The 57,671-nt window shown below is 40.0% G+C and carries 47 protein-coding genes (1 of these 47 cut by a window edge); 19 read left to right on the top strand and 28 right to left on the bottom strand.

Annotation, left to right across the window (positions count from 1 at the left end; all coding sequences use genetic code 11):
- Positions 1 to 45: 45 nt before the first annotated feature.
- A complete protein-coding gene (locus ABFX33_RS13305) occupies positions 46 to 762 on the top strand; it encodes an MIP family channel protein (RefSeq protein ID WP_120257915.1) in 717 nt (238 codons plus the stop codon).
- Between the two features lie 103 nt (positions 763 to 865).
- Here the strand turns inward: ABFX33_RS13305 and ABFX33_RS13310 are convergent, their stop codons facing one another.
- From ABFX33_RS13310 to ABFX33_RS13325, 4 genes are all read right to left on the bottom strand, one after another.
- Positions 866 to 1,891 (bottom strand): threonine aldolase family protein, encoded by a 1,026-nt coding sequence (locus ABFX33_RS13310; RefSeq protein WP_346086412.1) that lies wholly within the window; start codon positions 1,889 to 1,891, stop codon positions 866 to 868.
- 289 nt (positions 1,892 to 2,180) lie between these two features.
- On the bottom strand, positions 2,181 to 4,232 hold the full coding sequence (locus tag ABFX33_RS13315; RefSeq protein ID WP_346086413.1) for a family 16 glycosylhydrolase: 2,052 nt from the start codon (positions 4,230 to 4,232) through the stop codon (positions 2,181 to 2,183).
- Positions 4,233 to 5,783 carry a RagB/SusD family nutrient uptake outer membrane protein gene (locus ABFX33_RS13320; RefSeq protein WP_346086414.1) on the bottom strand — a complete coding sequence of 517 codons (1,551 nt, stop codon included), beginning with the start codon at positions 5,781 to 5,783 and terminating at the stop codon, positions 4,233 to 4,235.
- A 25-nt stretch (positions 5,784 to 5,808) separates the two neighbouring features.
- Positions 5,809 to 8,862, bottom strand: coding sequence for a SusC/RagA family TonB-linked outer membrane protein (locus ABFX33_RS13325; RefSeq protein WP_346086415.1), 3,054 nt, complete (start codon positions 8,860 to 8,862; stop codon positions 5,809 to 5,811).
- Positions 8,863 to 9,040: 178 nt separating this feature from the next.
- On the opposite strand from ABFX33_RS13325, the gene ABFX33_RS13330 reads away from it, so the two are divergent.
- A complete protein-coding gene (locus ABFX33_RS13330) occupies positions 9,041 to 11,935 on the top strand; it encodes a triple tyrosine motif-containing protein (RefSeq protein WP_346086416.1) in 2,895 nt (964 codons plus the stop codon).
- 163 nt (positions 11,936 to 12,098) lie between these two features.
- On the opposite strand, the gene ABFX33_RS26715 is transcribed toward ABFX33_RS13330, so the two are convergent.
- Both ABFX33_RS26715 and ABFX33_RS13335 read right to left on the bottom strand, forming a co-directional pair.
- A complete protein-coding gene (locus ABFX33_RS26715; protein ID WP_373564570.1) occupies positions 12,099 to 12,476 on the bottom strand; it encodes a ribosomal maturation YjgA family protein in 378 nt (125 codons plus the stop codon).
- 34 nt (positions 12,477 to 12,510) lie between these two features.
- Positions 12,511 to 13,170: an Imm19 family immunity protein gene (locus ABFX33_RS13335; protein WP_346086417.1), complete on the bottom strand. Its 660-nt coding sequence runs from the start codon at positions 13,168 to 13,170 to the stop codon at positions 12,511 to 12,513.
- A gap of 195 nt (positions 13,171 to 13,365) precedes the next feature.
- Between ABFX33_RS13335 and ABFX33_RS13340 the strand changes: the two genes are divergently transcribed.
- Positions 13,366 to 14,466, top strand: a complete 1,101-nt coding sequence (locus ABFX33_RS13340) for a peptidase associated/transthyretin-like domain-containing protein (RefSeq protein ID WP_346086418.1) — start codon at positions 13,366 to 13,368, stop codon at positions 14,464 to 14,466.
- A 32-nt stretch (positions 14,467 to 14,498) separates the two neighbouring features.
- Here the strand turns inward: ABFX33_RS13340 and ABFX33_RS13345 are convergent, their stop codons facing one another.
- Positions 14,499 to 15,023 carry a hypothetical protein gene (locus ABFX33_RS13345; protein WP_346086419.1) on the bottom strand — a complete coding sequence of 175 codons (525 nt, stop codon included), beginning with the start codon at positions 15,021 to 15,023 and terminating at the stop codon, positions 14,499 to 14,501.
- Positions 15,024 to 15,095: 72 nt separating this feature from the next.
- On the bottom strand, positions 15,096 to 15,614 hold the full coding sequence (locus ABFX33_RS13350; RefSeq protein WP_346086420.1) for a hypothetical protein: 519 nt from the start codon (positions 15,612 to 15,614) through the stop codon (positions 15,096 to 15,098).
- A 127-nt stretch (positions 15,615 to 15,741) separates the two neighbouring features.
- Here ABFX33_RS13350 and ABFX33_RS13355 point away from each other — a divergent pair, with 127 nt between their 5' ends.
- Positions 15,742 to 16,563, top strand: a complete 822-nt coding sequence (locus ABFX33_RS13355; RefSeq protein WP_346086421.1) for a hypothetical protein — start codon at positions 15,742 to 15,744, stop codon at positions 16,561 to 16,563.
- Positions 16,564 to 16,566: 3 nt separating this feature from the next.
- On the opposite strand, the gene ABFX33_RS13360 is transcribed toward ABFX33_RS13355, so the two are convergent.
- Entirely contained in the window at positions 16,567 to 17,901 is a 1,335-nt protein-coding gene (locus ABFX33_RS13360; protein ID WP_346086422.1) for a GH1 family beta-glucosidase, read from the bottom strand.
- Positions 17,902 to 18,266: 365 nt separating this feature from the next.
- On the bottom strand, positions 18,267 to 19,067 hold the full coding sequence (locus tag ABFX33_RS13365) for an integrin alpha (protein WP_346086423.1): 801 nt from the start codon (positions 19,065 to 19,067) through the stop codon (positions 18,267 to 18,269).
- Positions 19,068 to 19,234: 167 nt separating this feature from the next.
- Here ABFX33_RS13365 and ABFX33_RS13370 point away from each other — a divergent pair, with 167 nt between their 5' ends.
- The gene (locus ABFX33_RS13370; RefSeq protein WP_346086424.1) at positions 19,235 to 25,123 is read left to right on the top strand and encodes an alpha-2-macroglobulin family protein; all 5,889 of its coding nucleotides are present in this window, start codon (positions 19,235 to 19,237) and stop codon (positions 25,121 to 25,123) included.
- A 400-nt stretch (positions 25,124 to 25,523) separates the two neighbouring features.
- Entirely contained in the window at positions 25,524 to 27,917 is a 2,394-nt protein-coding gene (locus tag ABFX33_RS13375; protein WP_346086425.1) for a TonB-dependent siderophore receptor, read from the top strand.
- A gap of 106 nt (positions 27,918 to 28,023) precedes the next feature.
- Here the strand turns inward: ABFX33_RS13375 and ABFX33_RS13380 are convergent, their stop codons facing one another.
- Both ABFX33_RS13380 and ABFX33_RS13385 read right to left on the bottom strand, forming a co-directional pair.
- Positions 28,024 to 28,746, bottom strand: a complete 723-nt coding sequence (locus ABFX33_RS13380) for an SIMPL domain-containing protein (protein ID WP_346086426.1) — start codon at positions 28,744 to 28,746, stop codon at positions 28,024 to 28,026.
- A 243-nt stretch (positions 28,747 to 28,989) separates the two neighbouring features.
- Entirely contained in the window at positions 28,990 to 29,496 is a 507-nt protein-coding gene (locus tag ABFX33_RS13385; RefSeq protein ID WP_120257900.1) for an RNA polymerase sigma factor, read from the bottom strand.
- Between the two features lie 374 nt (positions 29,497 to 29,870).
- Between ABFX33_RS13385 and ABFX33_RS13390 the strand changes: the two genes are divergently transcribed.
- The 3 genes from ABFX33_RS13390 (at position 29,871) to ABFX33_RS13400 (ending at position 33,375) form a co-directional block, all read left to right on the top strand.
- Positions 29,871 to 30,569 (top strand): hypothetical protein, encoded by a 699-nt coding sequence (locus tag ABFX33_RS13390; RefSeq protein ID WP_346086427.1) that lies wholly within the window; start codon positions 29,871 to 29,873, stop codon positions 30,567 to 30,569.
- 9 nt (positions 30,570 to 30,578) lie between these two features.
- Entirely contained in the window at positions 30,579 to 31,241 is a 663-nt protein-coding gene (locus ABFX33_RS13395) for a response regulator transcription factor (protein ID WP_257090151.1), read from the top strand.
- Between the two features lie 115 nt (positions 31,242 to 31,356).
- On the top strand, positions 31,357 to 33,375 hold the full coding sequence (locus tag ABFX33_RS13400) for a glycoside hydrolase family 43 protein (RefSeq protein ID WP_346086428.1): 2,019 nt from the start codon (positions 31,357 to 31,359) through the stop codon (positions 33,373 to 33,375).
- 9 nt (positions 33,376 to 33,384) lie between these two features.
- Here ABFX33_RS13400 and ABFX33_RS13405 read toward each other — a convergent pair whose 3' ends face one another.
- The 3 genes from ABFX33_RS13405 to ABFX33_RS13415 form a co-directional block, all read right to left on the bottom strand.
- Positions 33,385 to 33,690: a hypothetical protein gene (locus ABFX33_RS13405; RefSeq protein WP_346086429.1), complete on the bottom strand. Its 306-nt coding sequence runs from the start codon at positions 33,688 to 33,690 to the stop codon at positions 33,385 to 33,387.
- Positions 33,691 to 34,130: 440 nt separating this feature from the next.
- A complete protein-coding gene (locus tag ABFX33_RS13410; RefSeq protein ID WP_346086430.1) occupies positions 34,131 to 36,305 on the bottom strand; it encodes a GAF domain-containing sensor histidine kinase in 2,175 nt (724 codons plus the stop codon).
- Positions 36,306 to 36,471: 166 nt separating this feature from the next.
- Positions 36,472 to 37,089, bottom strand: a complete 618-nt coding sequence (locus ABFX33_RS13415; RefSeq protein ID WP_257090158.1) for a hypothetical protein — start codon at positions 37,087 to 37,089, stop codon at positions 36,472 to 36,474.
- 216 nt (positions 37,090 to 37,305) lie between these two features.
- Here ABFX33_RS13415 and ABFX33_RS13420 point away from each other — a divergent pair, with 216 nt between their 5' ends.
- Positions 37,306 to 38,508, top strand: coding sequence for an NAD(P)/FAD-dependent oxidoreductase (locus ABFX33_RS13420; RefSeq protein WP_346086431.1), 1,203 nt, complete (start codon positions 37,306 to 37,308; stop codon positions 38,506 to 38,508).
- A 4-nt stretch (positions 38,509 to 38,512) separates the two neighbouring features.
- On the opposite strand, the gene ABFX33_RS13425 is transcribed toward ABFX33_RS13420, so the two are convergent.
- The 4 genes from ABFX33_RS13425 to ABFX33_RS13440 all read right to left on the bottom strand — a co-directional run bounded on the left by ABFX33_RS13425 (position 38,513) and on the right by ABFX33_RS13440 (position 41,025).
- On the bottom strand, positions 38,513 to 39,478 hold the full coding sequence (locus tag ABFX33_RS13425) for a DNA topoisomerase IB (RefSeq protein ID WP_346086432.1): 966 nt from the start codon (positions 39,476 to 39,478) through the stop codon (positions 38,513 to 38,515).
- A gap of 101 nt (positions 39,479 to 39,579) precedes the next feature.
- Complete coding sequence (locus ABFX33_RS13430) at positions 39,580 to 40,047, bottom strand: ferritin-like domain-containing protein (RefSeq protein ID WP_346086433.1); 468 nt, start codon at positions 40,045 to 40,047, stop codon at positions 39,580 to 39,582.
- A gap of 212 nt (positions 40,048 to 40,259) precedes the next feature.
- Complete coding sequence (locus ABFX33_RS13435; RefSeq protein WP_257090163.1) at positions 40,260 to 40,451, bottom strand: hypothetical protein; 192 nt, start codon at positions 40,449 to 40,451, stop codon at positions 40,260 to 40,262.
- A 73-nt stretch (positions 40,452 to 40,524) separates the two neighbouring features.
- Positions 40,525 to 41,025 carry an RNA polymerase sigma factor gene (locus ABFX33_RS13440; RefSeq protein WP_223580154.1) on the bottom strand — a complete coding sequence of 167 codons (501 nt, stop codon included), beginning with the start codon at positions 41,023 to 41,025 and terminating at the stop codon, positions 40,525 to 40,527.
- Positions 41,026 to 41,427: 402 nt separating this feature from the next.
- Between ABFX33_RS13440 and ABFX33_RS13445 the strand changes: the two genes are divergently transcribed.
- A complete protein-coding gene (locus tag ABFX33_RS13445; protein ID WP_257090164.1) occupies positions 41,428 to 41,673 on the top strand; it encodes a hypothetical protein in 246 nt (81 codons plus the stop codon).
- Positions 41,674 to 41,740: 67 nt separating this feature from the next.
- Here ABFX33_RS13445 and ABFX33_RS13450 read toward each other — a convergent pair whose 3' ends face one another.
- On the bottom strand, positions 41,741 to 41,986 hold the full coding sequence (locus tag ABFX33_RS13450; protein ID WP_120257886.1) for a DUF7218 family protein: 246 nt from the start codon (positions 41,984 to 41,986) through the stop codon (positions 41,741 to 41,743).
- 23 nt (positions 41,987 to 42,009) lie between these two features.
- Positions 42,010 to 42,360 carry a hypothetical protein gene (locus ABFX33_RS13455; protein ID WP_257090165.1) on the bottom strand — a complete coding sequence of 117 codons (351 nt, stop codon included), beginning with the start codon at positions 42,358 to 42,360 and terminating at the stop codon, positions 42,010 to 42,012.
- A 176-nt stretch (positions 42,361 to 42,536) separates the two neighbouring features.
- On the opposite strand from ABFX33_RS13455, the gene ABFX33_RS13460 reads away from it, so the two are divergent.
- From ABFX33_RS13460 to ABFX33_RS13470, 3 genes are all read left to right on the top strand, one after another.
- Positions 42,537 to 43,115: a hypothetical protein gene (locus ABFX33_RS13460; protein ID WP_120257884.1), complete on the top strand. Its 579-nt coding sequence runs from the start codon at positions 42,537 to 42,539 to the stop codon at positions 43,113 to 43,115.
- A gap of 307 nt (positions 43,116 to 43,422) precedes the next feature.
- Positions 43,423 to 43,692, top strand: coding sequence for a hypothetical protein (locus ABFX33_RS13465; RefSeq protein WP_223585233.1), 270 nt, complete (start codon positions 43,423 to 43,425; stop codon positions 43,690 to 43,692).
- Between the two features lie 56 nt (positions 43,693 to 43,748).
- Positions 43,749 to 43,934 carry a CsbD family protein gene (locus tag ABFX33_RS13470; protein ID WP_104382022.1) on the top strand — a complete coding sequence of 62 codons (186 nt, stop codon included), beginning with the start codon at positions 43,749 to 43,751 and terminating at the stop codon, positions 43,932 to 43,934.
- 72 nt (positions 43,935 to 44,006) lie between these two features.
- Here ABFX33_RS13470 and ABFX33_RS13475 read toward each other — a convergent pair whose 3' ends face one another.
- From ABFX33_RS13475 to ABFX33_RS13500, 6 genes are all read right to left on the bottom strand, one after another.
- Entirely contained in the window at positions 44,007 to 45,821 is a 1,815-nt protein-coding gene (locus ABFX33_RS13475; protein ID WP_346086434.1) for a glycoside hydrolase family 15 protein, read from the bottom strand.
- Positions 45,808 to 48,003 carry a bifunctional alpha,alpha-trehalose-phosphate synthase (UDP-forming)/trehalose-phosphatase gene (locus tag ABFX33_RS13480; protein WP_346086435.1) on the bottom strand — a complete coding sequence of 732 codons (2,196 nt, stop codon included), beginning with the start codon at positions 48,001 to 48,003 and terminating at the stop codon, positions 45,808 to 45,810. Before ABFX33_RS13480 ends, ABFX33_RS13475 begins: the two co-directional genes overlap by 14 nt.
- A gap of 265 nt (positions 48,004 to 48,268) precedes the next feature.
- Positions 48,269 to 48,913, bottom strand: coding sequence for a 5'-methylthioadenosine/S-adenosylhomocysteine nucleosidase family protein (locus ABFX33_RS13485; protein WP_257090170.1), 645 nt, complete (start codon positions 48,911 to 48,913; stop codon positions 48,269 to 48,271).
- Positions 48,914 to 49,420, bottom strand: coding sequence for an S-ribosylhomocysteine lyase (locus ABFX33_RS13490; RefSeq protein ID WP_120257880.1), 507 nt, complete (start codon positions 49,418 to 49,420; stop codon positions 48,914 to 48,916).
- A 107-nt stretch (positions 49,421 to 49,527) separates the two neighbouring features.
- Positions 49,528 to 49,818 carry an antibiotic biosynthesis monooxygenase family protein gene (locus ABFX33_RS13495; RefSeq protein WP_120257879.1) on the bottom strand — a complete coding sequence of 97 codons (291 nt, stop codon included), beginning with the start codon at positions 49,816 to 49,818 and terminating at the stop codon, positions 49,528 to 49,530.
- Positions 49,819 to 49,880: 62 nt separating this feature from the next.
- A complete protein-coding gene (locus ABFX33_RS13500; RefSeq protein WP_346086436.1) occupies positions 49,881 to 50,795 on the bottom strand; it encodes a LysR family transcriptional regulator in 915 nt (304 codons plus the stop codon).
- A gap of 76 nt (positions 50,796 to 50,871) precedes the next feature.
- On the opposite strand from ABFX33_RS13500, the gene hutH reads away from it, so the two are divergent.
- Genes hutH through hutG form a run of 4 tightly spaced genes read left to right on the top strand, consistent with a single transcriptional unit; the run spans position 50,872 to position 56,703 of the window.
- A complete protein-coding gene (hutH, locus tag ABFX33_RS13505) occupies positions 50,872 to 52,434 on the top strand; it encodes a histidine ammonia-lyase (protein WP_346086437.1) in 1,563 nt (520 codons plus the stop codon).
- A gap of 11 nt (positions 52,435 to 52,445) precedes the next feature.
- Positions 52,446 to 53,699, top strand: coding sequence for an imidazolonepropionase (gene hutI, locus ABFX33_RS13510; RefSeq protein ID WP_346086438.1), 1,254 nt, complete (start codon positions 52,446 to 52,448; stop codon positions 53,697 to 53,699).
- On the top strand, positions 53,696 to 55,717 hold the full coding sequence (gene hutU, locus ABFX33_RS13515) for a urocanate hydratase (RefSeq protein WP_346086439.1): 2,022 nt from the start codon (positions 53,696 to 53,698) through the stop codon (positions 55,715 to 55,717). Before hutI ends, hutU begins: the two co-directional genes overlap by 4 nt.
- Positions 55,714 to 56,703: a formimidoylglutamase gene (hutG, locus tag ABFX33_RS13520; protein ID WP_346086440.1), complete on the top strand. Its 990-nt coding sequence runs from the start codon at positions 55,714 to 55,716 to the stop codon at positions 56,701 to 56,703. Before hutU ends, hutG begins: the two co-directional genes overlap by 4 nt.
- Positions 56,704 to 56,811: 108 nt before the next feature.
- Here hutG and ABFX33_RS13525 read toward each other — a convergent pair whose 3' ends face one another.
- Positions 56,812 to 57,093: a GNAT family N-acetyltransferase gene (locus ABFX33_RS13525; protein ID WP_346086441.1), complete on the bottom strand. Its 282-nt coding sequence runs from the start codon at positions 57,091 to 57,093 to the stop codon at positions 56,812 to 56,814.
- A 231-nt stretch (positions 57,094 to 57,324) separates the two neighbouring features.
- Here ABFX33_RS13525 and ABFX33_RS13530 point away from each other — a divergent pair, with 231 nt between their 5' ends.
- A protein-coding gene (locus ABFX33_RS13530) for an exonuclease domain-containing protein (protein ID WP_346086442.1) crosses the window boundary here: on the top strand, positions 57,325 to 57,671 show its 5' portion. Its footprint extends 1,099 nt past the window's final position; the window shows 347 of its 1,446 coding nt (coding positions 1-347); the start codon lies at positions 57,325 to 57,327; the stop codon falls past the right edge of the window.

Genomic DNA, 57,671 nt, shown 5'->3' on the forward strand with positions numbered 1-57,671 from the left:
AAAAAATGATTAAATTAGAGTTAACTAAGTTATAAACAGATTCATATGGAAATTAAAACATCTTCAAAGTTTGTTGCCGAACTAATTGGAACATTTGGTTTGGTACTGTTTGGTTGTGGTGCGGCCGCGATTGCTGGAGCCAATACCATGGGGGGACTTTCAGGGCTAGGCCTCTTGGGTATTGCGGTAGCGTTTGGTCTTTCGGTCGTGGTTTTCGCCTACGCCATTGGAGGGATTTCGGGCTGTCATATTAACCCAGCTGTGACAGTAGGCGTACTACTGGCCGGAAAAATGTCCGCTAAGGACGCGATTGTCTATATCATTGCGCAGTTTATCGGTGCACTTTTGGGTGCCTTTGTATTGCAACAGATTTTGAGTGGGCAATTAGCCGGCTTTTCGGCAGGAGAGTGGGCTTACGGATCCAATGGATGGGGAAAAGGTTATCAAAACGAGTATGGTCAAACTTCAGCCTTTCTAATCGAAGCCGTTTTAACTTTTCTCTTTCTTTTTGTCATATTGGCTACAACCTCAAAGGTAGGTAATGGTACTATGGCAGGCTTAGCTATCGGATTTACATTGCTTTTGATCCACTTGGTGGCGATCCCGGTGACAGGTACTTCGGTTAATCCTGCGCGCTCATTTGGACCAGCGATTCTTGCTGGAGGCAATGCATTATCGCAGCTGTGGTTATTTATCGTGGCACCGTTAGTTGGCGCTGCTGTCGCAGCTGGCGTGTGGAGAGCGCTGGAACCTAAAGATTAATTTTTTGGTATAAAAAGAAGCGCGCAAGAATTCTATTATTTCCTTGCGCGCTTTTTTTGCTTATATAGAGTAGTTATCGCTCAGCAAATAATCGTCTTTTCTTTTAGGCTTCCTGCAAATCCCGAATAAAAGCTTCAACCTTTTCCTCATCAGTCGCCCAAGAGGTGATGAGCCGAATCGCGGTATGCTCAGCGTCTATATTTTTCCAGTTATAGAATTGGTAATGCTGGCTCAATCGTTCAATGACCTTCTTTGGAAGAATAGGAAATAATTGATTTGTGGTGGATTCAGTTAAAAAAGTATAGCCCTTTTCACGAACTGCTGACGCAATACGCATGGCCAGGGCATTTGCCTGCCGAGCCAGATCGAAATAGAGATCATCTTTAAATAGTTCCAGAAACTGGATTGAAAGAATACGTCCTTTGGCCAACATAGCACCTTTTTGTTTGATTGCATAGTCAAAATCTATAGCCAATTCAGGTTTATTAAAGATAATGGCTTCTCCCAAAAGGGCTCCATTTTTGGTGCCACCAATATAAAAGACATCGGTATATTCGCTGATGGCAGCGAGTGTCAAATCACTATTTTCAGCAGTAAGTGCATGTCCCAATCGGGCACCATCGAGATACAGTAACAAATGATGGGATTGACAGAATTGAAAGAGTGCCTTGAGTTCATCACGCGTGTAAATTGTGCCAATTTCTGTTGAATTGGAGATATAGACTATACGTGGTTTTACGACATGGGGGGCCAGCGCATAGGCCTCCAGAACATTAGCAATATCTTCAGACCTTAATTTCCCATCTGCTGTTTCGGTTGTGATGACTTTGTGCCCGGTGGCTTCGATTGCACCCGTTTCATTTGCTGCAATATGTCCCGTTTTTGCACTTATTACAGCCTCATGGACACGCAATAAGAACGATATGGCCAGTAAATTTGTTTGCGTTCCTCCAGAGACGAAATAGATGCCCGCATCTGGATTGTTTAATTTTTCTTTTAAAATTGCTTTTGCCTGTTGTGCATATTCATCCTCTCCATATCCGGATTGCTGCACGAGATTGGTTTCAATAAGTTTATCTAAAATACGGGGGTGGGCCCCTTCCGAATAGTCGTTTTTAAAGTTGTACATAGTAAGTGTTTTAGCTCAGGTGTCTTTCTAATTAAGCAATGGCTATTGCAGTTTTTCCAATCTTTCATACCAAAACGATGAACCGAAAAAAGTCAATCGCCGCTTGCGTTTTCAAAAGTATAAATACGTTCTTACTTTTTCCTGCTTTTGAACAAAAAAACATGTTCGGGATCACTGATTACTTCGTCTTTTGCTAAATCTGCAATGAAGCAATCCTAAAAAGTAAAACCGCTTGTCAAGCGATTATGACAAGCGGTTTTGTTTTAAAACGAGAACATCGAATGAACTTTTAATTTAGTAAATCATAGACACGTACATAGTCAACTTCAAATGTCACAGGGAATATGCTGTCATCGACGCCTTCTTTGCCACCCCAGTTGCCACCCACTGCCAAATTGATGAGCCAATGGAAGTTTTGGTCAAAGGGCCATTCTTTAAAACTCTTGTGCTCATTGTCAACATGAAAGATTTCATGGTCATCCACAAAACCTTTGATGTAGGCGGGAGTCCAGTCAACCCGATAGTTGTGAAACTCATCGGAAACTCCTGTAACCTGTCTTTTACTTGTTTTTTGCGTATTTATACCATGATTGTAAGCTTTGGTATGCGTTGAAATATGAACGACATCCTGTTCGTAGCCAACATGTTCGAGAATATCTATTTCACCTGAGTTGGGCCATCCTCCATATTTCCAATCGGTCGGAAGCATCCAGATAGCAGGCCAGGTGCCACGACCTTTAGGTAATTTGGCACGGGCCTCAAATCTTCCATAAGTAAAATCACCTTTATTCTTGCTGACCAATCGAGCCGAAGTATAGGATTTGCCGCCTATATTTTCTTTTTTCGCCGTAATCTTTAAGAGGCCATCTTCTACCTTGGAATTCGTTAATGATGCGTCCATATAATATTGCAGTTCATTGTTACCCCAGCCGTCATCTAAAGAACCGACATCATAGGACCATTTGTTCTTATCCGGTAGACCCGAATAGTTAAATTCGTCGGACCAGGTCGGTGAAGGAGAAAAATGATAGGTGAGGTCTCCTGTTTTAGCCGAATCTGAATTCACATAAAATGGAATATTTGCTGTCGCGACATTATTATTCCCATCGCTTGCATAAACAAATAGACGATAGGCGCCTGCTTTGATGGGAGCGGTGATAGATCCCTTGGTATCGGAATTACTTTTGATATGACCGGATAGCGCTTGAGGTCGCTCCTCACGGTCACCACCCTCTTTGAGATCTGTACTCTCATGAAGGAGTTCCCAACGGATCTGTAATTTATCCCCATCAGGATCCTTTACAAAGACTTCAATCGGATATTTCTTACCTGATTCAAGATAGATAAAATCTTTTGCCTGCCTGTTGTCCAACAAAAAGGATTCTAGCTGCGGTGCCCGATTGTTAGGCCATTTGCCTGACCAGAGATAATGCATTACATCAACGACTTCATTTTCTTCTCCCGCTTCGGTAAACAAACCATACCAGGTTGGTGTGCGTTCTTGTTTCTGACCCCATAGAAAGACATAAGAACCCAGGCAGTTTTTGTCCTGACCGATCGAAGCTTCGTACCTGGATCTATAGACGGCTGCCTTCTGACTACTGCTCTCCTCAATGGATGCTCCCCATGGTGTCTGTAGACTTTCCCAATGCCCCGTAGGTCCCCATTCCGTGACGATATAAGCTTTATTCCAGCCCACTTTTTTTAATTCTTGGGGAACAGCGGCGAGTCCACCGTATACCTGCACGGCAATAAGATCCAGAGCAGGGCACTTTAACTTGATATAATCAATCTCTTTTTGATTTATACCCGCAAGCATGGTCGTTACCAAGTGATTGGGGTCTAATTCATGGATCATTTTTGCAATATCATTGACGGCATCCCAGACTTTGGGATTGCTGTAATGAAGGTTGAGCTCATTACCGATGCCCCAGGCCAATAAGGCTGGATGATCTTTGTATTTCAGGATAACTGTGCGAAGGTATTCTTTCTGTTTGGCAACTGCCGTTTGATCGTTATAATCGAAGCCATGTCGTTCTGTTTTCACATCCAGCCCTAAGGTGACCGTAAGCCCCAATTGCTGTGCTTTATTTAGGATTTCATCCGCGCCTTGAGGACTCCAAGTACGTATGGAGTTGCCTCCATAGGCTTTTAATTGTTCCATATTGCTTGTTCCGCCCGCTCCCTTGATAAAGTAGGGTTTTCCATCACGCATGATTGTAAAGCCGTTACCGGTTTTTGCGACTGCTGTTTTTATGACTTTCCCTTTTTGTCCCCATACGATAGGAACGAAGAGAAGGTTTAGCAATAATAATGTTATTAATCTTCCTGCTGTCTTCATTTATCTAAAGTTAGGATTTGCATCTATTTGGGTCTGAGGTATAGGGAGAAACTCGCTTACACCGGGAATGAATTTTGAACCAAAGACATCTTTTGCACGCCCCGTACGAACCAAGTCATTGAAACGTTCGCCCCACCATTCACAGGCAAATTCAGCCCGACGTTCGTCAAGGATCTGATTGAGGGAGACATTGGCAATTGGTGTTAGTTTTGCGCGTTCGCGAATCAGACGAAAAGGTTCGTCTCCATTTTGTCCCTTTCTGACTTTTGCTTCCGCATTTAATAAAAGTACATCTGCATAACGTAATATACGAACATTATTATTCGCACCATACTCCATTCGGCCTGCTGTCATCTGGGATTTCGGAAGATAGGCCTTGCCGTTGAAATATTTGACACCAAAAGGATTACCATAAACCACGTCGCCGCTTGGTGTTGTCGCGGTTGTAGCCGGATTGCCATTGATTCCACAATATTGGATCGTCGTTTTCAAACGTTCGGTTTCGCCTCTATTGGTAAGGAAATCAACAATATTTTGTGAAGGGGGAACCCATCCAGCACCGGAAATAGGACTCCCTTTCTGATCACCTGAAGGACCTTGCCATTTGAAGAAAGTCCCCCAGTCAACACCTGGTCGAACGATATCACCTGTGCCTAATCCAAAATCGGAATATTGTAGTTCAAAGATTGACTCATTAGCCAGCTTTCCAGGAATTTTAAAAAGCTCGTAATAGTTAGGATATAAAGAAAACCGACCACTGGCTATAATTTTGTTGGTGGCATCAAGCACTTCATTCCAATGTGTGCTTCCATTGTCATTTCCTGCCAGATCTGCCGCCGCTTTTGCTTTTAACAGGAGAGCGGTGTATTTTGTCACAGCACCAATGTGTTTAGACTGGTTTGGACGTGCATCTTCAAGGTCCTCCGAACAGGCATTCATTTCATCAATAATAAATTGTCGGACTTCCGCAGCGGTGCTTTTATTGATCGTAGCTAATCGGCCGATATTATCGCTATCAATCAGAATAGGTACATTGCCAAATAGACGTGATGCCATCAGATGGGCGTATGCCCTTAAGACTTTGACTTCTGCCTTGTATTGTTTGTTGAGCTTTATGTCAGCGGTATTGGATGTGGGAATTTTCGCTGCAAAATTATCCAACTCGATCAAGGCATTGTTTGCTGCGATAACGAGACTGTAATAACTAATCCAAGATTGATTTAGTCCCCAATAGGATTGAATTGTAACATCATTTTGAAAATTTTTGATGCCCATTAATTCGGGATTGTCATTTGGATTTGGGGCAGCTTGTTGGTAGTCGTCATCGCGCATACAACGAATGGAAAGGTCGATCCAATGAACCAGATTATCATCTGCAGCCGAACGGTACACGCCGGATACAGGGCCGTACATCAATGCCGTATTGCTGTAATCGATTTCCTCGGAACGCTGCTGGTTTTCTAAGGGTTTGTCCAAAAACTTACTACAGCTGGATATGGTAAAAGAGAGGCCTAAGCAGCTTGCAATCAGAATATATTTTAAAGTTTTCATACAGTTTAAATTAAAAGGTTAACAGTTAGAACGATACTTTGACACCTAGACTATAAGACGAAGCAATCGGATAGACGTTGGCATCGAATCCCATTCCAGTTATTTCTGGCGTAAAACCATTGTACTTCGTGAATATAAAAGGTCTGTCAGCCGTTGCAAAAACACGTACTGGTATTTTATTCAGATCAAAATTATAGCCAAGCTGAATATTCTGTATCCGTAAATAGGCACCACTCTCGACAAAAAACGAGCTTGCTTGCAGATTCCATGGGGCTACAGATCCTTTTGCAGAAGGGTGGGTGTTGCTGCTACCTTCTCCGGTCCAGAGATTTTCGATGAAAGCGGCATCTGCATTCATCTGATTGTATTTTCGACGCATTGCACGATTAAGATTATGGATTTTGTTGCCCGCTACACCTTGAAAGGCGATGCTTAAATCAAACTTTTTGTAATCAAATGCTAGGTTAAATCCGTAGGCGATAGTTGGAAGATAGTTCCCGAGGTTAACGCGGTCTTTTTCATCAAGCTCACCATTGTTGTTCTGATCTTTGTATTGAAGATACCCTGGTAAAATCGGTGTATTTGGATTTTGTTGGTTATATCTTTTCGCAATGGGATCTGCATCAATCTGCGCTTGATTTTGGTAGACACCTGCAACTTCATAACCGTAATAGAAGTTGATGGGTTGATTGAGCTCAATCCTCGCTGGAAATTCTGCCGACCATTCGGGATAACCATTCATGATATTTTCCAGTCCACCGAGGTTCTTTACTCGGTTTTTTAATGTGGTCAGGTTTCCGCCGATCGCATAGCCGAAGTCACCAACTTTGTCTTTCCATTGCAATCCAATCTCCCAGCCACTGTTCGTTACGCTGCCCCAATTGCCGTAGACACGATCCCAGGAAAAGGGGATAGGCCTGCTAAAAGCGAGATCGTTTGTTGTACGGTGATAGTAGTCTACTGTACCTGTTAAGCGATTGTTCAACAAAGCGAAATCTAGACCACCATCCCATTCTTCAACAACTTCCCAGCGGACCTGGGTGAAAAATCGGCCGACACGATATCCGGGTACACGTGTTCCATTTGTTGCACCTTCACTGCCGAATATTCCCGAATAATTATTGCCCGAATACACTGTCGCGTATCCAGCATTGGGTTGAATACCGTCGTTCCCCAATTTACCCCAGCTTCCACGGACCTTCAATTGATTGAAGAGTTTTTGGTTTTCCATAAACTTTTCGCGGGTTAATACCCAACCCAAACCTATCGAGGGGAAATAACCCCATTTTGTCTGATATTTTGAACTTCCATCAGCACGGAATGTTGCCGTCAATAGATACTTGTTGTCATAGTCATAGGTGCCTCTCGTGAAATAGGATATACCTGCATTTCTTGACCCTCTCTCACCGTAACCAGTAGCTGAACCAGTGCCTTGGGCATCCACCCCCACATACCAAAATTCTTCGGACGCAGGTACATCATTGGCTTGAACCCAGGTCTCACGCCAGCGTTCTTCACGAGAAGACTGGCCTAGTAGAATAGACCAGTGGTGTTTGTCGGCCTGATCTTTATAGGTTAAGAGGTTATCTAAGATATAATTGGTGTTACGTGCTTGCGCTGATCGTAAAAAAGAGCGGTCGTTGCGTTGATCATTATCAATATAATAAACAGGATTATAGTTTATGTTGTGGGTAGATTGATACCGCTGGCTAAGCTGTGAGCGAAAAGTGATCTTATCTTTCCAAAGCTCTGCCTCCAAATAGATTGTTGGTAAAATCTGAAAACCTTTGGTTTGATTGGTATTGTAGAATGCCGTTGCAATCGGATTATTGTACCAAAATCCGGATTGCATGCCAATCGCAGTACTAGATCCAAATTTTTCAGGTTTGGCAAGTTCCAGTGAAGGGTCGTAGACTGGATAGAGTGGCGAAGCAAAATAGGCCTGTCTGAACGCGGCGTTGTTAGGTGAATAGGTTTTGAAGTTATTGAAATGTGCACTAAAACCTGCTTTTAACCAGTCTGTTACTTTAGCATCCACCTGCATTCGGATATTGTATTTTTGGTTCATATTGCTGGCATCCATAATCCCGTCCTGTTTGACGTAATTAAGTCCCATCGCATAGGTTATTTTTTCACCTCCACCCATCATATCCAAGTTATGGTTTGTGATCAGGGCCTTGGAACGCAACAGTTCTTTGAACCAATCTGTATCCATTGCGGGATTGGTTTCGGTACCACCAAATTTCTGTACAGAACTCTTAACAAATGCGTCATTACCAATAGCCGTTGCATAGGCCGCATATTGCTGCGCATTGGCCATTTTTAAAACATTTGTTGGTGTCTGGAAACCTGCGAAACCATTATAAGTAATTTTTGATTTCATATTTAAGCTTCCTTTTTTTGTAGTCACCAGAATGACACCATTTGCGGCACGAACCCCATAGATTGCTGCTCCAGAAGCATCCTTTAAAATAGAAATGTCGGCTATATCATTTGGATTCAGGAAGTCAATATTATCCATGAACATCCCATCTACAACATAAAGGGGACTTTCATTATTAAAAGAGCCTACACCACGGACACGGACGGATGGCGTTGATCCTGGTGCTCCCGAACTGACGATCTGTACGCCAGTGACAGCACCCTGTAGGGCATCCATTGGATTGGCGACAGTCCGTTTGACCATTTCACCCATATCTACCTTTCCAATAGGAGCTGTTAGATCTCCCTTTCGTTGTGTACCATAGCCGACAACAACTACTTCGTCCAGATTGAAATCACCCTTGGGTTGGAGCTGAATATTTAAGAGGTTCCCATTTATAGAAACGGTTTGTGTTTCATACCCCAAAGAGGAGATCACCAAATTGGTCGAATTTTGCGGAATTGAAAGACTAAAATCCCCGTTCTCGTTGCTGCTGGTACCGATCTTGGAATTGCCCTGCAAAAAGATGCTCGCGACAATAGGATTTCCCGCTTGGTTGGTGATCCTTCCACTGATGGTTTTGTTCTGTGCCATGACCGTATTTGTCAAGCAAGAGAACAGTGCAACACTGGCAATAATACTGATATTATTTCTCATGTGTAATGAATTAAAATTTAGGAATTGTTTATAATTATCAAATACCAAAATTAGTCTTACGGATGGGTTTGCTAAATTTTAGAGGTACTACAACACTACGTCATGTTGGGTTTTTCGGCTAAAATTCAATATATTTGGGCTACGTCAAGTTTACGTCAGCCAATTGAAGGGAATTATTATGAAGTGTTTTGTCATCCTATTTTTTACGCTATTTTCTGTTTTTTCAAATCGGCTGGTTGGACAGGATTTGCTTGGCTTACCACTGGTGTATAATTATAGCAAATCGATATATCAAGGCGGGAGCCGAACATGGGATATCAAACAGGACAGCCATGGGATTATGTATTTTGGCAATAGCGAAGGATTGTTGACGTTTGACGGACGATATTGGAAAACATTCTCCTTGCCCAATCACACCAATATTCGCTCCATATGGATTGATGTTAATGATCGTATATATGTTGGGGGGCAAGGTGATTTTGGCTATTTTGAACGCTCTTCGCAATCAGGATTGACCTACAGGTCATTGAAAGAGCTAATTCCTCCAAAATATCGGAACTTTGCAGATATCTGGAATACTGTTGGGGTAGGGCAATCAGTTTTTTTTCGAGGAACAGATGTTATATTTGAGTTAAAAGGACAAAAGATCCAGGTACACCCTGCTGCTGTGGAATGGTATTTTATGGGACAATCGGGGGGAATATTATATGCACAGGATCGGAAGAATGGTTTTTTAGAATTCCGGGATAATAAATGGACTCCCTATATCACAGACTTACCCTTTAAAGATGTTAAGATTGCTACTATAATGCCTTTTGGCAAGGATCGTATATTATTATCTACTTTAAATAATGAAAATTATGCCTTGCAAGGCAGAAAAATGACGCGATTGAATAAGCAGGATAACGATGGTAGCTATACCCCATCCTTAGCACAGATCGACGAGTTAACATTTGTTGTGGGTAATGCAAAAGAAGGTTGTCACATACGTGATATGGCCGGAAATACAATACAACGGATCGGCGTCAAGGAAGGTTTGCAAAATAAGAACGTCACCACCGTTTTCGTTGATAAGCAAAAGAATATATGGATTGGTACTGATAATGTAATTTCGGTCATCAGTTATGGAAGTGCTATTCGTTACCTGAGACCAAATATGGACAATGATGTTACCGGATATTCCGCTGTCATCTTTAATAATACACTTTATCTTTCTTCATCCAATGGAGTATATTATGCCAATATAAAAAGAGATCTAATAGATCAAAGCCGTTCACCGGCCGTGTTTTCACTGCTTCAAGGGAGTGATGCTGGAGAAGCCTGGCGCTTAGAACAACTCAATGGCTACGTGTTACTGGGGCACAATAAGGGTTTGTTTCAGATCACGGATCATTCCATCAAACCACTAACACAGGGTATAGGGACATGGAAATTGCTTCCATTAAATATGGTATATCCTATTGAAGAGAGTTTAGTTGGTACCTATCAGGGCTTGGAGCTATTGCATTTTCATAACGGTGTTTTCTCTTCTAAAGGCCTGCTCAATGGACCATCTGATTCTTTTCGCTTTCTTGAACAGGATGAAAATGGAACAATATGGGCTTCACATCCCTACAGAGGAATATACCGCATAACACTTTCAAAAGATAAGAAGTCTTATCAGGCTGAGCTGTATACACAAAAGAATGGACTACCCGCGGATTATCAAAATTATGTGTTTAGAATAAAAAATCAAGTTGTATTTGCAACGGAAAAAGGGCTTTATAATTATGATTATAATAGCAAGCGATTTGTGCCAAGCAAACAGTTTGCTGCTTTTAAGGATCTGACCATCCGCTATCTAAAGGATGACCAAGATGGTAATATCTGGTTTTGTACAAAGAAAACAGTTGGTCTTGGACAGTTTGACGCCAAAAAGGGAACCTATGATTTGGTTAATTTTCCAGAAATAGAAGGCATGAGTACTTCCGGTTTTGAGCATATCTATAGTTTCGATAAAAATAATATCTATGTAGGCGCAGAAAAAGGAGTGCTTCATATCAATTATGACAAATACCTGAAACAAAGCTTTAAGCCGGTCGCTATGCTCTCACAAGTTATGGCAACAGGGAAGGGCGATAGTCTTATTTTTGCTGGTTTTTTTTCAAATATGTCAAAACTAAAAGAAGCGTCTGGAAAGGACAGTATCTTACAGTTGCCGGCTGTTTTCAATTCTTTCCGATTTAACTTCTCTTCACCAAGTTATGGCATACATCAACATCTGGAGTTTAGCTATAAATTGTCGGGTTATGATGAGAATTGGTCTTCTTGGACACAGCAGTCCGAAAAGTCGTATACCAACTTGCAGGACGGCGAGTATACGTTCTTAGTTAAGGTTCGGAACAACCTAAATCAAGTATCCAGTGTAGCGGAATACAGTTTTGTCGTTTTGCCACCTTGGTATAAAACCTTATGGGCAAAAATCGGTTACTTTCTACTCGCTACACTTGGTGTATTGGGTCTGATTCGTCTGCGAAAAATTGAACAGCATAAACAGCAGCTAAAACATGAAAAACAATTGGAGCAGCTGCGTTATATCCATCAGCTGGAAATTGAAAAAAATGAAAAAGAAATTGTGAAGCTGAACAATGAGAGGTTGGCCAATGAGGTCATCACCAAAACAAAAGAATTGGCGAGTACGAGTATGCAGCTGCTGGAAAATTCGGGAGCATTGATCAAAGTAAGAGATGAATTGGCTAAGCTGGATACGGGTGACGATGAAGATTCCAATCTAAAGCGTATCAATAACCTATTAAAAGATATTGAAAAAAACAGCGCCAACTGGAATCAATTTGCCAGCCATTTTGATGAGCTTAATGATGGTTTTTTGAATAAGTTAAAGGAAAAACATCCCGGATTATCCCGCAATGATCTTAAAGTATGTGCTTATTTGAAGCTTCATTTTACATCCAAACAAATTGCGCAATTGCAGAATATTACTGTCAGAGGAGTTGAAATACACCGATATAGATTACGGAAAAAATTACAGGTAGAAACGGAGCTGTCATTAAATGACTATCTGAATACGATTTGAGGAAATTATACCTGTAAAAAGAAAGCACCTATAATTAATTTATAAAAGGCTGAATTACCACATTCGTTACAGACAACAAACGATCAAAATATGAAAAGATTCTTTTTATTGTCAGTATATTATCGGTGTTCTGCATAGGCTATGCTTTTAACCTTATTCTTTTCTATCTTGTCTTGGATCGGTGAAAAGATCGATCCAAGAGAAAAGCGATAGCAGATCCAGCGATGTAGGCGATCAGGTCAGACCAGAGAAAGCCTTGGCCAAATAGCAGTCGTAATAGCGGATGACTTCTGACGCTGATTAATAGTGGATGTTGTACCAATTGTAGAAACTCAATTGCAAAACAAAATATCAATGAACTTACAAAGCAAAAGCTGAGGGATCGCTGAAAAAATATAAACCTGCATAACCAGTAGATCATCACAGCGTATAAACCATCGCCCACAGATAATGGGATTCCTGTAATTTTCCGTGATAATAATCCTAAGACTATTGTTGCACACATTAAAACCAGGTAGTGGACTCTCGTTAATTTTATCATCGTGATTATGCTTATCAAATAAAGTTGGTAGAGGTTAGTCTTTTTGAACAAACTGTTCCAATATTTTATTCAGTGCGATGATGTCATCTTTATCGCTCGGATATTGATTTATATTTCTGACACTGTGATTTTGATCATTGGTTAGGCCTAGTGCATTTTGCCGTACAAAACCGTTTGTCATAACTAATCCATTTGTGATACAGCTTGCTATATAGGAAGCATGATCTTTAAGAATTGGAATAATTGTCAAGTGTTTTGCTATCAATGATCTGGTTTCTTGTGCCTGTGCAGCCGGAATGCCGAGCATCGGTAGAAGTAACAAAAATACAAACGGATACTTCACAAAAGATTTCAATTCTTCTAAGGTCAGAAACCAGGCTTCAAAATGGCCGCCTAGATTACCGATATAGTTATCATTGAGAAAGAAAACGATTGCATTTGAACGGAATTGGATATGAATGGACAATTCCTCTGTCAGGTCTTCAGCGATATATCGAAGTACTTCATCATCTGTATTAGGAGGGAAGAAAAATTGTTCCCAATTGACCAAATCTTCCACATCAATTTTCAGAACATCCAGTGCTTCATCAATATTTAATTCGTTTTCAGCATCATAACCACGGAACCAGCATAAATAATAATACCAAAAGAATACGTTTCCCTCAAGCTCATTAACTGAAATGCGTTTATCCATATTATACCATTAGATTAATGGCTAAATATAAAAAGAAGTTTATAGAGAACGACGATACAGGGCAAAAAAGCTCTTAATAAAAGGGGAGTTAGTAGACTATATTTACTGTAGTGGATTTTCGTTGCGGCTGTTCTTTAACGATTTTTGACAGTTATTTTAATGACTATTTTATATTTTAGATCAATAATTTGATTTATGGCAAAAATATTATTTCTCTTATGTGTTTTTTTTAGTTGCAACGTTCTATTTGCTCAGATACGTATCGTTGATAGTTTGAGTGGTGAACCTGTACCTCTAGTGAATATCTACGCTGAAGATGGAACATTATTAGGTGTGGCAAATGTAAAAGGGGAGTTTGCTATAGATTCGCTTAGGCAGAATGCAAGCGCAAAGATCATATTACAGCATATTTCTTATAATAATTATGAGGAATTGAGCTCGGGGCTACGTAAGGAGAAGTTGATCAAATTGATTCCACGTAGTATTAAAATAGATGAGGTCGCAATCGGAGATAAGAGTCGGTATGATTATCTGGTTTTGAAAGGGTATTTTAGAAATACCACTTTTTTCAATAAGCGTACGCGTTATTTCTACGACGGAATTATTGAATATTATATTCCGTTGAAAAACAAGAATGGGAAAGTCTATCACCGTATTTTGGATTACCGGATTTTTGAGGATTCCATCGCTACTCAGAATTTTAGAGAGGTGATGGGTAATTTCTGGCAATGGAAGCCACATGTGATGCGCATGAAGGCACAGTCTGTTGCGAATGATCTTCCGCCAAAATTTGTTATGGTCCCGGATAAAGGGCGGCGAATCATCCGGACGGGTAATCTGAATACCGGCTATATCCAAAAAACAGCCCGTGGCGATGTACAGGTCTATTTTGACATTATTCCACCCAATAGCCAAAAAGAAGTAAGTTTCTTTAAGGTCAAAGGGCAGCAATATACCGGCGTAACCATGGAAAATTATTCGCCGACAAATCTCGATCAACCTGAACAGGGTAAGTTGGTCAGCAGGGTGGTAATGAACGTCGGTGCTATCAAAAGAGGTCGTAAATCCGAATTTGTCCCTTTTGATTTTTTGAGTGAGTTTTATACGCAAGAACGTCGATTCATGACGAAAGAAGAATTCAAGAGCGTAAAGAAAGAGGTTACTTCGGGTCTTTGGCTCGAATTGAAAAGCCGGTATACAAGCAAATTTTGGTTAGAAAATACTAAATTTGGCATCCCACCGATGAATCCGTTTATTGAGAAAAAATTCGGCAAGGAATTGCTGGAGCTAAAATAAATTTGAATGCGGTACAGCTATTATAAACAGGATTATCTATTTCTAACAATAACAGTATCATTGTTGTTATTATAACGCAAATGTGCTAGAAGATCCAGCTTTTCCAAGCTTTCTGACAAATCTTTTTGGATTTTTCGATATCGACCCTTGGTAATACTTAGTTCAAGCGCAGTAGAAAGCATTTTCACACGATTGCCATCTTCATCCAATGGATAGATAAAAAAATAACGTGATCGACCTGCGTATTTTTTTGAAAACACCTGTCGAGTATAGGTATCATAGGTCGGACCCACGACAAACTCATGATCTGTGTAGTAACATGATTGGGGCTGCTGAAAGTTTTGGCGGAGTTCGAGCCGATCTGCATAGATGGTTAACTTGGTTCCAAATCTTTCGTAAAGGCAATAGCAAAAAAAGAGAAAAGAAAATAAAGCAAAGCCCATAAGAACCAAGGAAAAATTTCGCTCGACAAAGATTAAATAGCAAAGTCCTACCCAGATGATGAGCGGGGATATCATATAAAATGTCCATTGATTATTGGGATAGTATACCTTCACCTATTATTTTTATTCTATTTAAAATCTTTGTGTTATTTTGAATCAAGTCAGGAATGTTAATCTGTTTCAGTTTTAAAGCTTCCTTGTGTAAGACATGGTCTCAATCGGATTACCAAAGATCTTCTTGCTACCTTTTTGTTGGGTGAAGGATTTATGCTGTGCTATTTCAGCAGCAATCCCGTAAATGATTTGCATATCCTGTTGGGGGTGGATCGTTATGAGTAACTGTCCTTGCTGATCAAAAAGCTGAAGTTGATTGACCAATGCATGGTTTATCTTCATGCTATAAATTTCGTCTAGAAGGATGTCCTGATCCGGTTTCTTCTGTTGTTTGATCAGAATATGTTGATGATCAATAAGTACCTCTATTTTGGGGTTAATTAGCTGCAGGATCACAACAAATGGACCAATAACAATGATTGCGACCAAGAAGCCCAGCGCTTTGGCTGATCCAAAGTTATTGACAGCATCGGCCATCCCATCGATGCCACCATAGATAAGGTAGAAAATAGTAAAAACTATAATCAAATAACTGAATCCAAAGATTAAGCCCTTTTTAACATTGTGTGATTTAAACTGAAAAGTCTTCATAAGTCAAATTTACCCTGCTTATCTCTCTATTTAAATATTCATTAATTGGATAAATATAAATATCTTTATCCAATTAATGCTATATAAGCGAACAAGAAAGTAGTCATTATTTTAAAAGCGTTGAAACTTGGGAAATAGTATCCAAATCGAACGGAAAAATTTAGGTAAAAGTGGGGATTATTTCACACTGGTATTGTATAGCCTTATTTTCTTCATAGGTTTTCTTTCCATCTTTTGGGAGTGGAAATCAGGTATAGTTTCTGTCATCTGCGTGATTGCTACCTATTTTCTGAACCGCAAAATAAATCTGATCGTACACCTAAAATGGTTTTCCATTGCTTTGGTTCTTTTGGCGCTGCTTGTATCCTGGTTATTACAGCTGTCTTTTTGGATATTTATAATTCAATTTCTGGCACTAAGTTGTATTCACGCTGTGATAGCTTTTATAGCGGCTATTCGGGATGATCATACCGATATTATTTTTTCACTGAATGCGGATAACTTCTCCTGTCTCTGTCCCGGAAGTGATTATAAAGGATACGCTCTTAACCCAATGGGGTATAGGAAATACTTTAAAACAAAGGATATTGATAGTATTCAACAGGACGAGCGTGGATTGCTCATTGTTGTAAAAGGAGAGATTTTGCGACCGCGGGAATTAACAGCATCTGAAATAACACAAATTTTAGCTTATTTCAATGCAGGAGAGGCTAAAGTGGTCGAAGCTATTCCTCTTCGCGATACTCGTCAGGCCGAGACCGAATTAGCATGGGTGAAAATTCTGGTCTTTGGTGTTCCAATTCTGTTGGGTTCGCTTTCGGCTTACTTTTTTGGTGATAACGGACGAAATACGGCCGTCAGTATGATCAGTTTATTATTGCCCTTCCTATTGATTCCGCTGCTGTTGAAACTGGTCGATAGATGGAAAAGTCGGTCAGCAAAGAAGTAAGGTTTATTTTAAGAAGTTAGCATACCAGTGACCTGAGGATTTTATAATACGTTGCTGGTTTTGGAAATCTACATACACCAACCCAAATCGTGGGCGATATCCTTCCGCCCATTCAAAATTGTCTAAAAAAGTCCAGACAAAGTAGCCTTTGACATTTACGCCTTCTTCTTTTGCCTGGTAGACATGTTGTATGGCTTCCTGCAGATAGTTCAATCTTTTGGGGTCATGTACCTGTCCATGATCAATTTGATCCTTAAAAGCTGCACCATTTTCGGTGACAATGAGTGGCGGGATATTGGGGTAGCTGCTGAATTTTTTCAGCATTTGGTAAATGGAGCTGGGGTATACTTCCCAGTTCATTTCGGTCATTTCAACTTTACGTTCCTTGGCCGTTACGATCTTTGCCTGAAGATAGGGAACAAACATAGCGTAGCGAATCATCTCACGGGTGTAATTTTGAATACCGATAAAGTCCATATCAAACTTTAAATCGTTCTCATCACCCGGTTTGATGTATTTTTCAATTCGATTGAGAATTTTGATTTCCTGAGTGGGGTAGCCCATACCCAGTAATGGCTCGATAAACAATCTATTGAGTAATACATCGGCTTTTTTTGCGGCAATCACATCTTTTTCCCTTGTTGTGAATGGTTCTACATGGGAACAGGAAAAAGTCGTGCCCACCTGGCTTTCCGGTTGTAAAGATTTTAAGATTCTGGCGCCATGTGCTTGTGCTAATGCAGCATGGTGAGCCGCCGCAAGAAAGTTGCCCAAACCTTTTCTTTCCGGAGCATGTACACCAAAGAAGTATCCCGCGGCCGTAAATACAGTCGGCTCATTGAGTACCATCCAATTTTTGACACGATCTCCATAACGGGCAACACAGGTGGATACAAATTCACCAAACCATTCTTTGACATCACGGTTAACCCAGCCGCCTTTTTTTTCCAGCGCATAGGGGAGATCCCAGTGATATAGGGTAACCCAAGGTGTAATCCCTAATTCCAGTGAGAGGTCGATCAGACGATCGTAGAAATCCAAACCTGATTGATTGGTTTGCCCAATACCATTCGGCAAGATACGGCTCCAGGATAAGGAAAAACGATAATTGGGAATATGCATACCTTGCATTAATGCCAGGTCCTGTATGTAGCGGTTGTAGAAATCACAGGCTTGATCGCCATGTTGATTCTGAAATATACGGTTTCTTTTCTTTACAAAGATATCCCATATAGAAGGACCTTTGCCATGTTGATCATGTGCCCCCTCGATTTGATAAGCGGCGGTAGATACTCCCCAAATAAAATCTTTGCCAAAGGCATCTTTGGTTAAATGCATTTAATGAAATATAGCTGTCAGATGTGCTATCCGACCTGAATATGAATTAATTTTTGTGGAATCTTAGTGGTGAATAGAATGAACTGAACCGACCTAAAAAGATTCTAAATATAATCCGTTGGAAAAAATAGTTGATCGTTTTCATAATTGATACATTAAAGTGTTAACTGCATTAATTATTCTATTATAAAGGTACGAAACTGATATTAACTGGATATGAATTATTTATTAAATATATAAAAAAATAACTGTTTTATTTTGATCGTTTTTAGACAACAGAATTGTTTGATTTTTGATCTGGTATTTTGGGTAAATTATGATCTTTAAGGTTACAATAAGGGAATGACATATTAAAAGAAGACCAGCTAACAATCAAACTGTACTGTACCAACAAATGGATATGCTGCTGTAGATAGAATGATGACTGTTCTCGATTCTTCGTAATCACGGGGACTGGAGATAACGAAGTCCAATTTGCCATCCCGATCGAGGTCGCCAATAAATTCAAGCGCCGTCGCTGTGTCATGATAAGCCGTCTGGTCGATCAAAGTCCGCTGATACTGACCATTGATAAAAAGCTTTAATGTATATCTTGCATTGGGTTTCTGATCCTCATCCTTATAGAATTCAATGCCAGTAGCACGCAACTCATAGCGGTCGTTTTTATAGTTAAATTCAACCGGTTTATTGGGTGGAATAATCTTATTGGGGAGCGCTATACTGTCTACTGAACCATTCTGTATAGCGGATATGTTAAAAAATACCAACACATCATTTTGCGGATTTATGGTTTCTGTGGGTAAGCCCGAACAAGGTTCTTCTTTCTCATAAGTAATGGTATATTTCGCTGGTGCAACGTTATATTTTCCGTTTTTACGATGAAGTTCCAACCAGCCGTTGTTAATCACTTTGGATACATTGTTATCATCCCAGATCCGATAGGCAAAAGGTACTAAAACCTGACCATCTATCATGGAGTCTGTTGGATTGGTCGTCGGCGTTGATGCAGTGGGATGGGCTTTCTCTGCTTGAGATTGTTGGGGAGGAATTGTTGTATCGGCTGCTGCTGTTTGTTTTATGGATGTTGAATTCGTAGCCTTATTTTGGCATGCTGATAAGATTAGGACCAGAAAGAAAGAGATGCTCGTAAATTTTAAATAACCCATATGCTGTATTTTGCCGTAAAGATAAATAAAAGAAGTAAAATACGCTTTCGGGATGCTAAATAGGGTGCTATTTAATTTTTTCTTAAACGATTATGGAATCTATTTATTTACTGCATCCTTTCAGAAAAAAAATGCTCATATTTAGTAGATATTTAGCGTCATATTATATGAAAAGATACATTTGGTTATTGTTGACATGTCTCCCAATCTGGGGATTTTCGCAGGAGCTTAAGCCAGGCAAGGTGGAGACAAAGTGGAATGATGTCGAAAGGCTCATTGCAATTAAAAATTTCACACAGACATTGCCCATATTGGCGGATATTAAAGCCGAAGCCCGGCGCTCTGGAAACCAGGCTGAATGGGTACGTGCATTTTTGGCGGAAGGGAAAGTGTTGGAAGTAAACCAATCTGAAGATTCCGCTTTTTTGCGTATCCAGAAACATTTTGAAGACAATATCCGGATTGCCGAAAAGCTGGATAAATCGGTTCTCCAAAACTTTTATGCACTTTATTTATTTTCAAATATCAACCGATATGCAAGTAAAAGCCAGAACAAATTTGTAGCTAAAGATGCAAAAGGTAAAATCGGTATGATCGATTCTATTTTTCGTCTCTCAATTTCGGACGTAAACAGTTTAAGTGCGGAACCTATAGCGCGCTGGAAGGGGCTGTTTGTAGAAACACGAAATATGAGCCTGAATCCCACTCTTTACCATTTTTTAGGTTATCAATATCTGGATTTTTTAAATACATTAAAAGCTACTAATGCGGCTGATAAGGATAAACTTAAAAAGCAATTGTTGGCAATCAGCACCAAGAATGATTATCTAGATGCAATCAGCTATATCATGTCTTATGATTGGAAATGGAATAATATCGAAGAGCAGGAAGGCGACTACCTGGAGCATATAAAAACCTATAAAAGTGACTACAATGCATTTTTACTTTATCGGTTGGCGGCAAGTTTCAACGACATCGGGAAAAAGACAAAGGCAATTACATATCTTGAACAAGCGTTAAAAGAATATCCAAAATCGCCCTGGCTTTCGAATGTAGATAATTTGAGGAGGGAAATAAAAAAGTCTTTCATCAGGCTAAATTATAAAAGAACGGCACCGACGGACGAATATGTTCCTTTCCAGGTTAACCACACGAATGTGGATACTTTATATATCCGTATTTATAATACAAGTCCTACGCCTAAGGGCATAAAGGACTTTACGGTAAAATATGATTCCGCAAGTTATCAGACTACAGTAAATGCACCAGTGGTCTATGAGGAACAGGTGGCATTGAAAGCCTTTAACGATTATACGACGCACAATACAATTTATAAAATTAATCCCCTTAAAGCTGGTACCTACACGATTTTGATCGGTAATAATAAATCATTCCAAGATAACGGTCAGGATCGGGATGTAGCTGTTTCTCAGCTGATTATTTCTGACGCATTTTTGTCTGGCAGTATAAATATAAAACCTCAAAATGAATTTGTCTATACGGGTTTGCTATTGAACCGGAAAACCGGCGCTCCCTACGCAAATGAAATGGTGGAACTTTATCAATTGAGAAATAAAGCCCTGCCTAAACTGATCACGCAATTAAAGACCAATGCAGCGGGCGAGTTCAATTACAAATCCACCTATTCTCCCAAAAATGCTGCCTATTTACATAATCACATGCTGTTGCTTCATGGGGAAAAAACGATGATTCCTTTGGATCAACAACAAAATAATGTTTATTATGAAGATCGGATGACGTCTGTAGAGGAGAACAATAAAAGAACAAATATGCGTGCGCTCAGCTTGATGGATAGAGCCATCTACCGTCCTGGGCAAAAAGTCTATTTTAAGACTATTCTTTACGATGATCATGTACAACAGGGCAAAGTCCTGGAAAGGCAAAATGTGAAAATCTATCTTCAGGATGGCAATCGTCAGAAGATTGACTCGATCAGTTTGACAACCAATTTATTTGGGTCTGTCCATGCGAATTTCCAATTGCCATCAAAGGCATTGAACGGAAATTATAATCTATTGGTTTTTCACGAATCTAAACAGCTTGATCAGCAATATTTTCAGGTTGAGGAATATAAACGTCCAACATTTGAAGTAACTTTTGAGCCAAATAAGTTCACCTATACTTCGAAAGATACAGCAGTATTCATTGGCAAGGCGGAGAGCCTTTCGGGTGTTTCGCTAATTGGCGCGGCAGTGAAGTATAAAGTTTCGTTTTATAATACCAAGGAAGGAAAGGATATCGTTCATAGTGATTCTACCACAACCATTGATGCCAAGGGAAACTTTACGATACGGGTACCATTGATGGATCGTCAGTTTTCCGGATTGAAAGATTATGTATTGGTCTACCAGGCTGAGGTAATCAATCAGACAGGGGAGATGCAGATGGCTTCTGGAGGTTATACCTATTCGTCCCGTCCATGGCAGCTCCAGATTCAGGTACCGAATCTGATGGAAGAGAAAAAATGGCGGGATGTTACCATTTTAAAGCAGAATCAAAATGGTTTTCCATTAAAATTCAGCGGAAAGGTCAACATTTATAAATTGGAACAGGCAAGCCTCCCGCTGACAGATGAATATCGGGGAAGTTTCGGAAGGGCGGAGTACCACCTGCTTTCAAAAGATCTTTATAGCAAGTATTTTCCGCTTTATTTCGATCCGGCTTCGCTCGAAAAAGAAGAGAAAAAAATTAAAATTGCTAGCTATGATTTTGATAACGCAGATACAAGCAAGATCATACTGGACTCATTACAGTTTGATTGGGGACGATATCAGATCGAAGCCATCAGTATACAGGAAGGGGATACGGTGCGCGCTATTAGCTACACTAGTCTATATCGGTCGAGAGATAAGAAACTAAGCGACCAGCAGTTTTTCTCCTACCAGTTGGATAAAGTCAAATACAAAATTGGCGATCAGGTTACTATCAATATGCAGACGGATGTTAAAAATGCCAAAAAACTACTACTGTTTCGTGAGCGAGGTTCGCAGAAATTAGAGACAAAGGTATTAAGTTGGAAAGATGGTCGTATTGCCTATCAATTTGTGCTGACTGAGCAGGATGTCGTGGGGCAACTACAGCTGAATGCATTATTTTTGGTGGATAATAAAATGACACTATCCCATATTGCTGTTCCTATTTCACAACAAAATAAAGAACTAACAATCCAAACCAAGACATTTAGAGATAAAATAACACCCGGTCAAAAAGAAAAATGGAGTTTTACAATAAAACAAGAGGATAAACCAATCGCAACCGAGGTATTAGCGACAATGTATGATGCATCTTTGGACGCATTCGCTAGCCACGCTTTAGGTTCTTTTCAATTTCGTTATCCGTATTATCCAAGATCAAATAACTACTATATTGTAAACGCTTTTCAACAGCAAACCTATTCAGGTAACATTTTTACTTCGACTTTCTATGGGGTTTATGTGGATAATCGGCGGGATGAAATTTACAACTATGAACTATTGTCAGCCCGCCGGGGCTTCATTGGAAATTCCCTGGAACAGGATGCCACATACGAGGAGTTGATCGACGAGCAAGCTTATAGGATGACATCGGTCATGTATGATGAATTACGGGATCCGAGTCTCTTTCGTGAGGTACTCCAAACACGCGTGAGAGGAGTGTCTACGGTGGCAAAGCAGTCAAGTCCTTTACCGACTTCGGCAATTATGTATGAGCCGAAAGTTGAGGGGGGTGCAGCAAACGGCGAATATATGGTGGTAAATGAGGAAGTAGCTCAGTTTGGAATGGGGGCAATGGCAGTAGGTAGCAGTGCGATGGACTTACCAGCGGATAAACAGCTACAACATATTAAAGCTCGAACTAATCTACAGGAAACAGCTTTCTTCTATCCCAATTTGTATACCGATGAAGCAGGGAATATCAGTTTTGAATTTGATAGTCCCGAAGCATTGACGAAATGGAAATTGCTGCTTTTTGCTCATGATCAGCATCTGGCATCGGCTAGCGGGACCTATTTTACACAAACCCAAAAGCAGTTGATGTTGCGTCCGAATATCCCGCGTTATTTTAGAACGAATGACCAGTTGACAATCAAGGCACAGATTCAAAACCTGAGCAAAGAACGTATTGAGGGAAATACAAAAATAGAGCTTATCGATCCACGAAATAATCAAGTGGTTTCAACTGCTTTCCAGATCGATTCAGTACTAAAAAACTTTAGTGTCGAGCCATCCAATAACAGCACAGTGGAATGGTCGTTAAAGATTCCGGCGGAATATCCGACGATACAAATCCGCATCGTTGCAGCAGGTGGCGAGTTTTCGGATGGTGAGATTGTAGAAATACCCGTGCTGCCAAATAAGATACTGATTGGCGATACAGAAAAGATTGTCCTAAAAGCCGGTGAATCCAAAAATTTTACGGTAAAGGGAAGTACGAAGGACAATCTGATGGGGAGAATCCAGGTACAAAGCAATCCCATTTTAGAAATACTCTCCGCACTGGACTACCTGAAAAATTATCCTTACGAATGCAACGAACAGTTGAGCAGTAAGTGGTTTGGTCTCAAGATGGCCCAATATATCCAGTTGCATTATCCAGCAGTGGCAGCCTACTTCAAGAAATTGAATGTCGATGTAACAAAAGGCCGATTGGAAGAGAATAGTGGTTTGAATGAGTTCAAAATGGAAGAAATGCCCTGGCTGCGTGACATACAGGGTGATGCCGAACAATTGAAGAAAATTGCTACGTTCTTTGGAACAGATATACAAGCGGAAATCAATGCTGTTGAACAAAAAATACGAAATAATCAATCCTCAAATGGTTCCTTTTCATGGTTTGATGGGGGAGAGCCCAATACTGAAATTAGTATCCGTATGCTGGAAATCATTGGAAAGGTGCTCTATTTGGACAAAACCTTGGTCAATAGTGATATCCGTGCAATGGCCTCAAAACTTACCCAATATCTTGACCGGGATCCTGTTATATTTTCGCCCAAGACCAGTGCTGATGTGGGAATAGACTATTTGTATGCACGCAGGTATTGGACTGAATTTAATCCTTTACCAAAGGATTCCCTTCAGATATTGCAACGCAAATTGGTCAATTCTTCGTTAAGTAGCGCTGGTCGGAGCGCGGGGTTGGCAGCGAAAACATGGATTGTGAGTCAGATCTTTGGTCAGAGCAAGCAGAGTATGGAGATCAAAAATAGACTTGATCAGGAAGCTGTGATCGATGTACAGAAAGGAATGTACTGGAAAAGTAATGTGAACCAGTACAATAAGATCAGTTTGCAATCCTATCTTGTGGAAGCTTACAAAATAAACAATCCGGCTAAGCTAAATCAAGTCACCCAATGGATCTATTATAACAAACAGGTAAATCATTGGTATAGTACATGGATGACTGTAGATGCGATTTATGCACTGTTATTGGCCAACAATCCAAAAGACTTTGTTATTGAAAATACGGTACAGATCTCGATTAACAACAAAAAGGCCGAATTGAGCAATATTGTTTTGGGCGAAGTCAGTAAGCAGTTCGATAAAGTCGATTTGCAGACCGATCTCGATATTCAAGTTCAAAATCATAACGAAAGAACGGTTTATGGAGCTGTTGTTCATCAGTATTTTGCTGATCTTGATCAGATAAAATCAAGTACAAATGCACTTTCGGTTCAGAAAGTATATCTAGTGGAACGAAAAGGGCAATGGGTAGAATCTAAGGAAGCTAAACTGGGGGAACGTATCAAAGTTAGGATTACGGTAATCAATGATGAGCCGATACAATACATTCATCTGAAAGATAGCCGTCCAGCCGGTGTAGAACCGGTGTATAGTCCTTCGGGATATCAATGGCGGAAGAATTACTATTTCAGCTCGAAAGATGCTTCAACGAATTATTTTATGGATCGCTTATCTAAGGGGAGATCTATTTACGAGTATGAGGTTAAAGCGAATAACCTGGGGACTTTTAATTCGGGAATCACGACAATAGAATCTATGTATGATCCTGGGGTTAATGCCCGGAGTACGAATACGATATTGACTATCGTGCCCTAATTATTCCAAAAAAATCTAAAACTTTGGCTACTCTCGGAAATTTCTGGGAGTAGCCTTTTTATTAATATACCATGAGATAGCAAGTAGGGGGCGGCTTTTTAATCTAAAAATAAGTGCGCTAGACAGCTTTTTTTATCTTTTTTGTGGAAGTTGGGTTTAAATTTATTGAATATAAATAAGTGCTAATAGTCTATTTTTGTTGTTTGAAAGTATTTTGAGGAAATAATTATACTCATTAGGTATTTTTGTTTTATATAGTAAATATTATAAGTGAATGGCGAAAGGCTTGTTGTCAGCCTGAATTTATAAGCTTGTTTTGAATTTTAAAAATATAGATTACTTTTGTTTAGAATTTGTCTAAATAAAATTTTCAATAGAATTTAAAACCATTACAATTTTTATGAAAAGATCGATACTTTTTATCGTCTCAATCCTGCTGTTTTTCACAGCATTTGGCCAGAAGGCCGATCGTATATCCGGCAAAATCATGGTAGACCAGTCTGTTGTTGCCAAGGATGCCATTGTCCGGCTATTAAATACATCTTACCAGGGGCGGACAAACGCTGCTGGAGAATTTTATTTAGACCATGTTCCTCCAGGTGATTATATTCTACAAGTCAGTCTAAATGATATTGAGTTATTGCGGGAAAATATTCATGTTGACAAGCAGACAACTGTCCTTCCGACGATTTACGGGACTAAAAACAATTATTATCTGGATGGGGTGACCGTGTATGGTTATCGACGCAATAAATTCTTAGAACGCGATAGCTCAAAAGTTGCAAAGGTACAGTTGGGCTATATGGAAAATCCACAGTCCTATTCCAATGTCAACAAAGAATTGATGAAAGAACAGTTGACCACTGATTTGTCGGAGGCTGTTAAAAACGTCGTGGGGATGGTAAAAGTGCAAGGAAGTCCAGGCCGTGGGTCAGATGGTGCTATTTATTACAATCTGCGTGGATTCCCAACGAAAATAGGTTTGGTGGATGGCCTCCCTGCAAACACGAATGGTGAAATTGATCCTGCGGATGTGGAACGTATCGAGGTTATAAAAGGTCCTTCAGGTACTTTGTATGGTGGAGCAGCAACCTCTTTCGGTGGTTTGGTCAACCTCGTCACGAAGAAACCTAAGGATTACTACGGCGGCCAAGTATCTTATTTATTTGGTAGCTATAACTTAAACCGCCTTACAGCCGATGTATTCGGACCTATCACCAGCAACCGTAAGACGCTGTTTCGTTTAAATACAGCCTATCAGTACCAAAACGGTTTCCGTGATTCGGAATTTAGAAAATCATTTTTTGTTGCACCAACGTTTAACTATGAGGTCAATGATCGATTAACGTTTAATCTGGGAGCCCAGCTATACAATTATGAGGGTACCAATACCCCCATAATCTTTCTCACACGCACACGCCAGTTTTTTGCAAAGAGACCTCAAGACTTTGGATTTGACTGGAATAGATCCTATTCGAATAATGATATTACGCTGAAAGCCCCGTCCATCAATATCAAAGGTGAGGTAAATTACAAGATTTCAGATAATTGGACTTCGCAGACGTTGATCTCCAGAAATTTCAGAAAAACAGAAGGTATCTACCAATACCAATTTATTCGGGGCAAGGAAAGTGATGCTCTACTTGAACGCAATGTCCAATGGCAGAATACCGAAGGAAGTTCTACGAGTATCCAGCAAAATTTCAATGGAAGCTTCCAGATCGGAAGTGTCAAAAACAAAATTTTGATCGGGCTAGATTATCTGAACCAGACCTTACGGAATAATAATTCACCTATTGTTGTGTTTGATACTATCAATGCGCTGGATTTAGAAAAAGGTTATTTGCCTATTTCCAATCAACTGGCCTCGCAAAAAATACAACTGTCTACAAGACCACTACAACGTAACTATTCTTCAAGCAACATCTATGGTGCTTATATATCCGATGTACTGTCTCTGACAGATCGTCTAACAACTATTTTGAGCTTACGAGTAGACCATTATAATAGCCGTGGTCAATTGAACTTAAGTACAAATATAAGAGAGGCAAACTTCAAACAAACGGCACTTTCACCTAAGTTTGGGGTTGTATATCAGGTTCTTAAAGATAAATTGTCGGCCTATGGTAATTATATGAATAGCTTTAGTTATGTGCCCCCGGCTCTAGAGAATCCTGAGGGACAAAGAGAGATGAAACCGCAATTAGCCAATCAATGGGAAGCAGGGATCAAAACCAATTTCTGGAATAACCGTTTTAATTTTACGGCTTCTTATTACGATATCGTCGTGAATAATATGACTCGTCTGGCAGCCAATGACGGCCCTAAGATAACAATTCAGGATGGGGAGCAGCGCAGCAAGGGCGTTGAGTTGGAACTGATTACCAATCCGATAAGAGGGTTAAATATTCTTACGGGCTATACTTACAATGATAGTAGATTTCAACGGGCAGATTCTACGGTAGAAGGGCGGCGTCCTGCTTCTGCAGGCCCTGCACAAGTTTTTAATTCCTGGATCAGCTATGTGTTACAGACTCCAAAACTACAGGGGCTGGGTTTTGGATTTGGTGTCAATCACGTTGGAAAGCAGGTTTCGGCTGATAATTCTATAACAGGGAAATTTACATTTCCGGCGTATACGTTGATTAATGCTTCGATCTCTCTTGAACGTGATTTCTATCGTTTTGGTGTCAAGATGAACAATATCAGCAATGCACATTATTTTTCTGGACAAGGGGTGGTTGTCGCCCAAATGCCGAGGAATTTTGCTGCCGAGCTGAGTCTCAAATTCTAGCAAAATTGCAATAAAAAATACTGAAAATACCGTGTCCCCAAAAGTGTTCAACTTTTTGGGGACATTTTATTATACGCTGGACCGAATGTATTGTATAGCGAGTGTACTATTTTATTTCAAATTCGGTGTAGATTGTTCTTTTAAATTCGAGCACCTCTGGTGCTATTTTAAAACCTTCCCCGCCATAAGCTTTACTAAATGTTTCTAAAGCCATCCCTGTTCTATTACCGGTAGATTCATTGGAAGGGCTGCCATCGTTTGACAGGAACAAGAGTTTACCAATTTTTACATCAGCTCTCGAAGCGAGCTTTTGGGCGGATTTTAGTGCGTCGTCATAGGCAATCAGGTCAGCTTCCCGTAGAATACTGTCGGCTTTGGAGTGGGCAAATGAAATGGAACCGATTCCGCTTATTTTTGTCTCAAGTAATTTTCCCGTTAATTCAGTGAATTTGGATAAATCATGTAGGACAAAATCAATAGTCTGCTGTGCCTGGTAGCCGACAAATTTAGTCGTATTTCCAATATATTGATAGTCTTTATTGGCTGATACACTGCTTGTCTTTATATCTTCCTTTTTATTCCCGTATTTTCCCAGTATGGCAATGACACTATCTACGGTATTTTGTGTTTCCCTTACAGCGTCCACCATTCTCGGTTTTGTAAATGCCGTATTTATAGTGAGTGTAACTTGGTCCGGCATTATCCTAATTTTTCCTTCACCGCTGACCCGTATCCTGTTTTGATTGTCATTGGAGACAGACTGGCAGGATATCATAAATAAGAAACCACTACTGACAACTAGCGATAAGAACTTTATTTTATTTTTCATCCGTTTAAATTTGTTTTTCATTTGTGATGAAGCTATCAGATTTATTCATCCTCCCTATGTGATTGAATAAATCATGATGGTTTCATATATCTATAATTATTAATCTGTATTTAGTTAGTACCTAGTCTAATATACTAAATTAATGGGAGAGCTGCTGTTGATTCAAAAAATCAAATCGGAAATAGGCAAACAAAAAAGCAGGCACGATAAGCGCCTGCTTCACTATATAAAGGGTTGCTATTTTTAATAAATACTCTTCGAGTAGGTTTTAAGTTGCTTTTGTAAGGACTTGCGCGCCATATGGATACGTGTCTTTACAGTTCCTTCAGGTATTTGCAAGTGCTCCGCAATTTCATAATATTTGAACCCTTCCAAAAATAACGCAAAAGCATTGTAATAATCCTTTGGTAAATTATTGAGCGCATGTTGAATATCCGATGCCACAAAGTTATTTTCGCCACGGTTACGTGTAATTTCATTGACATAACCGGTACTTATATATTCATTGCGGTAATTTTCCAGTCTCTTATTCCGTGTATACTGATTAATATACGTATTTTTCATAATGATATATAACCAGGACATGAGTTTAGGATGCTTTATAAACTTTTCTATGGAAGATAATGATCTAACCATAGTTTCTTGCACCAAGTCTTCTCTTTCATCTGGATCACTTGTAAATTGAGCAGCCAAATATTTTAATGTAGGTCTCTTTTCCTTAAACAGTTGATCGATTGTTGTATTTTCCATATTATCAATTTTTAAGTGTCTATCAGTGCCAAGGTTACTACAATTAGGGTGCTAGAAAAAAAAGATAAAAGTCAATGTTTTTAAATTTAAAATCGCGTTGAGTAATTTTGTTTCTATTGTAAGCTATTGTAAATCAGTGTTTATTGCTATTTATTTCAATAGTTATACCGTCTGATTCGGGGAGAGAATTAAGGTGTTTTTTACTTTAACAACAAGTGTTTACCTTGTTTAAATCCATTCTTTATCCCGTATTACTACGTATTTATACGTAGTACTATAAACTATACAGCCATCTTTTAACGTTTTATCAGTTTTTAAAAACTGTTCGAGTTTGATAATGGTTATTAAACATAGGTACAAAAAAGCATAATACTATGGGGAACGAAGACGAAAATTTATATATAGATCAATCACAGCGAAACGAAGGGGGGCATGATCTAAATCAGATTTGGGGTGGGAACCAAGAAGAATTTTACAAATCCATTATCCGGAGTCAACAAGAAGATTTCGGGCGTATTGGGCGTTACTTTAGGGACGAGCTTGCGCAAGAAGTGTATGGTATGCGTATTTCGCTCCAGAATTTCACCAACAGACACGGTGATTTTGAAGAGCTACATTGTTTACGTGATTCATTGGCTTCTCTAGTAATTGAGTTGCGTAATAAAGCGACTTTGCTCTATAACCCAATTTTGAATGATCTTGGGATTTTCCATGCGATTGATGAAGTAGTGGCTTCCTATAAACAAAAGCTTAGTTTTACCATAGATATTATTCTCGATCCAAATTTAAAGGAACTTCAGCGTCATATTCAAGTTCGCCTTTTTAAATTGCTTACGGCACTATTTGAATATTTGAAGGAGGAAATGCCTATTCAGGCAATTTCGATATCTGTGCAGCTCATCGATTTTGCGATCTTTATTAAGGTGTTACCCTATTTTAAAGAAGACAATTCATTACAGAGACCCAAACGTGAGGATAGCCCATTGCGTTTAATAAAAATAACAGAGCTTTACAGTGCTCAAATTGTTAGTGACAGCCTCGAAGAGGGTATAATTCTTAAATTAACTATTTAAATAGACGATATGATAAAAATCCTATTGGTAGAAGACCATATGGTGGTGCGCAATGGTATTAAATTGCTTTTAGAATCCCAGGATAGTTTTGAAGTTGTTGGGGAGGCTTCCAATGGTAAGGAAGCGCTAGATTACCTGCAATCGAATCCAGATTCAGTTCCAGATATTATTTTGACGGATATCAGCATGGAGGAAATGGATGGTATAGAGCTTTTGCGGGTCTTATATAAGCAGTATGGAAATATAAAAGTCGTCATCCTATCGATGTTGAACCAGATTAATTATGTCATCGAAGGGTTTGAGTATGGCCTTATGGGATATTTGGTGAAAAACATTGGGTATAACGAATTACTTTTTGCGCTCAACCACATTGCAGCTGGTGGCCGATATATGAGTGAAGAGATCTCCATGTTGCTTTTGGAACATATACGTTCGGGGCAACGTTATGCGCAGCATCCGATAGGATCACGGGCTGATTTTGAAATTTCTGAACGTGAACTTGAAGTCTTGGGGCTTATCGCTGAAGGCTATACAAATATTGAAATTGCCGATAAGATCTTTTTGAGTAAGCGTACAGTGGAGGGCCATCGTCAAAATTTAATTGATAAAGCGGGTGTGAAAAATACAGCACATTTAGTGAAGTTTGCCTTCGAAAATGGGATATTGAATTAACCCTGATAATAAGAAAAAGATACAAATTGATCTTTCATTGATACGATAATACCTGTGATATAAAAATTATTTGTTCAATTTTAGTGTGAACTTAAATTGTATTCAGGTGAAACAGATGAAATTTTTTATATTGCTTTTTATTCTCAGTGCGATAGATTCGTTGAGCTACGCAACAGGGCATGGTATTTTTACACAGTCTCAAACCGATTCTATGGTCAGGTCACTGACATTAGAAAATGGTCTTTTTCAGGCGGATCCCACCATTTTCTACGATAACGGTTATTACTATTTATATGGTACCAATGGTGATGGCGATAAACAGTTAGGCTTTAAAGTATTTCGGTCTAAAGACTTGAAACAATGGGCGGGCCCCATTGGTGCAAAAGCCGGATTTGCATTGGTAAAAGAAGATGTATTTGGAACCAAAGGCTTTTGGGCACCTCAAGTCTGGTCGGAGCAAGGCAAATTTTACATGGCTTATACGGCTGATGAGCAAATTGCCATCGCTATCAGCGATTCTCCGATGGGCCCTTTTAAACAGGGCATTGCCAAAACGCTTATTGATGGCGGAAAGCAGATTGATCCCTATGTTTTTAGGGACAGCGATGGTAAGAAATATTTGTTTCATGTGAGATTGGTGGAAGGAAACCGCATCTTCGTTGCGGAATTAAAAGATGACTATTCAGGAATCAAAACAGAAACCTTAAAAGAATGTTTGCATGCTGAAAAAGCTTGGGAGAATACTGCTGGTTCAACATGGTCAGTCAGTGAGGGACCTACTGTTGTAAAGCAAGGCAATCATTATTATATGTTTTATTCGGCCAATGATTTTAGAAATAAAGACTATGCCGTAGGTGTTGCGGTAGCGGACAACGTGTATGGTCCCTGGAAAAAAATTGAAACAAATCCTTTATTGAGCCAGCATACAAGTGGATTTGCCGGTACTGGCCATGGTGATTTATTCCAAAAAGGACAACAATGGTATTATATATGTCATACACATTATTCTGACACTCAAGTTGCTCCAAGACGTACAGCTATTATACCTATTGATCTTGTTTCTGATAGACAAAGTGGTATTGCAATTCCCAAATTTGACAGTTCCAAGTTCAGGTTGCTTGAACTTGTCAACCAATCTGACGAGCCTATTGATGTCGCTTTTGGTGACCCTTTTATTTTATATGATCAACCTACGGATCTATATTATCTATACGGAACGGGAGGTACAAAAAATGGGTTCATAGCATACAGTTCTAAAGATCTTAGGCATTGGAAGGAAGCTGGGAAAGTGTATGATGGCAACCAGGCCAAAGGATGGGGGATCAAGGACTTTTGGGCGCCAGAGGTGTACGCCATCAATAATAAATACTATATGTATTATAGTGCGCACTGGAAGGAAAACCCTGGAAATAAGCTGGAGAATTATCGTATTGGTGTTGCCGTAGCGGATAGTCCTTTGGGACCATTTATAGATTTGACAGGTAAACCATTATTTGACCCTGGATATCCTATTATTGATGCGAATGTCTTTCGGGATGTCGACAATAGAAATTATTTATTTTACTCGCGTTGCTGCTATGAACATCCCGTTACCTCCGAAATTGCCGATTGGGCCAAGTCTAAATGGGGGTACAATGCTATTGAAGAAAGCTGGGTTTATGGTATCGAACTTGATAGTAGTATGCAGCATGTGATTGGAAAGCCGGTACTTTTAATACGTCCTCCCGCGCGCATGTGTGATGCACAATCGGAATGGGAAAGTCGGTCGGTGTCTTCTGGCGAAATTAACAGAAGGTGGACAGAGGGATCCTTCTTAATCCACGCAAAAGGACAGTATTATATGATGTATTCTGCAAATTATTTTGCGGGAGCAAATTATGCTGTTGGTTATGCTACCGCTAAATCTCCGTTGGGAAGCTATGAAAAATCACAAACGAATCCGATTATTGAAAAAAATACGGATAGAGGCGGGACCGTGTCAGGTACAGGACACAACAGCATTTTTAAAGACCGCGAGGGGAAACTCCGATGTGTCTATCATGGACGAACAACAAAAACCGGAGATAAACGGATGGTATTTATCCGTGATATTGATTTTAGCCAAAACAATCAGCTACGTGTTCTTACAGATTGACCTTAGGGGTTAATCTGTATTTTTTTTGGGGTTAACTGTTTTTTTCAAATCCTTATCTCCACCTGATTTTTTATCAATTTGATGTAGCCTATTGTTGCTATCATTGTCTGCATCTTGATGATTGCACCTAAGTTCTTTTTCGCTAAGTGTATTCGTTTTTTCGAGGTCCTCTATTGACGTTTTCATGGCGGGAGTTGCATTTAGAGCGGTAATATGGCCTTCCGTAAGGAGACATTTACGATACCATCTATTGCTGAAATAATATAAAATAATCAAACCTTGTTTCACTATCGAATGCTGTAATGTCTTTTCCATTATTTTGATGATTGAATGCAATTGCTATATCGTTTATAACTATAGCTTTTATTAAAGGAACAATTACAAAGGGCAATTGGTTTAAACTAATCCAATTCAAACGACTTTTGCATGACTAGGGTTCTATAGATGTTGGATTAACGAAACAGATTATGATGAAGGTACCTTATGTTTTAAATTATATACTAGCTCTAGTAACACAACCATCGGAACAAACAGAAGCGTTAAATAGCGGGAATTCAAATGAATGGTATGCCGAACCAGGTATTTGGCTTTTTATTCTCATTTTTATTTTTGTGATAACCTTGGTTGTTTACCGAAAATTAACGAAGAAGAACTAGCATTGATCTTTTTGGGCAGAACTCCAACCCGACAATCATCAGCAATATGATTAGCTCCGGAGCGGTTTGTAGCAGTCATATTCTCCGAAGCTACGTAAATCAATCATTGAGCATATGATCAGGAAAAGGTGCCACAATAGGAAAATATAGGTGGACTGTTGTTCCTAGACCAACTGTGGATTCGATCTCTATTGTACCTCCCAAACGTTCCATGACGCGTTTAACAAGGGATAGTCCGATCCCTGTACCTGGAATACCCGAGACGTTGTCAGCACGGGAAAACATTTCATAGATATGTGGCAGATGCTCCTCAGGGATGCCTATACCATTATCTTTTATGCGATAATAAGTCATATCTTCCTGATTTGTACTTTCAATTTTAATAGTAGGCTTGTCTGATTGGGCGGAATATTTGATCGCGTTAACAATAAGATTGGTAAAGATCTGATAGACGGCACTCTTTTCACCCCAAATCGGTAGTAATTGCCCAAAATATGATTGACAATCAGGTGTATTATAAAGGGTTTTGTTTTCCTGGAAAATACGCTGCAGTGTGTAAGCCATGGGAAGTGGCTCTTTGTCCAAAACGCTCGCACGGTGTTGACTCAATTGGACCATATTGTTGATGATGTCTTCGATATTGGAAACACTCCTGCTGAAATTTTGATACCATTTGTTAGTTTTTGAAAGATCAATATCTTCGGAATGCTGCTGTAGAAATTGTATACCCATTTTTAAGATTGACAAGGGGTTTTTCAGATCGTGCGATAGGGTATAAGTAAACATTTCTAATTCATTGTTCAGGCTCAACAGTTCTTCGTTGAGTAACTGTCTTTCTCTCAGTTTTCTAAATATAGATTCTTTGATAATCTGGTTCAATCGCAGCACAAAATTGACTTCAGCATCATTCCATGGCTTTGCCACATCATAACGAACATCCTCCCAGAGCTCCAAATAATCCGGCTTTCGACGGTGTTTTTGATCCTGCCGGATTTGCATGACACGACTTTGGCTTGCTTTTCTGAACCATACAAGGTAATAATCACTTTCTATGCCGACCTTGAGGTACATCAGACCCGCAAAATTCAATTTTTCTTTAAAATGATTCTGATGATTTAATGTAAAATTGTAATCCTTGAATAAAGCTTTATCGCTATGCGTTTGCAGGAATTGAATGACTTCATAAAACAGTTTTTTATGTGGTGTATGCCCATGGTTAAATACATCACCCTGATTAAATATAGACAAACCGTCCGCATTGACTAATTGCATGAGGGTATCTATGTGCTGAACCAAAGCACAATTGACCATTTTATTCTCAGATAGGCTTTTTTTTAATTCTACTTCTGCGCTATTAAGGAGTTCTGTTCTTTCAAGCAGGTTCTGTTTAACATGGCTTTCATATTTGTTGGTAGCGGCTTGAATAGCAAAAGTACAAAGCTTCCGTTGTTGCAGATCTATCACTTTTTCTTCTGCGTGCTGAGCTATAACTAGCCCCCAAAATTCCTCATCTATACAAATACGGAAAAATAAGGCGCTCTGAACATTGATCTTTTCCAGAAAAAGACGATGGAGATGGGGTAGTGGGCAGAGCAAACTGGAGAGCGTATCGATGCTGTCTTCTACATAAACAAAATTCTGGTCATTTTTTTTAACATTGGGGATATATCGATACGAATAGTTACTATAATATTCCATTGCCTCTTTGGGCATGAAGTCTTTAGAAAATTCTTTCCCTCTAAAATAAGGTTTGCCATCAGAAGTATGTTCGGCAATCACTTCACTATATCCTGTTTCTTGAACCTGAAGAACAAAAACACGATCGTAATTCAATAATTTATTGATGGCCAAACAGACCCGGTCCCAATTATTAGGTTGGATGGTGTCAAGTAAAAAGTTGAATTCGTTTATCTTTCTTGCGGATATATATTTTTTGTGCTGTTGCTCCCATTCAATATAAAAATGGCCTTGGTATATTTTAAGTTTAAAATAGACACGTTCTTGGAATATTTTAATAGGTAGAATATGACGTGATTGTCCATTTTCCCGCAACTCGCTCAAGGCAGTCGCTATTTTTTGAATAGCATCGCCAAAGGCTACAGCAAAACTTTCAAAAAAGTTTGTTCCCAATAGTGCGGAAGTAGAAAGGGCAGCTTTTTCAGCTGCAAACTCACTCAAACCCACAATAGTAAATTGTTCATCCAAAACAACAAGACTACCAAAATGCTGAAGATTGATCGTATTTTGATTGTTAGATTGAAAAGCAGTATTCATACGTAACCCAAAAACTCCTTATGATATAGCCTAAATATACGAAAAAATTAACACAATTTGAATGGTTATCTGTGGCAAATCGGATGTTTTTATTGGTTAGATTTCAATATTTAAAATTATTTTCTTTTAAAAAAATCGTATTCTACCTGGCAGTTTGTTGCTATATTTATTTCTGTTCGCTGCGGATATGGTTTGCAAGGCCTTTGACGAGCAGTTTCCACTGCGGATAGGATGCACCTATTTTAGCAGCCATCCCAATGATTAAGTTTCTGATATTGTCTCCAAGGCTATGGTTTTCCACGTTGATAATCTCGTTTCGTCCCGCATACTGAATTAAAATGCTGTTGCGTCGTTGTTCTACAAGAAAGGTAGAGGAGGAGACCCCTTCAAAAAAGTGGGCGGTATCTTTATTTTCCGGATGCTGTGGGTCTGGGCAAGGTTTTAGGGTTAAGGCATATAGTTTATATTCGGCCGTTGAATCCTGGATGATATTAACGACATTGACCCAGTTATATCCAGCACTACTGGGAAGACCGGGACCAGGGATATTCAGCCTAATATAGTCATGTAGCGCCAATGGGCGGTCAATAGGCAGTCCAACACTGTTCGTTAATTGAAAAGTCGTCGCTGGAATTGTGGCTAGCTCATACCAGTGATTGACATTCGAGAGACTGGAACATGCAGAATCAAAGGCCAGGTCAGCCATTGCCGTACTCTCAAAATCAATGGATTCGAAGCAATCCAGTTTCTTTCCTTCTTTCTGTTCAGGAATAATATTTTTCATGCCTTTTTACTAAAGAACATAATTCGATTTAATTTGGTTTGATGCGAACAATTGTAAATTATCTATTGGCAAGATCTTTTTCTGACAAGGCCAAATCTGCGAAATACCTATGGCCTACCATGGCGCGTTGGAGTATGTTAAATGTAACTTTAGGAAACAGCAATCCAAACTTTTCCTCTTGTATTTGGTTATTAAGGCATTTGCTTGTCACTTATTATGGATTTAAAATCTAACGAACCTTTTTGGTTGATAAAAAATGGGCTTTTGGCGACTTATCCCTCCCTGCATCAGGACAAAACCTGCGATATTTTAATTGTTGGTGGCGGAATCACTGGCGCCCTCATTGCCCATCAATGTATGGCGATGGGGAAGAACTGTGTGCTTATTGATAAACGGGAGATCGCTAATGGAAGCTCAGCAGCAACAACGTCCATGTTGCAATATGAGATTGATACACCGCTCTATGAATTAAAGAAACTAATCGGTGAAGAGGGCGCTATTGCCAGTTATAAGGCCTGTAGCAAAGCAATAGATGACATTGGTTTACTTACACGGAAAATCAAATCTAAAGCCGGTTTTCGCGCAAAGGAATCCTTATATTATGCCGCACGTAAAAAGGATATTCCATGGCTAAAACAGGAATTTCATGCGCGGGAATCTGCAGGATTTGCCGTCAACTGGCTATCTGCGGCCGAAATTCAAGCGCAATATGGGCTAGCCAATGTGTATGGTGGGATACTTTCCGGACAGGGCGCTAGTATGGATGCTTTTTGCTTTACCCATGAACTATTGGTTTATAATGTAAAAGCGGGATTGGAGGTATTTGATAAGACGGAACTTGTCTCTGTTAAAAGCAATGGGCAGGGCACTGTGGTCACCGTATCTACAGGTGCAACGATCCGTACAAAAAAAATTATATATTGCACGGGCTATGAGACTGTTTCGGTTATTCCTGAGAAGTTTGTGGACTTGTTAAGTACCTTCGCGATTGTCTCCGAAGTGGACTCTACATTGTATCAACCGTATAAAGACGTATTGATCTGGAACACTTCCGACCCTTACCTTTATATGAGAACGACCGATGATGGTCGATTTTTGATCGGGGGGGAGGATGAAGAGTTTCGCGATCCACAGAAGCGAGATGCCTTAATTGCCAAAAAGTCGGAGAAGCTAGAAAAGTCTTTTCACAAAATATTCAATAAACCTTTCTTTAGAGATTTTAGCTGGGCGGGAACTTTTGGGGTAACCAAAGATGGCTTGCCGTATATTGGTGAACATAAGGCGTTTAAAAACAGCTATTTTGTCTGTGGTTTTGGTGGCAATGGGATTACATTTTCGGTCACTGCAATGGAAATGGTGGCCTTTTGGTTAGAAAATAGAAAGCATCCCTTGTCCGAATGGTTTAAATTTGGACGATAGCGGATTAGCTATATTTTAACAGGAAGCGAAACAGTTTGTTTTCTAGCTTGCTGAGCGTCAATTTTTCCTTGATAAATGGAAATCTTCCTTCCATAAATGTCATCTGTATAGCTGGATGGATATAATAATTTTCAGAAACTGTTTTGGTATTGCCCAGCTGCTTGGCGACTGTCTTTATAACCCCATTCAGCTGTTTTTTTCGCGTATTTAAATCTTCCCCTTGCTTTGTTTGGGATAAAAGGTTGAACGCTTCGCGGCTGGCGCCCCAAATACGGATATCTTTACAGCTGATCTGGCCGGGACAATGATCCCGTAGATAAGCATTGAATATGCGACCGCAAAATCTACTTTCACAAGATGTTTTATCAAGCTGAAAAAGCCTTTTCCCTTTAAACTGGAGTAGTTCGCTAAGTAATTTCGCTTGCTGCTTGTCTTTCCAGGATTTTTCCTGAAAGACACCCTTTTTACCCTTATAGGCTAATATGATTGTATTGTCGGTTATTTTTACATGTCTTTTTTCGAGTGTACTGAGTCCATAAGATTTATTTTCTAAGGTATAACGCTTGTTTCCAATCCGTACAAGCGAGCTATCCATTATCTTAAAGGCAATTGCACATAGTTTTTCCATATCCCAGTCCTGATGTTTCAAATGTCGGGAGGTTATTTTTCTGAGCTCTTGCAGATACTGTCCCATATAAAGTATATGCTTAAATTTCTCTGTCTGTTTTTGCTGAACAAATTTGCGATGATAGATATATTGTTTACGGCCCTTCTGGTCAAAACCATAAGCTTGTAGATCACTCCTGGCATTTTTTGAAATCCACACAGCTTTCCAGTTTGGCGGAATAACCAAATGATTTATTCTGTCCAATACCTTTGTATCGGTAATCGCTTTACCTGAGTCATCAAAGTATTTAAAGCTTTGTTTAACTTTACGTCTTGTGTATCCTTTGGTATTTATTATCTTCATACAGGTAGTTTATGGAGCTTAATGATGCTGTATTTTAATAAAAAGATCCTCATTTATTGAGCTAATAAGGATCTTAGGTCTTCGGATAAAAGCGAGATGAATTAAGATGCATTATCCCGTAATGTTTTGATGTATTCATGTGCTTCAAGTTGTATGGCGAGCTGTTTTTCAATCAGAAGTAATAAATCGTGTGTAATTTCCCAATCTTGATTGTCAACAACATCTTTATAGGTCTTTTTAAAAGCATCTTCGCCTTGTTCACAACTTGATAATAAACTTTTTTCGTCGTTTCCTGAAACGACAGATTTGATATCCATCCATACCCTAAAGAGTTTGCCACTGACCATTGTACCCTCGGTAGCCGCCTGAGCTTGTTGCTCCAGATAAGGTTTGAGTTCCTCAATAAATAGCTCGGATTGACTCATATATTCGACAAAGATGTCATTTAAGCCTTCAATATGGAGTCGTGTTGCTATTTCAATTGCTTTTTTATACCCGGCGATACGGTCATTATTGATTTGTATCAAATCATTGATTAAAGTACTATCATTGATTGTTATCGTTTCCATGTCGTATGATTTTTATGTGATTAAATTATCTTTCCACCTAAGAACTGAAGCAGGAACTGTTCCGTTGGGAAAAAAAGAAGGACAGGTATTTCTACGCTGTTGATCAATAGGCAAAATGCCGGTGCTAAGATCTATCAATCAGTTGGGGTATTGCGCAGACAAAAAAGAGATCACTTTATTTAGCTAAAGCGATCTCTTTTTTAGCATGTATTTTATTTTGTTTTATTTAAAGAAGCAGGTTTCTTTTCCTCTTCCATATTGCCCTTAGTTTGTTTTTTATTTGTTGCAGTGGTTGAAGCTGGCAGAACGATTGTCTTATTATTTCCCTTTCCGATAGGACCACCACAAATAATCAGCAAAACCGGCATGTAGTACTGATCGAATTTTATGATTTTAGACTTCATATAGCTGTTTTTTTGTACTGTTAAATTTTGTGAAGGACTTGTTTTATGTTAACAATAAAAATGATATTTGGTTTTATTTAAGTTGATATACTTTTAACTGCTTTTGTAATTTCTTACGTGTCATATGTATTCTCGTCTTTATTGTTCCTTCTGGCATCCCAAAATAGGAGGCAATTTCATGATATTTATAACCTTCCAGAAATAACTGGAAAATTTGGTAATTTTCTTCCGAAAGGTTGCACATCGCCTTTTCGATGTCGTCTGATACGAATTTGTTTTCACCTTTATTCGATTCAGTTGTATTGTAGGCTTCGAGGCCAATGTAGGTTTCATGAATGTCGTTCGTTCGCTTGGCTTTGCGATACTGATTAATGTAAACATTTTTCATGATTACGTACAGCCAGGACATTAATTTGGGATGCTTAATAAAGTCATCGATCGACTTCAATGCGCGAATAAGTGTCTCCTGAATCAAGTCCTCCTTTTCGTCAGGATCAGTAGTGAATTTTCCCGCGAAATGTTTCAATAAGCTTCTTTTTTCTTCGACCAGCAAGTTTAAATTGGAATTGTTCATGATATCTTTCGTTTATTAAAATGATTGATTTTCTTGAAAGATTGGTGCAATTAGAGTGCTAATTTTTTCTGAAATTGAGCTGTTAATGTTTGTTTAAACAGCTAACTGCGGAAAATACGTATAGCCGTATTTTGACACCTTGTAGCTGAAACGCTACAATGAAGGCTAGTTTATTCGAAAAATAAAGCCTTTATGACTGTCTGCCCAAACTTTTTTTTTGCAGGTCAATAGGGTATTTATTCCCTAAAAAAATGTCCTAATTACGGGGCTTGATAATGAAAATTTAATCAGGTAAACTGTCTGCCTTTGTAGCCAATTGGAACAGTTTTTCATTTTTTATTGAACTAAAGATTCTTGAACAGGGTTATTTTAATAAAGATTAGCAAACAAAAATAATTACATATGAAAGAATTAAAGAAATTAATACCTATGATTGCTATTGTACTATTAGGTAGCACAACCTTGTTTTCCTGTAAAAATTCCTCCAAAAATAATCAGGAGGGAAGCGGACAATCGGATAATATTGCCCCGAGTGATGCCGATGAGACAAGGTACAACTTGAGTGAGCAGCAAAAGATGAGTATGCAGAAGGATACGACCTTGCTGGACTCCACACAAAAGGATAGTTCAAAGGATGTCAAACATTAGACATGCTATCAGCGCCTCAATAGGAAACCGTTAATAAAAAACTCCCTTTACGAAGGGAGTTTTTTGATTATGAACGAATCGCCTTGATTAGGTTTTCCTTAGTCATTTTATGGCGGCCTTTTATTCCGATTTTCTTTGCTTCCGTAAGCAATTCTGCTTTACTTCTTTCATCCAAATCAGCGCTTTTTCCACCTTTTTTTCCTGAATCGGGCGTATTGGCTATACGCGCGGACTTTTCCTTACTGTAACCTTCACGACGTAAAGCTTCGTATTTCGCATCATCTTTGATCTGTTTGCCATGATTTTTAGTCATATCGTTTTATTTTTAATTCTTGATTATATGCCTTTTTCTTCCACGTCCTCCTCCTGGTCAGCGTCGGGCGGATAGATATCCTCCTCTTCATGATCCGGCCTCTGTGGATGTTTTTCATGTTCTGGATCGATATGGTCCAGATCATCTCTTTCACGTTGCTCTTCCTCTGTAGGGTCGGGGCCGGTAGCACTTTCCGGATAATAGTTATCCGGTGTTACTTCTTTCAAGTCAGGAACCTTTGGAGCTTTGCGTACGGGTGTGCCGCTATCCGTACCTGGACTATTGCCGATAGGGTCTATTTCGTTTAGTAGTATAAAAGCATCTTCAAATGTCATCGGCGCACCACTACGAAATTGAATTGTTGTTCTCATCATTCCTTTTTACTAAATGAACAGCTGTCAGTATCGAATCGTTGTCTTTTTGTGCGATGGAGCTGCTATTGGATGGGATAAGATAGTTTCTGTACTAAAAATGAAATTAATAATAAATACAAAACTTTTCAACCATGTAGCTTGTTATTAAACTAAAGTAATTTATTAAAAAAGATACTATGAGAAAATTTGCACTACTTTTATTGGTTACAGGCGGTATTTGTTTACAGGCAAACGCGCAAAAGATCGAAACTACACCACAGATGTCCTCCGATGTCGGTGTTGAGCCTATCCGTCAAGGCAACTGGATGGTCGGTGGATCAATCGGTAGTCTGGGTTATAGTTTCGAAGGAAAGTCGTTTAATGCCGCATTGCAACCGCGCGCAGGCTATTTTGTGTCAGACGGTTTAGCAATCGGTGCACAGGCTAACCTGGGTTTGCGAACACAGAAGGATGCGGACAACGAATGGACCTATGGTATAGCACCTTTTGTTCGATACTATTTTCCTCAAGGTGGCTCGTCCACAGGACGTTTTTTCGGTCAGGGTGACATCGGTATCTCGGGGAGCTCAGTTGGAAAAAGTGCTGCATTGGCATTAGGAGCAAATGTTGGTTATGCGCATTTTATTACCAGAACTGTAGCCTTGGAAGCAACTTTCGGTTACAATTATAGCAAGGCCAGCATTAATACCGGTACTGGAGCGAGTGGTTTGGGTGTAGGCGTTGGGTTCCAGATCTACTTGCCAGGTAAAAAATAAACCTTACTCCATGGGAGACCTTTAACATCAAGTTTCCATTCCGAAAGGTTTGGAAACTTTTTTTTTCAATCGACCATGTTAATCAGGGTATTCCCAATGCAATTAGGGAATCGGAAATGCTAGGTAGGGGCCTGTAATAATAGTATGACTCCTGCCATGACCCCATAGTCAGGCCAGGTAGTCGAACGATAAACGGACGTATAAATACGGTGGACTTAAAATTAAACACTTGTTCTGTTTTTAGTCGTTGAATTTTTGAAACATTTAACCTTTGACAACTGTTCTATCATTAGAAAACACAATAACAATGGTAAAAGCAAAAGATATTGGATTGATACTTAGAGATCGAATGGGAAAATGGTCTTCCTACAATATTCCATTGCTAAAGGAATGTCATTTGAAGGATAAGATCGTTAGAAGCAACGAACTTGAAGGCATATTTGTTATCGGGAATATTGCTACAGGTTTGTATATTTTTTCACTTTATAAAAACCGCTTCATTGATCTAATGGGTAAAAGTATCGGAATGGAAGAAATATGTGAACATTTCGATGAATATAAACAAACGTTGATATAAAAACTTTAATATAATATATAGTATATCATTTCATTTTTAAACTAAAAGGAAGTATTATGAGTAATTTAACATGGAAAGGACGTTGGAACGAGTTAAAAGGAAAAGTAAAGCAACAATATGCTGATTTGACCGATGATGATTTGTTATATGCAGAAGGTAAAGAAGATGAGTTGTTGGGTAAGTTGCAACAAAAAACTGGTAAGACAAAAGAAGAGGTGGAAGATTGGTTAGATAAAATGTAAGCATTCGATTAATTGTAAACTTACATATAAGAAGAGAATGCGGTCAATCTAGTTGACCGCATTTTTTGTGCTTTATAATGAAAAGATGGGCTTGTCCAATTTAATGGCGAGCCGATATACAGCGTTCATCAGTCCTACGTGGCTATATGCCTGTGGGAAATTGCCCCATTGGCTACCATTATCTTCCGTAACATCCTCACTGAATAAGCCCAGATGGTTACTGTAGGTCAACAGCTTTTCCAGTATTTCTTTTGCTTCTTCAACTCTTCCTACGCAGGCCAAAGCTTCCACATACCAGAATGCACAAACTAAAAAGGTAGATTTGGGTTTGCCAAAATCATCTTGGTGTTTGTAACGGTAAAAGAGTCCATTTTCACCTTTCAGTTCTTTTTCAAGCATTTCGAGATGCTGCCAAGCCCGATCTGATTTGGGATCTAAGTAATCCATGACAATCAGCTGTAGTGTGCTGGCATCTAAATTTCGGCTGTTCAACGCATTTTGGTAAACTTTTCTTTCTTCGTCATAGCAAGCTTCAATATAAGTGGCTGCCTTTTCGAGCAAAACAGAGGCGCGCTGTTCCATATCTTGATAACCATTTTGGCGGGCGATAAGCAAAGCAGCCTTGCAGCCGACCCACTGAAAAAGGTTGGAATAACAATGGTGGTTGGCAAAATTTCTGAATTCCCAGATTCCGGCATCTTTTTCATCGATCGTTGCTTCGATTTTCTCCAGAATAAAGTTTACCCAGCCCAGTACATTTTTGTTCTCGTGGACTTTGAAACGTTGGTCTGTAAACAGTGGGAGTAAGGCTATCATTGCCTGTCCATATACATCGTTTTGGATATGTTCGAATGCTTGATTGCCGATGCGAACGGGGCCGCTATCCTGATATCCTTTTAGATAGGGTAGAATATGCTCTGTTAATTCGGAGGTCCCCAGTATGCCATATAGGGGTTGAAGCCTGCCCGGGTTGTGATGTGTAATACCAGCGATATAGTTGGCAAAACTTTCCATTTCTTCAAACTGACCAATATGCGTCAATGCGGTCAATACATAATAGCTGTCACGGACCCAGCAATAGCGATAATCCCAGTTCCTTCCTGAGTCCGGAAATTCGGGTAGGCTGGTGGTCGATGCGGCAATAATAGCTCCTGTATCTTCATATTGGTGCAATTTGAGTACCAGGGCCGAACGAATCACTTCTTTTTGGTAGATATTGGGGATACTACATCTTTTAATCCAGCGCTGCCAGTAGCTCAATGTTTTGACAAAGAAGTCTTCACATGTGCTGGCAATCGCAGATTCGAAAGCTGCATCATAGGTCAATATAAGATATTTATTCTCGCTGATAATTGTCCAGCTGTCCTCTTGAAAAAAATGTGATATCGGTACATCTGTCGTCAGGCGAATGCGTTCACCGATATCAGCGCTACTATAGAGAATATGGTTGCTTCCCCGCGTGGCTTTTAACGCATTACGACCATAATTTCCCGTGGGCTGACATTGGATATTAACGCTGGGTGCACCGCGTAGCGGTTCTATTTTACGGATCAACATCAGCGGTTTAAAATATCGTCCAAATTGTTCGAATCGGGGTGCGAAATCTGTTATGCGATAGGCAAAAGATTCAGTATGGATTTCTGTACAGAGTATATTTGAATTTTTGATGTAATACTGTTTCGTTTCTACAATTTCTTCTTCGGGTTTTACGACGAAACAGCCCCCTTGGTTTTTATCTATTAGACCACCAAAAACGAAACTATCTTCAAATGATGGCCAACATAACCAAGAGATATTACTGTTAATGTCTACATGCGCTATATAGGAACAGTTGCCAATGATACCCGCTTGATACATATGTCTGTTTGCTGTCTTATTTTCCTTCATGATTTATAATAAGTTGATTTAAAAATTGAAGTACATCTTCCTGTTGATCCAAATAATATTTTGCTGCCGATTTATTGTTGCCAACTTTTATGCTAATAGTAGAGCGGGGTAGATATTTGAAAAGATCTTCATCGGTGACATCATCACCGATAGCCAATAGAAAATCGGCTTTAATATGCCCCGCGATTTCTAGGGCAGCTTTTCCTTTGTTGACTTCGGTATTCTTAACTTCAATTACGGCATTTCCATCAAGGAGCTGTAATCCATAGTCATTTAACATAGGATTTAAAATTTCCTTCAGTTCTGCGGCTTTGAGTTCTCCGAGTCCTTGTTCCACTTTACGGTAATGCCAGGCCAAGGAGTATGGTTTGGCTTCTATATAGGCACCGGGTGTCTGATCAGCCAACTTTTCCATCAGCTTTTTGACTTCTGGCATCCAGTGTAGTGCCAAGCCCTTTTTGTAGGCCCAGTTAAAGTTGGGAAAATTAGACCATATCCCATGTTCAGCGACCAAATAGTAGGAGCGCCCATCAAACCAGGTAGATAAGCTCTCCTGCGAACGCCCGCTGATGATGACCAACGTATTGAGCGGATCGGCGATAATACTATCCAGGAGATTGTACAAAAGAACCGTTGGGCTAGCTTTCTGGGCATGATTTTGAAATTTGACCAGTGTGCCGTCATAATCCAAAAAAAAGAGCCTGTTATGGCTTTGTCTGTACCGTTCAGCGATACTGTTAAAAACTTTATCTGAAATTCGCCTTGCCCATTCATCACGTTGTATGGCCTTTGTTTCTGCCATTCGATCTAGAAAAAGGCGAACCCAATGATGTACGTTGAACTTCTGTATAATCTGGCGATTAGCTTCTGTACGTTCGCGAATCTCTTCTGGTGGCATTCTAATCGCATGATAGATACTATCCGCAGTTTCAACTCGGTTGTATGGGTTGACAATAAGCGCATCTACGAGTTCCTTCGAAGCACCTGCAAATTCACTCAGAATCAATACACCATCAGAATTGGTCTTACAGGCGATATATTCCTTGCTAACGAGATTCATGCCATCTCTCGTCGAAGTAATCATACATATATCAGATGCAATATAGAGTCCTATAAGTTCTTCAAAAGGAAGGGATTTATAAAAATAGAGTACGGGAGTCCAACTCAGATTGCCATAAATTGAATTAATCTCGCTGACTTTTCGGTTGATTTCATCTTTCAGTTTTTTATATTGTGACACCTTATCTCTGGAAGGAACGATCAGCATATACAGTACGACTTTGGAATGCCATTCCGGATATTTTTCCAGGAAGGTCAGGAAAGCACGTAGTCTTTCCAATATGCCTTTGCTATAGTCAAGCCGGTCTACTGATATTATTATTTTTTGGTTTGGAAAATGACTGCGAAATTGGGTGGCGATGGCATTAACTTCGGGAAGGGAACTCGTGCGGACAAACTTGTCGTAGTCTATTCCCATGGGGAATGATTCTACAAATATATGTCTATCGCTGTATTTGAGCTGATTGTGACCACAAGGTACATGCAATACTTTTTTACAGGCATTAAGAAAATTTTGGCTATCTGCAAAGGTGTGAAATCCAATAAGATCCGCGCCGAGTAAACCTTCAATAAGCTCTTTCCGTTGGGGAATATTCATAAATAGCTCCTCTGAAGGGAAGGGGATATGATGAAAATAGCCAATATTGAGTTCCTGATTTTCTTGACGTAATAATTGTGGCAGCAGCATGAGCTGATAATCCTGTACCCAGATAAAATCGGGAGAATGCGGTGCCGAAAGCGCAGCATCACAAAATTTTTTATTTACAGCAACATAAGTTGACCAGTATTCCCGATCAAAATGGATATAGCTCGGTTGATAGTGGCATATTGGCCATAGGACCTCATTGGAGTAACCTTCATAGAAATTGTGGATTTCTTCTTTTGATAAAAAAACGGGGAGCAGATTCATCGGCTTGAGCAGTGCGATGATTTTCTCTTTTTCACTGTCATCTTTGGGAACTATTCCAGGCCAGCCAACCCAGCAGATTTCAGTAGAGTCAAAGGCCGAATTTAGGCCAGTAGCCAAACCACCAGCACTAGGTTTGATGATAAGCTTGTCTTTTTTTCGTTCTATTTGTATCGGCAGTCTATTTGAAATTATTATTTTCTTTTTATTCTTCATAAAAATATTAGATCGATTTATTTGCAGTGTAGAAGAGTTATAATGAATATAACGATGGGTGCGTATCCATATAACTGAACAAACCCTAGCTCAAAATCGTTTTGATTAATTCAAATAAAGTCTATTGGTGATTTTTATCGGACTTAAATAGAAAATTTAGGTAATAGTTAGTTCCGCTTTACTTTTAGCTGTAAATAGAGTCGATAATTATTTCAAAAAAAGACCTGTAGTATTCGCTACAGGTCTTTTTATGGCGTGTTCAGTCTTATGAAACGCTCGGGATGTCTATTTTTTCCTTGACCAGTCGGTCTCTCATAAACTCATCCAGGATTGTCCCCAATCGCCCCGAAATTTCACCAAGGATACTTTCCCAATCTTTTACTGTACCATCACAGTTATCTGAAACGATCTTGATACTGTGAAAAGGCAGGTTTTTGAGCAAGCAGAAATTTGCCAGCGCATAGGATTCCATATCAAAGGCCAAAGGGTTCAGGTGTTTGATATCTTGATAGAAGGCCGTATTGACATTGATAAAACGGTCTGAAGTCAGCAGTGCCTCTTCGTAGTCAAATTTGTCAAGGGAAACCGATTCGATTACTCCTTGTCCTTTTAGGAAAAGTGTATTTTCTAAAAAGAATCCATCTGTATAAGCATCACCTTGAGCATAGTAGTTTGGATACAATACATGCCCAATTGGGTATCTTGTGCATCCGACCGTGCCAACATTCAGTAGAACAGGGTTGATGCCCAGTGCTTTGATGTCTTCATAGAGCGTTGCCAACGACAAAAGCGCGTTTACTTTTCCAACACCTATTTCATAGATGAAGGTTGATTTATTTTCGGTAGTAAAAGATAATTCATTTTTATTTGCTACCAGAATGATTGTTTCAATCTCTTTGTTAAGAATCATTTAATTTTCTTCAATATAAGGGTATTCGAAAGCGAGCTCTCCAGCATTGATTAAATGCAAGAAATTGACACAGGCTTGTTTCGATGTAGTGAAATCCATGAATGTGTAGTTACCACAGCTGATCGGATTTTGAAAAGGTACTTCGTATCCTTCAGTCAAAATCGTTTCGAGCACTTCTTTCATCAATTCGGCTACAGCTTGGGGACTTCTGTCTGTACCCGCTAAGACCACATAAAATCCGGTGCAGCATCCCATTGGACCAACATAGATGACTTCATCTCCCAAAATTGTTCTAATTTCTGTCGCAAAACAATGCTCCAATGTATGCATCACCTCCGGAGACAACATGCGTTCCGGTGAATTCGGTCTGATCATGCGGATATCGTAAGTCGTATAGCTTTCAATAGCGCTACTATTGGTATTGGAAGCTTTAGCATATATCCCTTGTTTCAATTTGGTATGGTCTACCGTGAAACTATTTACTTTTGCTTTTTCTTTTGTATACATCTTATTCTGTACATAGCTATAAAGTCCAGGACTTTACAGGGGTTAAAAGTTGAATTTATAATTCCTACAAAGGTAGTAGATATTATTGAAAAAGATGGATGAAAAAACTATTTTAACACTTCATAATGTTCCACTGTCGGGAAGGGGTCATAATAGTGATGTAATAGTTTTTCCCATTCCTTAAATAATTGAGATTCTCTGAAACCTACTGTATGATCCTCTAAAGTTTCCCATTCGACCAATAGGATGTATTGGTTATCCTTTTCAAGGCATTTGCGGAGTGAATGTGTTATATACCCTTTGCTGGCGCTAATGTACTGGCAAGCAGTTTTATAATCACGTTCGAAATTAGACTGTTGTCCCTCGATAATTTGTAGTACGGCTACTTCTAAAATCATAATTTGTTTTTTTAAATATATAGTCAAGTAAATATATCAAATATTTCCACGATAAAAAAGGTCTAAGTGTCAGTAATGATAGCTTTCAGGCCCTGAGAAGCAATAATGTCTAAAACGAAAGGTATCCCTGGGTTGCGGTTTTCGGCATTCCAAACCAAAGATAAGGTAGTTCGTTGTGCTAGGCCATCTAGTTCAAGAAAACGTACATCAACCTGATAACCATTTTTTAAAGACGCCGGTACAATGGCGACGCCTAGTCCTTGTACCACCATATTAAATATGGTTAATGCATTTACTGTCCGGAGTGTAACTTTTGGTGTAAACTGATGATCCTGAAAAATACTCATGACCAAATCATAATAGGAGTGACTGTAATTTTTGGAAAACAGAATAAAAGATTCGTCCTTTAATTGGTATAGATCAGGTTTCTCCTGTTTTAACAGGGGATGATTGTTTGGTAGCACCAGACTGAAATGTTCTGTATGGATAGGAAGGCTATGCAGTCCTATCGGTGTTTCGGAAAGACGGACAAAACCGAAATCAAGTTCTTTTTTTTGAATAAGATCCAATTGTGTTTCATTGGCAAGTTCGTGTAGTGACAGTTCGATGTCGGGTTGCTTTTGTTTGAGGGTGAGCAACAACTGAGGTAATATTGTTTGTACTGCTGATCCGATAAAGCCCAACTTTAGGGTGCTGATCTTGCCGTTGGCCAAACTCTGGAGCTGCGTTTCAATCTGATCCAGATGCCTAAACAGTTCTTTCACCTCGTCAAAGAGATAACCTCCGGCCTCCGTTAAGGAGACATTTCTTTTATTGCGCTCAAACAGCGTTACGTGATAGTTTTCTTCCAGTTGCTTGATCTGTCGACTCAGCCCCGGCTGGGCAATGAACAGCCGTTCAGCAGCTTTTCTGAAATGGAGCTCTTCGGCTAATACTTTAAAATAGAGAAGATGTCTAAGTTCTATCTGATAATTCATGGTTATCAATTGATGATAAAAATGGTATTTCTAATTATTAAATATAGCGGCTAAATTTGAGAAAAGCTTTATAACAATGGAAAAATTTTTATACGGTAGTGGACATTTAACCAGTTCCATTGCCTTGGCAATAGCAAAAGGGGAAGTTAAAGGGGAGATCTCAGCAGAAGTGAAGGCAGCTATCGATCAGAGTGCAGCCTATGTACGCCAGATTGTCGAACGTGGGCAGGTGGTTTATGGTATCAATACCGGCTTTGGTCCGCTTTGTACAACACTGATTGATGCGGATCAGACGCAGGTGCTGCAGGAGAATATCCTGAAGAGCCATGCTGTAGGGATGGGCGAGCCCATCGCAAATGATTTGGCCAAAGTGATGCTTATATTGAAAGTTCATGCATTGGCCAAGGGCTTTTCGGGTGTTCAGTACAGTACATTGGAACGTATAATATGGCATATCGAGCAGGATGTTATTCCTGTTGTACCCAAACAGGGGTCAGTTGGTGCTTCGGGGGACCTGGCACCATTGTCCCATCTTTTCCTGCCCCTGATTGGGCTTGGCAAAGTGAATGTCAAGGGTGAGATTTATACAACGGCAGATATTTTAGTGCAACATGGTCTTAAGCCTGTTCAATTAGGTGCTAAGGAGGGATTGGCCTTGATCAATGGGACACAGTTTATGGCTGCTCATGGTGTGAAAGCTGTAAGCGAGTTCAACAGAGTACTTCAAAATGCGGATATTATTGCTGCGTTGATGATCGAAGGGCTGAATGGATCCATTAAACCTTTCTTTTCCGAATTACACCAACTGCGTCCACATGCTGGCAATCGCTATGTTGCTTCAAATATCCATTCCCTACTTTATGGGTCAGCTATTTTAGAAAGTCATAAAGATTGTTCGCGTGTTCAGGATCCGTATTCTTTACGTTGTATCCCACAGGTGCATGGCGCTTCACGTAATGCATGGCTTCACTTAAAGGACACGATCGAGGTTGAAATCAACTCGGTAACAGATAATCCTGTTATTATAAACGATGAATTAACGATCAGTGGCGGCAGTTTTCATGGACAGTCCATTGCTTTGCCTTTGGATTATGCGACACTTGCCGTATCGGAAATAGGTAATATATCAGATCGGAGGGTGTATTTATCCCTGGAGGGGCAAACCAATGGGGTGCCTAAGTTGTTGATGAAATCGACAGGACTTAATTCTGGTTTTATGATTCTCCAATATAGTACGGCTGCTATTGCAAGTGAGAATAAGGGTTTGTGTTTTCCAGCAAGTGCGGATAGTATCCCAACATCACTGGGACAAGAAGATCATGTGAGTATGGGTTCCATTTCGGGTAGAAAGTTACTACAGGTGATCGACAATGTGGATAAAATACTAAGTATTGAATTGTTATGCGCAGCACAGGCGAAGGATTATCATCACCCGCTGCGGTCTACTCCGGCATTGGAAGCGGTTCATGAACGCATACGGCAGTTTATTCCACATATTGAATCCGATCAGCCAATGGAAGCTTTGTTAACGAATGCATTGGAATTGGTCAAATCGGGTGAACTGATTACCCTACGTCAGCAGACTAATCCGCAGCAAGATGTTGAGACCGCGTTGGTAGAACGTTTTGATACATTTTAGATTGGCATATCATGGAAAAAGATTTAAAACTTATAGGTCCTTTCAGGCAATTATTGACAATGGATCATATTTCATTGAAAGGTGCTATAAAGGATAACGAATTACAGATCATTGATCATGCTGGCATTTTGATTGAAGGAGAAATCATTCAAGAGATAGGTGATTTTGAGCTTTTATGTCAACAATGGCAGGAAAGAGCTACCATCATCCATCTTGAAGGTGATCAGGTTGCTTTACCAGGCTTCGTGGATTGCCATACCCACATTAGCTATGCAGGGCAGCGGGCAAATGATTTTGCGCTTCGTAACGCAGGTTCTTCCTATCTGGAAATTGCGGAATCCGGCGGGGGAATTTGGAGTACGGTATCCCAGACAAGAGCCAGTGCTGAAGATGAACTGGTACAACTGACTATCGATCGTTCCGGTTTTTTATTGCGGCAAGGTATTACAACTATCGAAGTTAAAAGTGGTTATGGTCTTCAAGTTGAAGAAGAACTTAAGATTTTGCGCGCTATTAAGAGGGCAAATGACCAAACTGCTGCGGATTTAATACCGACTTGTCTAGCAGCACATATGCTGCCACGGGACTATAAGGGATCGGCAAAAGATTACCTTGATTTGATGGAGGCAGCTCTCTTCCCAGAATTGAAAGCACAGCAGTTGGCCAATCGGGTGGATGCTTTTATTGAAAAAACAGCATTTGACGCCGAAACGATCAGACCGTACTTGCAACGGGCCAAAGAAATGGGCTTCGATTTGACGGTTCATGCAGATCAGTTCAGCACCTCCGGAAGTCAAGTTGCAGTGGAATTAGGAGCACGATCCGCTGATCACCTTGAAGCGTCTACTGCAATCGAAATTGAGCTTTTGGCACATTCAGATACCGTTGCGGTGGCATTGCCTGCGGCATCTATTGGTATCGGTTGTGCTTTCACACCGGCACGCAAACTGTTGGACGCTGGTGCAAGTTTAGCAATCGCAAGTGACTGGAATCCGGGGTCCGCGCCGATTGGCCAATTGCTGACCAGTGCCTGTATATTGGCAACAATGGAAAAGCTCAGCAACGCGGAGGTTTTGTCAGCATTGACCTTCCGGGCAGCACATGCCTTGAATCTGCATGATCGCGGGAAACTGGCAAAGGGAATGCGAGCGGATTTTAGTTTATTTCAGACCAATAATTATCAAAATATCACTTATTATCAAGGAAGTATGCAGCCTTCGGCTGTCTGGAAAAATGGTAAGGAAGTGTTTTCAATTGAACGATGATGGACAATGTATTTAGTCGTGTAGTCGCAGAAGGTATCCCTTCGCAGCTACCCCCCAAGATAGCGCGTGATCTGACTGTAAGTCATGCACCACGACGCAAAGATATTCTTTCTAAAAAAGAGGAAAAGCTTGCGCTCAGAAATGCCCTGCGTTACTTCCCAAAATCATGGCATGCAGAATTGGCACCGGAGTTTCTGGCCGAATTAAAAGCGTACGGAAGGATCTATATGTATCGTTTTAGGCCAAGTTATGAAATGTATGCACGTCCAATAGCAGCCTACCCGGCAAAAAGTAAACAAGCAGCAGCCATTATGCTGATGATTCAGAATAACTTGGATCCTGCTGTTGCCCAACATCCCCATGAGTTGATTACTTATGGCGGTAATGGTGCCGTATTTCAAAATTGGGCACAATACCGCCTGACGATGCATTATCTTTCGCAGATGACGGATGAACAGACGTTGCATATGTACAGTGGTCATCCAATGGGTTTATTTCCATCTTCGGAACATGCTCCCCGGGTTGTTGTCAGCAATGGTATGATGATTCCGAATTATTCGAAACCCGATGATTGGGAGCGGTACAATGCGCTTGGTGTCACCCAATATGGGCAGATGACTGCAGGTTCCTATATGTACATTGGCCCACAAGGTATTGTGCACGGAACAACAATTACGGTCATGAACGCTTTCCGTCGGCAGCTTCCAGTTGGAGAGTCTATCCAAGGAAAAGTGTTTTTGACCTCCGGCCTTGGGGGGATGAGTGGTGCACAGCCAAAAGCGGGTAATATTGCTGGCTGCATTACCGTCTGTGCTGAGGTCAATCCTACAGCCGCGAAAAAAAGACACGAGCAGGGTTGGGTAGATGTATTGGTGGAAGATATTGCCCAATTGGTGGAGCAGGTTCGCATAGCGATGGATAAAAAGCAGACGATATCCTTTGCTTATATTGGTAATATTGTGGAGGTCTGGGAAGCCTTTGACCGTGAGCATATTTATGTGACTGTTGGATCTGACCAGACATCGCTTCATAATCCCTGGTCTGGAGGTTATTATCCAATGGGCTTATCTTTTGACGAGTCCAATGTGTTGATGGCCACCGATCCGGATAGATTTAAGCAGCTTGTTCAGGCAACTTTAGTTCGTCATGTAGATGCCATTAATAATCATGTTGCCAAGGGTACATATTTCTTCGACTATGGCAATGCATTTCTGCTGGAAAGTAGTCGTGCCGGAGCGGCAATATTGGATTCGGAAGGAGATAAATTTATATATCCATCTTATGTTCAGGATATTTTGGGTCCCATGTGCTTTGACTATGGTTTTGGTCCTTTTCGTTGGGTATGTACCTCCGGAGAGGCTACAGATCTGGAAAAGACAGATCAGCTTGCAATGGATGTACTGACATCGCTTCAGGCGATAGCGCCAAAGGAGATCCAACAGCAGATGTTGGATAACATCCAATGGATCAAGGAGGCCGGAAAGAATAAGTTGGTTGTGGGCTCACAAGCCCGTATCCTGTATGCTGATTCTAATGGCCGTATCGCTATTGCCAAAGCATTTAACGAAGCCGTTCGAAACAGAGAACTTGCTGGTCCAGTTGTATTGGGACGAGATCATCACGATGTCAGTGGAACGGACTCCCCTTATCGGGAGACGAGTAATATCTATGACGGAAGCCAGTTTACCGCGGATATGGCGATACATAATGTAATAGGTGATAGTTTTCGAGGTGCAACCTGGGTCTCCATTCACAATGGCGGCGGTGTTGGCTGGGGCGAAGTAATCAATGGTGGTTTCGGGATGTTGCTTGATGGTTCGGTAGCCGCAGATGGTAAACTGGAGAAAATGTTGTACTTTGATGTGAATAATGGTATCGCTAGGCGTGCCTGGGCACGTAATAAAGAGGCAAATCAAGCCTTGGATAGTGCAATGGCAAGTAATCCAACGCTACAGGTTACCCGGGCACAACTGGTGGACGACCATATTATTGATGAATTGTTTAATGACAACGAATGAATCTTTTACTTAACCAGCGGGACTTATATATAAGGGGAGACCAGGCCGTCTGGAAAGGGCGAATCGACGGCGAACAAAGGGATTGGATGCGCTGGCATCAATTGATGGAATGTACGGACCTGTTGGTCGATCCCAATTTGAATCGGTCAGTGGTGTTCTTGGGGTTTTGCAGTGACGAAGGTGTCGCCCGCAACCAGGGACGGGTAGGTGCGAAAGATGGACCTGGCGCTATACGAAACGTACTTGCTAATCTGCCGGTACATTTTTCATCTGAACTACAGCTTAAAGATGCTGGTGATATTTTGCTTAAAGATAGTGATTTAGAGTCTGGTCAAATGGCGCTTGGTTATGCTGTGTCTTCAATTCTTAAAGCAGGTGGATTTCCTATTGTATTGGGGGGTGGACACGAGGTGACTTATGGGCATTATCTCGGCATAAAAGATTTTGTGGCTGATGGTGGACATAAGGTCGGTATTATCAACCTGGATGCTCATTTGGATATGCGTGCACTTGCTGGAGGGCAGGGGAATTCAGGAACAGGATTTTACCAGATTGAAGCGGATCGTGAAGGTATGGGCCAATCGTTTCATTATATGGCGATTGGTATACAGGAGATCAGTAATACAAGTGGTCTTATCAACTATGCAAAGTCCAAGCATACGCAGATTATCGAACGAAGAGATCTGGTTCCAGGTAAGCTTAATGCTATTAAGGAGCAAATTGAAGTATTTGCCAGTCAGGTTGATTATATATACTTAACTGTCGACCTGGATGCTTTTGCGGCTCCTTATGCACCCGGCGTAAGTGCACTAGCCTTTAATGGTATTGATCCGGATGATCTATTTTTCGATTTGTACAGTGCTATTGTGGGGCTGCCTAATTTGAAATCCATGGATATCGCAGAGTTAAACCCATATTTTGATATCGATGCCCGTACAGCAAAACTGGCGGCGGATCTTATCTTTAAATTTTTAAATAGGTTTTAATCGATTGTATTTGGATAGGTCTTGGTGAAATAAGACTTGTCTAAATGATACAAGCAGGTTAGATCTTTCATAGAAAGATCTAACCTGCTTGTATGTTTTTTCGTTGCACTAGAAAAGTACATCAGCCAACTCCGCTTGTTTGTCAAAGACTGACTTTGCAAAGGGACACAGGGGGAGGATTTTGAGATGTTCTTTTCGGGCAAAGGCTACGGCAGCCATCAATAGTTGTTTGCCTAATCCCTTGCCGGTATAGTTTTCGTTGACTTCGGTATGGTCAATGATAAACTTTGTTGGTCCAGCCCAGGTATATGTCATTTGTGCAGCTGATTTTCCTTGATCTACTACCTCAAAACTGCCATGTTTTTCGTCGTTTTTATGTACTACTTCCATTGATGATAATTTGATGTGTTATATAAAAGTATATCCAAAATAAACAAAATCTGGTCAACATTATCCTTGAATTGTTTATCCTGTCGAATATTGCTGAAAATTGACCAAGTGATGTTAGGCTGATCGGGATTAATCAACGTTGTGCTAAGGGCTGTCTGCTCTTTTTGCCAAATAAATGCTAAAATATATAGATATACTAAATATGTTAGTATATTTGTTTTAGGAATGACTATGAATCGGAGCAAAAAACAAGAGTTTGCCATTGTGGATATAGAAACCACAGGGGGTAATGCAAAATCCAGCCGGATTACTGAAATTGCAATCGTTATACACGACGGTAATCGCGTGCTGCATCGTTGGGAGACTTTGGTAAATCCAGGGGTTGAAATTCCGAATTCTATTTTTGCACTTACGGGTATCGACAATGAGATGGTTGCGGATGCGCCATTATTTGAGGATGTTGCACCAGAAATTTATACATTATTGAAAGATCGTGTTTTCGTTGCCCACAATGTCAATTTTGATTATTCCTTCATTCGTTTTCAGCTTCAGGAGGCCGGAATAGACTGGTCTTCCAT

It is taken from the genome of Sphingobacterium ginsenosidimutans (assembly GCF_039536865.1).
Lineage (GTDB): Bacteria > Bacteroidota > Bacteroidia > Sphingobacteriales > Sphingobacteriaceae > Sphingobacterium > Sphingobacterium detergens.

Bases quoted from the DNA above. Each gene is read 5' to 3' on its own strand.
- ABFX33_RS13330 (WP_346086416.1), top strand. From the start codon at position 9,041: ATGAAGTGTTTTGTCATCCTATTTTTTACGCTATTTTCTGTTTTTTCA.
- ABFX33_RS13350 (WP_346086420.1), bottom strand. From the start codon at position 15,614: ATGAAGACTTTTCAGTTTAAATCACACAATGTTAAAAAGGGCTTAATC.
- ABFX33_RS13340 (WP_346086418.1), top strand. From the start codon at position 13,366: ATGGCAAAAATATTATTTCTCTTATGTGTTTTTTTTAGTTGCAACGTT.
- ABFX33_RS13475 (WP_346086434.1), bottom strand. From the start codon at position 45,821: ATGAAGGAAAATAAGACAGCAAACAGACATATGTATCAAGCGGGTATC.
- ABFX33_RS13420 (WP_346086431.1), top strand. From the start codon at position 37,306: ATGGATTTAAAATCTAACGAACCTTTTTGGTTGATAAAAAATGGGCTT.
- ABFX33_RS13410 (WP_346086430.1), bottom strand. From the start codon at position 36,305: ATGAATACTGCTTTTCAATCTAACAATCAAAATACGATCAATCTTCAG.
- hutU (WP_346086439.1), top strand. From the start codon at position 53,696: ATGATGGACAATGTATTTAGTCGTGTAGTCGCAGAAGGTATCCCTTCG.
- ABFX33_RS13385 (WP_120257900.1), bottom strand. From the start codon at position 29,496: ATGGAAAATACAACAATCGATCAACTGTTTAAGGAAAAGAGACCTACA.
- ABFX33_RS26715 (WP_373564570.1), bottom strand. From the start codon at position 12,476: ATGATAAAATTAACGAGAGTCCACTACCTGGTTTTAATGTGTGCAACA.
- ABFX33_RS13380 (WP_346086426.1), bottom strand. From the start codon at position 28,746: ATGAAAAATAAAATAAAGTTCTTATCGCTAGTTGTCAGTAGTGGTTTC.
- ABFX33_RS13460 (WP_120257884.1), top strand. From the start codon at position 42,537: ATGAGAAAATTTGCACTACTTTTATTGGTTACAGGCGGTATTTGTTTA.
- ABFX33_RS13360 (WP_346086422.1), bottom strand. From the start codon at position 17,901: ATGCATTTAACCAAAGATGCCTTTGGCAAAGATTTTATTTGGGGAGTA.
- ABFX33_RS13495 (WP_120257879.1), bottom strand. From the start codon at position 49,818: ATGATTTTAGAAGTAGCCGTACTACAAATTATCGAGGGACAACAGTCT.
- ABFX33_RS13405 (WP_346086429.1), bottom strand. From the start codon at position 33,690: ATGGAAAAGACATTACAGCATTCGATAGTGAAACAAGGTTTGATTATT.
- ABFX33_RS13485 (WP_257090170.1), bottom strand. From the start codon at position 48,913: ATGATTCTTAACAAAGAGATTGAAACAATCATTCTGGTAGCAAATAAA.
- ABFX33_RS13415 (WP_257090158.1), bottom strand. From the start codon at position 37,089: ATGAAAAATATTATTCCTGAACAGAAAGAAGGAAAGAAACTGGATTGC.
- ABFX33_RS13400 (WP_346086428.1), top strand. From the start codon at position 31,357: ATGAAATTTTTTATATTGCTTTTTATTCTCAGTGCGATAGATTCGTTG.
- ABFX33_RS13480 (WP_346086435.1), bottom strand. From the start codon at position 48,003: ATGAAGAATAAAAAGAAAATAATAATTTCAAATAGACTGCCGATACAA.
- ABFX33_RS13375 (WP_346086425.1), top strand. From the start codon at position 25,524: ATGAAAAGATCGATACTTTTTATCGTCTCAATCCTGCTGTTTTTCACA.
- ABFX33_RS13425 (WP_346086432.1), bottom strand. From the start codon at position 39,478: ATGAAGATAATAAATACCAAAGGATACACAAGACGTAAAGTTAAACAA.
- ABFX33_RS13490 (WP_120257880.1), bottom strand. From the start codon at position 49,420: ATGTATACAAAAGAAAAAGCAAAAGTAAATAGTTTCACGGTAGACCAT.
- hutI (WP_346086438.1), top strand. From the start codon at position 52,446: ATGGAAAAAGATTTAAAACTTATAGGTCCTTTCAGGCAATTATTGACA.
- ABFX33_RS13305 (WP_120257915.1), top strand. From the start codon at position 46: ATGGAAATTAAAACATCTTCAAAGTTTGTTGCCGAACTAATTGGAACA.
- ABFX33_RS13335 (WP_346086417.1), bottom strand. From the start codon at position 13,170: ATGGATAAACGCATTTCAGTTAATGAGCTTGAGGGAAACGTATTCTTT.
- ABFX33_RS13470 (WP_104382022.1), top strand. From the start codon at position 43,749: ATGAGTAATTTAACATGGAAAGGACGTTGGAACGAGTTAAAAGGAAAA.
- hutH (WP_346086437.1), top strand. From the start codon at position 50,872: ATGGAAAAATTTTTATACGGTAGTGGACATTTAACCAGTTCCATTGCC.
- ABFX33_RS13390 (WP_346086427.1), top strand. From the start codon at position 29,871: ATGGGGAACGAAGACGAAAATTTATATATAGATCAATCACAGCGAAAC.
- ABFX33_RS13450 (WP_120257886.1), bottom strand. From the start codon at position 41,986: ATGACTAAAAATCATGGCAAACAGATCAAAGATGATGCGAAATACGAA.
- ABFX33_RS13500 (WP_346086436.1), bottom strand. From the start codon at position 50,795: ATGAATTATCAGATAGAACTTAGACATCTTCTCTATTTTAAAGTATTA.
- hutG (WP_346086440.1), top strand. From the start codon at position 55,714: ATGAATCTTTTACTTAACCAGCGGGACTTATATATAAGGGGAGACCAG.
- ABFX33_RS13445 (WP_257090164.1), top strand. From the start codon at position 41,428: ATGAAAGAATTAAAGAAATTAATACCTATGATTGCTATTGTACTATTA.
- ABFX33_RS13310 (WP_346086412.1), bottom strand. From the start codon at position 1,891: ATGTACAACTTTAAAAACGACTATTCGGAAGGGGCCCACCCCCGTATT.
- ABFX33_RS13365 (WP_346086423.1), bottom strand. From the start codon at position 19,067: ATGGGTTATTTAAAATTTACGAGCATCTCTTTCTTTCTGGTCCTAATC.
- ABFX33_RS13315 (WP_346086413.1), bottom strand. From the start codon at position 4,232: ATGAAGACAGCAGGAAGATTAATAACATTATTATTGCTAAACCTTCTC.
- ABFX33_RS13430 (WP_346086433.1), bottom strand. From the start codon at position 40,047: ATGGAAACGATAACAATCAATGATAGTACTTTAATCAATGATTTGATA.
- ABFX33_RS13525 (WP_346086441.1), bottom strand. From the start codon at position 57,093: ATGGAAGTAGTACATAAAAACGACGAAAAACATGGCAGTTTTGAGGTA.
- ABFX33_RS13325 (WP_346086415.1), bottom strand. From the start codon at position 8,862: ATGAGAAATAATATCAGTATTATTGCCAGTGTTGCACTGTTCTCTTGC.
- ABFX33_RS13435 (WP_257090163.1), bottom strand. From the start codon at position 40,451: ATGAAGTCTAAAATCATAAAATTCGATCAGTACTACATGCCGGTTTTG.
- ABFX33_RS13465 (WP_223585233.1), top strand. From the start codon at position 43,423: ATGGTAAAAGCAAAAGATATTGGATTGATACTTAGAGATCGAATGGGA.
- ABFX33_RS13440 (WP_223580154.1), bottom strand. From the start codon at position 41,025: ATGAACAATTCCAATTTAAACTTGCTGGTCGAAGAAAAAAGAAGCTTA.
- ABFX33_RS13395 (WP_257090151.1), top strand. From the start codon at position 30,579: ATGATAAAAATCCTATTGGTAGAAGACCATATGGTGGTGCGCAATGGT.
- ABFX33_RS13455 (WP_257090165.1), bottom strand. From the start codon at position 42,360: ATGATGAGAACAACAATTCAATTTCGTAGTGGTGCGCCGATGACATTT.
- ABFX33_RS13320 (WP_346086414.1), bottom strand. From the start codon at position 5,783: ATGAAAACTTTAAAATATATTCTGATTGCAAGCTGCTTAGGCCTCTCT.
- ABFX33_RS13370 (WP_346086424.1), top strand. From the start codon at position 19,235: ATGAAAAGATACATTTGGTTATTGTTGACATGTCTCCCAATCTGGGGA.